Annotated in this window: 59 protein-coding genes and 1 tRNA gene (1 of these 60 cut by a window edge); 19 read left to right on the forward strand and 41 right to left on the reverse strand. The window is 72.4% G+C overall.

The genetic code is table 11. From position 1 onward, the window contains the following. Nucleotides 1–408: 408 nt before the first annotated feature. Nucleotides 409–1,578: a serine hydrolase domain-containing protein gene (locus ACWCYY_RS13105; RefSeq protein ID WP_345286927.1), complete on the reverse strand. Its 1,170-nt coding sequence runs from the start codon at nt 1,576–1,578 to the stop codon at nt 409–411. 402 nt (nt 1,579–1,980) lie between these two features. On the opposite strand from ACWCYY_RS13105, the gene nhaA reads away from it, so the two are divergent. From nhaA to ACWCYY_RS13125, 4 genes are all read left to right on the forward strand, one after another. Continuing rightward, nucleotides 1,981–3,279, forward strand: a complete 1,299-nt coding sequence (gene nhaA / locus ACWCYY_RS13110; RefSeq protein WP_345286929.1) for a Na+/H+ antiporter NhaA — start codon at nt 1,981–1,983, stop codon at nt 3,277–3,279. Nucleotides 3,280–3,436: 157 nt separating this feature from the next. Continuing rightward, nucleotides 3,437–3,913, forward strand: coding sequence for a phage holin family protein (locus ACWCYY_RS13115; RefSeq protein ID WP_345286931.1), 477 nt, complete (start codon nt 3,437–3,439; stop codon nt 3,911–3,913). Between the two features lie 231 nt (nt 3,914–4,144). Further along, a complete protein-coding gene (locus ACWCYY_RS13120; protein WP_345286933.1) occupies nt 4,145–5,104 on the forward strand; it encodes an alpha/beta fold hydrolase in 960 nt (319 codons plus the stop codon). Between the two features lie 240 nt (nt 5,105–5,344). Beyond that, on the forward strand, nt 5,345–5,563 hold the full coding sequence (locus ACWCYY_RS13125; protein WP_345286935.1) for a hypothetical protein: 219 nt from the start codon (nt 5,345–5,347) through the stop codon (nt 5,561–5,563). A 13-nt stretch (nt 5,564–5,576) separates the two neighbouring features. On the opposite strand, the gene ACWCYY_RS13130 is transcribed toward ACWCYY_RS13125, so the two are convergent. The 4 genes from ACWCYY_RS13130 to nth all read right to left on the reverse strand — a co-directional run bounded on the left by ACWCYY_RS13130 (nt 5,577) and on the right by nth (nt 9,401). Continuing rightward, nucleotides 5,577–6,278 (reverse strand): metal-dependent hydrolase, encoded by a 702-nt coding sequence (locus tag ACWCYY_RS13130; RefSeq protein ID WP_449796070.1) that lies wholly within the window; start codon nt 6,276–6,278, stop codon nt 5,577–5,579. 186 nt (nt 6,279–6,464) lie between these two features. Continuing rightward, on the reverse strand, nt 6,465–7,649 hold the full coding sequence (locus tag ACWCYY_RS13135) for a MarP family serine protease (RefSeq protein WP_345286939.1): 1,185 nt from the start codon (nt 7,647–7,649) through the stop codon (nt 6,465–6,467). A gap of 211 nt (nt 7,650–7,860) precedes the next feature. Beyond that, a complete protein-coding gene (locus ACWCYY_RS13140; RefSeq protein WP_345287266.1) occupies nt 7,861–8,511 on the reverse strand; it encodes an NUDIX hydrolase in 651 nt (216 codons plus the stop codon). Nucleotides 8,512–8,522: 11 nt separating this feature from the next. Continuing rightward, nucleotides 8,523–9,401, reverse strand: a complete 879-nt coding sequence (gene nth / locus ACWCYY_RS13145) for an endonuclease III (protein ID WP_449796071.1) — start codon at nt 9,399–9,401, stop codon at nt 8,523–8,525. 389 nt (nt 9,402–9,790) lie between these two features. On the opposite strand from nth, the gene ACWCYY_RS13150 reads away from it, so the two are divergent. The 5 genes from ACWCYY_RS13150 to ACWCYY_RS13170 all read left to right on the forward strand — a co-directional run bounded on the left by ACWCYY_RS13150 (nt 9,791) and on the right by ACWCYY_RS13170 (nt 15,526). Further along, nucleotides 9,791–12,466, forward strand: a complete 2,676-nt coding sequence (locus ACWCYY_RS13150) for an ATP-binding protein (protein WP_449796072.1) — start codon at nt 9,791–9,793, stop codon at nt 12,464–12,466. 135 nt (nt 12,467–12,601) lie between these two features. Further along, nucleotides 12,602–13,564: a sigma-70 family RNA polymerase sigma factor gene (locus ACWCYY_RS13155; protein ID WP_449796073.1), complete on the forward strand. Its 963-nt coding sequence runs from the start codon at nt 12,602–12,604 to the stop codon at nt 13,562–13,564. Between the two features lie 71 nt (nt 13,565–13,635). Further along, a complete protein-coding gene (locus ACWCYY_RS13160; protein ID WP_345286947.1) occupies nt 13,636–14,124 on the forward strand; it encodes a carboxymuconolactone decarboxylase family protein in 489 nt (162 codons plus the stop codon). Nucleotides 14,125–14,225: 101 nt separating this feature from the next. Continuing rightward, on the forward strand, nt 14,226–14,654 hold the full coding sequence (locus ACWCYY_RS13165) for an SRPBCC family protein (RefSeq protein WP_449796074.1): 429 nt from the start codon (nt 14,226–14,228) through the stop codon (nt 14,652–14,654). A gap of 197 nt (nt 14,655–14,851) precedes the next feature. After that, nucleotides 14,852–15,526, forward strand: a complete 675-nt coding sequence (locus ACWCYY_RS13170; RefSeq protein ID WP_030288117.1) for a Crp/Fnr family transcriptional regulator — start codon at nt 14,852–14,854, stop codon at nt 15,524–15,526. 67 nt (nt 15,527–15,593) lie between these two features. Here ACWCYY_RS13170 and ACWCYY_RS13175 read toward each other — a convergent pair whose 3' ends face one another. From ACWCYY_RS13175 to ACWCYY_RS13195, 5 genes are all read right to left on the reverse strand, one after another. Next, nucleotides 15,594–16,415, reverse strand: a complete 822-nt coding sequence (locus ACWCYY_RS13175) for an MBL fold metallo-hydrolase (RefSeq protein ID WP_345286953.1) — start codon at nt 16,413–16,415, stop codon at nt 15,594–15,596. Continuing rightward, on the reverse strand, nt 16,412–16,597 hold the full coding sequence (locus ACWCYY_RS13180; RefSeq protein ID WP_345286955.1) for a hypothetical protein: 186 nt from the start codon (nt 16,595–16,597) through the stop codon (nt 16,412–16,414). The genes ACWCYY_RS13175 and ACWCYY_RS13180 overlap by 4 nt, the downstream gene beginning before the upstream one ends. A gap of 93 nt (nt 16,598–16,690) precedes the next feature. Further along, nucleotides 16,691–17,536 (reverse strand): NUDIX hydrolase, encoded by an 846-nt coding sequence (locus tag ACWCYY_RS13185; protein ID WP_345286957.1) that lies wholly within the window; start codon nt 17,534–17,536, stop codon nt 16,691–16,693. A 231-nt stretch (nt 17,537–17,767) separates the two neighbouring features. Then, entirely contained in the window at nt 17,768–18,232 is a 465-nt protein-coding gene (locus tag ACWCYY_RS13190) for a RidA family protein (protein ID WP_345286959.1), read from the reverse strand. After that, complete coding sequence (locus ACWCYY_RS13195) at nt 18,232–18,387, reverse strand: DUF4177 domain-containing protein (protein WP_345286961.1); 156 nt, start codon at nt 18,385–18,387, stop codon at nt 18,232–18,234. The genes ACWCYY_RS13190 and ACWCYY_RS13195 overlap by 1 nt, the downstream gene beginning before the upstream one ends. Before the next feature lie 288 nt (nt 18,388–18,675). Between ACWCYY_RS13195 and ACWCYY_RS13200 the strand changes: the two genes are divergently transcribed. After that, on the forward strand, nt 18,676–19,734 hold the full coding sequence (locus ACWCYY_RS13200; protein ID WP_449796075.1) for an ArsA-related P-loop ATPase: 1,059 nt from the start codon (nt 18,676–18,678) through the stop codon (nt 19,732–19,734). A 70-nt stretch (nt 19,735–19,804) separates the two neighbouring features. Next, nucleotides 19,805–20,965: an ArsA family ATPase gene (locus ACWCYY_RS13205; RefSeq protein ID WP_449796076.1), complete on the forward strand. Its 1,161-nt coding sequence runs from the start codon at nt 19,805–19,807 to the stop codon at nt 20,963–20,965. Nucleotides 20,966–21,169: 204 nt separating this feature from the next. Here the strand turns inward: ACWCYY_RS13205 and ACWCYY_RS13210 are convergent, their stop codons facing one another. Beyond that, complete coding sequence (locus ACWCYY_RS13210; RefSeq protein WP_345286967.1) at nt 21,170–21,493, reverse strand: WhiB family transcriptional regulator; 324 nt, start codon at nt 21,491–21,493, stop codon at nt 21,170–21,172. A gap of 400 nt (nt 21,494–21,893) precedes the next feature. Here ACWCYY_RS13210 and ACWCYY_RS13215 point away from each other — a divergent pair, with 400 nt between their 5' ends. After that, a complete protein-coding gene (locus ACWCYY_RS13215) occupies nt 21,894–24,149 on the forward strand; it encodes a transglycosylase domain-containing protein (RefSeq protein WP_449796077.1) in 2,256 nt (751 codons plus the stop codon). Nucleotides 24,150–24,312: 163 nt separating this feature from the next. Here the strand turns inward: ACWCYY_RS13215 and ACWCYY_RS13220 are convergent, their stop codons facing one another. Continuing rightward, nucleotides 24,313–24,765 (reverse strand): GatB/YqeY domain-containing protein, encoded by a 453-nt coding sequence (locus ACWCYY_RS13220; protein WP_345286971.1) that lies wholly within the window; start codon nt 24,763–24,765, stop codon nt 24,313–24,315. Between the two features lie 304 nt (nt 24,766–25,069). Between ACWCYY_RS13220 and ACWCYY_RS13225 the strand changes: the two genes are divergently transcribed. Both ACWCYY_RS13225 and ACWCYY_RS13230 read left to right on the forward strand, forming a co-directional pair. Next, nucleotides 25,070–26,011 carry a metallophosphoesterase gene (locus ACWCYY_RS13225; protein ID WP_345286973.1) on the forward strand — a complete coding sequence of 314 codons (942 nt, stop codon included), beginning with the start codon at nt 25,070–25,072 and terminating at the stop codon, nt 26,009–26,011. 101 nt (nt 26,012–26,112) lie between these two features. Next, nucleotides 26,113–26,186: transfer RNA gene (locus ACWCYY_RS13230), tRNA-Pro, on the forward strand. 76 nt (nt 26,187–26,262) lie between these two features. On the opposite strand, the gene ACWCYY_RS13235 is transcribed toward ACWCYY_RS13230, so the two are convergent. From ACWCYY_RS13235 to ACWCYY_RS13290, 12 genes are all read right to left on the reverse strand, one after another. Further along, the gene (locus ACWCYY_RS13235; RefSeq protein ID WP_449796078.1) at nt 26,263–27,411 is read right to left on the reverse strand and encodes a tyrosine-type recombinase/integrase; all 1,149 of its coding nucleotides are present in this window, start codon (nt 27,409–27,411) and stop codon (nt 26,263–26,265) included. Then, entirely contained in the window at nt 27,408–27,611 is a 204-nt protein-coding gene (locus ACWCYY_RS13240) for a helix-turn-helix domain-containing protein (protein WP_449796079.1), read from the reverse strand. The genes ACWCYY_RS13235 and ACWCYY_RS13240 overlap by 4 nt, the downstream gene beginning before the upstream one ends. Then, on the reverse strand, nt 27,604–28,878 hold the full coding sequence (locus tag ACWCYY_RS13245; protein ID WP_449796194.1) for a replication initiator: 1,275 nt from the start codon (nt 28,876–28,878) through the stop codon (nt 27,604–27,606). Before ACWCYY_RS13245 ends, ACWCYY_RS13240 begins: the two co-directional genes overlap by 8 nt. 56 nt (nt 28,879–28,934) lie before the next feature. Continuing rightward, complete coding sequence (locus ACWCYY_RS13250) at nt 28,935–29,525, reverse strand: SAM-dependent methyltransferase (protein WP_449796080.1); 591 nt, start codon at nt 29,523–29,525, stop codon at nt 28,935–28,937. Between the two features lie 80 nt (nt 29,526–29,605). Continuing rightward, a complete protein-coding gene (locus ACWCYY_RS13255) occupies nt 29,606–29,794 on the reverse strand; it encodes a hypothetical protein (RefSeq protein WP_449796081.1) in 189 nt (62 codons plus the stop codon). A gap of 100 nt (nt 29,795–29,894) precedes the next feature. Continuing rightward, on the reverse strand, nt 29,895–30,431 hold the full coding sequence (locus ACWCYY_RS13260; protein ID WP_449796082.1) for a DUF6197 family protein: 537 nt from the start codon (nt 30,429–30,431) through the stop codon (nt 29,895–29,897). Nucleotides 30,432–30,447: 16 nt separating this feature from the next. Beyond that, nucleotides 30,448–30,636 carry a hypothetical protein gene (locus ACWCYY_RS13265; RefSeq protein ID WP_449796083.1) on the reverse strand — a complete coding sequence of 63 codons (189 nt, stop codon included), beginning with the start codon at nt 30,634–30,636 and terminating at the stop codon, nt 30,448–30,450. A gap of 13 nt (nt 30,637–30,649) precedes the next feature. Next, nucleotides 30,650–30,841 (reverse strand): mobile element transfer protein, encoded by a 192-nt coding sequence (locus ACWCYY_RS13270; RefSeq protein WP_449796084.1) that lies wholly within the window; start codon nt 30,839–30,841, stop codon nt 30,650–30,652. Between the two features lie 13 nt (nt 30,842–30,854). Then, nucleotides 30,855–31,550 (reverse strand): DUF2637 domain-containing protein, encoded by a 696-nt coding sequence (locus ACWCYY_RS13275; RefSeq protein WP_449796085.1) that lies wholly within the window; start codon nt 31,548–31,550, stop codon nt 30,855–30,857. A 96-nt stretch (nt 31,551–31,646) separates the two neighbouring features. Beyond that, nucleotides 31,647–33,026 (reverse strand): FtsK/SpoIIIE domain-containing protein, encoded by a 1,380-nt coding sequence (locus ACWCYY_RS13280; RefSeq protein ID WP_449796086.1) that lies wholly within the window; start codon nt 33,024–33,026, stop codon nt 31,647–31,649. Nucleotides 33,027–33,031: 5 nt separating this feature from the next. Beyond that, the gene (locus ACWCYY_RS13285; protein WP_449796087.1) at nt 33,032–33,379 is read right to left on the reverse strand and encodes an SCO3933 family regulatory protein; all 348 of its coding nucleotides are present in this window, start codon (nt 33,377–33,379) and stop codon (nt 33,032–33,034) included. 139 nt (nt 33,380–33,518) lie between these two features. Continuing rightward, a complete protein-coding gene (locus ACWCYY_RS13290) occupies nt 33,519–34,298 on the reverse strand; it encodes a GntR family transcriptional regulator (protein WP_449796088.1) in 780 nt (259 codons plus the stop codon). An 18-nt stretch (nt 34,299–34,316) separates the two neighbouring features. On the opposite strand from ACWCYY_RS13290, the gene ACWCYY_RS13295 reads away from it, so the two are divergent. Further along, nucleotides 34,317–34,796 (forward strand): NUDIX hydrolase, encoded by a 480-nt coding sequence (locus ACWCYY_RS13295; protein ID WP_449796195.1) that lies wholly within the window; start codon nt 34,317–34,319, stop codon nt 34,794–34,796. A 358-nt stretch (nt 34,797–35,154) separates the two neighbouring features. On the opposite strand, the gene ACWCYY_RS13300 is transcribed toward ACWCYY_RS13295, so the two are convergent. The 6 genes from ACWCYY_RS13300 to ACWCYY_RS13325 form a co-directional block, all read right to left on the reverse strand. Next, nucleotides 35,155–35,535, reverse strand: a complete 381-nt coding sequence (locus tag ACWCYY_RS13300) for a type II toxin-antitoxin system PemK/MazF family toxin (protein ID WP_449796089.1) — start codon at nt 35,533–35,535, stop codon at nt 35,155–35,157. Nucleotides 35,536–35,543: 8 nt separating this feature from the next. Further along, nucleotides 35,544–35,945 carry a hypothetical protein gene (locus tag ACWCYY_RS13305; protein ID WP_449796090.1) on the reverse strand — a complete coding sequence of 134 codons (402 nt, stop codon included), beginning with the start codon at nt 35,943–35,945 and terminating at the stop codon, nt 35,544–35,546. A gap of 9 nt (nt 35,946–35,954) precedes the next feature. After that, the gene (locus ACWCYY_RS13310; protein WP_449796091.1) at nt 35,955–36,701 is read right to left on the reverse strand and encodes a hypothetical protein; all 747 of its coding nucleotides are present in this window, start codon (nt 36,699–36,701) and stop codon (nt 35,955–35,957) included. A gap of 968 nt (nt 36,702–37,669) precedes the next feature. Next, nucleotides 37,670–38,743 carry a hypothetical protein gene (locus ACWCYY_RS13315; RefSeq protein ID WP_345286975.1) on the reverse strand — a complete coding sequence of 358 codons (1,074 nt, stop codon included), beginning with the start codon at nt 38,741–38,743 and terminating at the stop codon, nt 37,670–37,672. 174 nt (nt 38,744–38,917) lie between these two features. Continuing rightward, nucleotides 38,918–40,357 (reverse strand): DHA2 family efflux MFS transporter permease subunit, encoded by a 1,440-nt coding sequence (locus ACWCYY_RS13320; RefSeq protein WP_449796092.1) that lies wholly within the window; start codon nt 40,355–40,357, stop codon nt 38,918–38,920. Between the two features lie 9 nt (nt 40,358–40,366). Further along, complete coding sequence (locus ACWCYY_RS13325) at nt 40,367–41,002, reverse strand: NADPH-dependent FMN reductase (protein WP_449796093.1); 636 nt, start codon at nt 41,000–41,002, stop codon at nt 40,367–40,369. A 128-nt stretch (nt 41,003–41,130) separates the two neighbouring features. Between ACWCYY_RS13325 and ACWCYY_RS13330 the strand changes: the two genes are divergently transcribed. Both ACWCYY_RS13330 and ACWCYY_RS13335 read left to right on the forward strand, forming a co-directional pair. Beyond that, complete coding sequence (locus ACWCYY_RS13330) at nt 41,131–41,823, forward strand: TetR/AcrR family transcriptional regulator (RefSeq protein ID WP_345286980.1); 693 nt, start codon at nt 41,131–41,133, stop codon at nt 41,821–41,823. 116 nt (nt 41,824–41,939) lie between these two features. Next, nucleotides 41,940–42,467, forward strand: coding sequence for a gamma carbonic anhydrase family protein (locus ACWCYY_RS13335; protein WP_345286982.1), 528 nt, complete (start codon nt 41,940–41,942; stop codon nt 42,465–42,467). Between the two features lie 67 nt (nt 42,468–42,534). Here the strand turns inward: ACWCYY_RS13335 and ACWCYY_RS13340 are convergent, their stop codons facing one another. Both ACWCYY_RS13340 and ACWCYY_RS13345 read right to left on the reverse strand, forming a co-directional pair. Next, nucleotides 42,535–42,789 carry a hypothetical protein gene (locus tag ACWCYY_RS13340; RefSeq protein WP_345286984.1) on the reverse strand — a complete coding sequence of 85 codons (255 nt, stop codon included), beginning with the start codon at nt 42,787–42,789 and terminating at the stop codon, nt 42,535–42,537. Nucleotides 42,790–42,951: 162 nt separating this feature from the next. After that, nucleotides 42,952–43,377 carry a hypothetical protein gene (locus tag ACWCYY_RS13345; protein WP_345286986.1) on the reverse strand — a complete coding sequence of 142 codons (426 nt, stop codon included), beginning with the start codon at nt 43,375–43,377 and terminating at the stop codon, nt 42,952–42,954. Between the two features lie 328 nt (nt 43,378–43,705). Here ACWCYY_RS13345 and ACWCYY_RS13350 point away from each other — a divergent pair, with 328 nt between their 5' ends. Both ACWCYY_RS13350 and ACWCYY_RS13355 read left to right on the forward strand, forming a co-directional pair. After that, nucleotides 43,706–44,215 carry a hypothetical protein gene (locus ACWCYY_RS13350; protein WP_345286988.1) on the forward strand — a complete coding sequence of 170 codons (510 nt, stop codon included), beginning with the start codon at nt 43,706–43,708 and terminating at the stop codon, nt 44,213–44,215. A gap of 162 nt (nt 44,216–44,377) precedes the next feature. After that, the gene (locus ACWCYY_RS13355) at nt 44,378–46,195 is read left to right on the forward strand and encodes a S9 family peptidase (RefSeq protein WP_449796094.1); all 1,818 of its coding nucleotides are present in this window, start codon (nt 44,378–44,380) and stop codon (nt 46,193–46,195) included. Nucleotides 46,196–46,282: 87 nt separating this feature from the next. On the opposite strand, the gene ACWCYY_RS13360 is transcribed toward ACWCYY_RS13355, so the two are convergent. From ACWCYY_RS13360 to ACWCYY_RS13400, 9 genes are all read right to left on the reverse strand, one after another. Beyond that, complete coding sequence (locus ACWCYY_RS13360; RefSeq protein WP_345286992.1) at nt 46,283–47,083, reverse strand: SURF1 family protein; 801 nt, start codon at nt 47,081–47,083, stop codon at nt 46,283–46,285. An 81-nt stretch (nt 47,084–47,164) separates the two neighbouring features. Further along, nucleotides 47,165–48,235 (reverse strand): hypothetical protein, encoded by a 1,071-nt coding sequence (locus tag ACWCYY_RS13365; protein ID WP_449796095.1) that lies wholly within the window; start codon nt 48,233–48,235, stop codon nt 47,165–47,167. After that, nucleotides 48,228–48,758, reverse strand: a complete 531-nt coding sequence (locus ACWCYY_RS13370) for a SigE family RNA polymerase sigma factor (protein WP_345286994.1) — start codon at nt 48,756–48,758, stop codon at nt 48,228–48,230. The genes ACWCYY_RS13365 and ACWCYY_RS13370 overlap by 8 nt, the downstream gene beginning before the upstream one ends. A 293-nt stretch (nt 48,759–49,051) precedes the next feature. Next, entirely contained in the window at nt 49,052–50,119 is a 1,068-nt protein-coding gene (locus ACWCYY_RS13375; RefSeq protein ID WP_449796096.1) for an aspartate-semialdehyde dehydrogenase, read from the reverse strand. Then, nucleotides 50,116–51,396, reverse strand: coding sequence for an aspartate kinase (locus ACWCYY_RS13380; RefSeq protein ID WP_345286997.1), 1,281 nt, complete (start codon nt 51,394–51,396; stop codon nt 50,116–50,118). Before ACWCYY_RS13380 ends, ACWCYY_RS13375 begins: the two co-directional genes overlap by 4 nt. A gap of 293 nt (nt 51,397–51,689) precedes the next feature. Continuing rightward, on the reverse strand, nt 51,690–52,343 hold the full coding sequence (locus ACWCYY_RS13385) for a DUF5063 domain-containing protein (RefSeq protein WP_345286999.1): 654 nt from the start codon (nt 52,341–52,343) through the stop codon (nt 51,690–51,692). Then, nucleotides 52,336–52,935, reverse strand: a complete 600-nt coding sequence (gene recR / locus ACWCYY_RS13390) for a recombination mediator RecR (protein ID WP_345287001.1) — start codon at nt 52,933–52,935, stop codon at nt 52,336–52,338. Before recR ends, ACWCYY_RS13385 begins: the two co-directional genes overlap by 8 nt. Nucleotides 52,936–53,096: 161 nt before the next feature. Then, nucleotides 53,097–53,435: a YbaB/EbfC family nucleoid-associated protein gene (locus ACWCYY_RS13395; RefSeq protein ID WP_345287003.1), complete on the reverse strand. Its 339-nt coding sequence runs from the start codon at nt 53,433–53,435 to the stop codon at nt 53,097–53,099. 89 nt (nt 53,436–53,524) lie between these two features. Beyond that, nucleotides 53,525–54,169, reverse strand: the end of a protein-coding gene (locus tag ACWCYY_RS13400) for a DNA polymerase III subunit gamma and tau (RefSeq protein WP_449796097.1). Its footprint extends 1,629 nt past the window's final position; 645 of the gene's 2,274 nt are visible here — the last part of the coding sequence; the start codon falls outside the window, past its right edge; the stop codon is at nt 53,525–53,527.

The following is a 54,169-nucleotide window of genomic DNA, read 5'->3' on the forward strand; positions in this document are numbered from 1 at the left end:
AAGACCCGCTCCGGCAAGATCATGCGCCGCCTGCTCCGCGACATCGCCGAAGGCCGCGAGGTCGGCGACACCACCACCCTCGCCGACGCCTCCGTGATGAACACCATCCAGTCGCAGCTCCCGGCCAACGACCAGGGCTGATCGCCGGGACAACGGGCTGACGCTCCGCCAGGCCCGCGCCCCCGGCGGAGGGGACGGTCCTGGTGGTGCCCGTGGCACCGGGCACCACCAGGACCACCCACACCACCAGGACCACCCACACCACCAGGACCACCCGCAGTACCAGAACCGCCCGGCCGACCAGGCCCCGGCCGACCAGGCCCCGGCCGACCAGGCCGACCAAGGCGGCCAGGGCGGCCGCACGACCAGCGCGACCAGGACCGGCCCTCGGTCCCGAGGGAGCCCCCGCTACCCCGCCGCCAGACGGCGCAGCGTCCCGTAGGCGGTCTGGGTGAAGCGCCGCCGCAACCCCGGGAGGGTGCTGGCCATCGCCACCAGCCCCACCTGGGCCACCGGATTGAAGCCCGCGAAGACCGCCGAGGGCGCCCCGCTCCCGGCGCTGTCGCCCCGCCCGACCCGGCCGCGGGCAGAGCCGGTCGAGCCCGAGTGGTACAGCAACTCGCCGTCCTCCACCGGCCGCTGGTTCCACGTCAGGGCGATCCGTACCCCGCCCCTCCCCCCGCTGCCCCTACGCCGCTCCACCCGCGGCAGCCGGACGTCCCGCAGGGCCGAGCGCAGCGCCGCCGCCGCACCGCCCCGCTCCGGGATCGGCACCGCGTCCACCGCCAGGTGGGCCTGGAGGTAGCGCAGCATGTCGTCCGCCGTCGAGCTGAGGGCGGCGGCTCCGGGCAGGGCGGGCAGGCGGAAGGAGGAGACCCGACGCCCGCGCCGGTAGCCGGAGGACGGCTCGCGGTCCTCCGCGCAGGAGGTGTCGACCAGACCGAGCGGGCCGCAGACCCGGCCCGCCAGCAGCTCCTCGTAGCGCAGGCCGGCCGCGTTCTCCAGGGCCAGGCCGAGCAGCCCGCAGCCGAGGCTGGAGTAGCGGTACTGCGCACCCGGCATGCCGCGCACGGGCGTTCGGGGCAGTGCGCGGAGCAGGTGCGGGCGGCTGAAGCTCGCGTACGGGTCGGTGAACCAGCGCGGCACGGCCGCCGGGGTCAGGCCGACCGGCAGTCGGGGCAGCCCGGAGGTGTGGGTGGCCAGGTGGAGCAGGGTGATCGGGCGCTCCTGCGGGTAGCCGGGGAGCGCGTCCGCCGGGAGGTAGCGGTCGATCGGGTCCTCGTAGCGGACCTCGCCCCGGGCCACCATCTCGGCGAGGAGCAGTCCGGTGAAGGTCTTGGTGACGGAGCCGAGGGCGAAGCGGGTGTCGGCGCGGACGGGACGGGAGCCGGAGCGGTCGGCGTAACCCCGGCAGACCACCGTCCGTTCGCCGCCCCGGATGACGGCGACGGCGATTCCGCCGCCCGGCGCCGCACCGCTGAAGAGCGGTCGGAGCAGCTGGGCGAGTTCGGGGGAGAGCGGCGAGGTGGGCGGCGGCGCGGACGGGGCGGGTATGGGAGAGGGTTGCTGACTGACCATCACGTGCTCCCGGAGGGACGAGCTGGCGCCCCTGCTGGGCGGCACACTGCCCTGACCATAGGAACGCCCCGGGAGCGTCGCACGACGCTGCGGCCATTCGAGCGAGCGCACGTCCAGCGCACGGCGAGCGCGCCCCGGGTGGTGCCCTTGCGTCGCCCCGGCGGTGCCCGGGAACGGTGCCACGGCAGTCGGAGCGCACTCCGAGTGCACGAGCGGAAGGTGGCGGCGTTCATAAAATAGGCAAACCGGACGCCGCCTCTGGGTTCCCGAACCGAGCCCGATAAGCTGTCAAAAACACAACAAGATCTCCGAGGCGCGCCGGGAAGTCTGGTCGGCACCACACCACCCGTGTGTCCACGCCCGTGGCCACACCCCGCCGCCCCGCCCTGGAGGTCCGCCACCGTGGCCACGCCGCCGCCCACCCCGACCCGCCGTCAGCTCCTCGGCAGGCTCTCGCTCCCCGAGCGGACGTACATCGCCGACGCCCTGCGCACCGAGACCGTGGGCGGAGTCCTCCTCCTGTTGGCCGCGACCGCCGCGCTCATCTGGGCGAACGTCTGGCCGGACGCGTACGAGAGCGTCAAGGAGTTCACGGTCGGGCCGTCCGCGCCGCTCCACCTCGACCTCTCCCTGGACGCCTGGGCCAAGGACGGCCTGCTGACGATCTTCTTCTTCGTGGCCGGGATCGAGTTGAAGCGCGAGTTCGTGGCCGGTGAGCTGCGCAATCCCGCGGCCGCCGCACTGCCGGTGGTGGCGGCGGCCTGCGGCGTCGCGCTGCCCGCGGTCGTCTACACGCTGGCCAACGCAGGGCCCGGCGGTCACCCGGCCGGCTGGGCGATCCCGACCGCGACCGACATCGCCTTCGCGCTCGGCGTGCTGGCGGTGGTGGGCAGTCACCTCCCGTCCGCGCTGCGGGCGTTCCTGCTCACCCTGGCCGTGGTGGACGACCTGATCGCCATCCTGATCATCGCGGTGTTCTACAGCTCGGGCATCAAGTTCTGGGCGCTCGGGCTCTCCTTCGCCGGGCTGGTGCTGTTCTGGTTCCTGCACCGCCGTGGAGTCCACGGCTGGTACCTGTTCGTGCCGCTGGGCGTGGCGATCTGGGCACTGATGCACGAGAGCGGGGTGCACGCCACGGTGGCCGGCGTGGCGATGGGCCTGATCCTGCGCTGCCACCGGGAGGAGGGCGAGAAGGTCTCCCCCGGCGAGCACATCGAGCACCTGGTGCGGCCGCTGTCGGCCGGTTTCGCGGTGCCGGTGTTCGCCCTCTTCGCCGCCGGTGTGACGGTGTCCGGCAGTGCACTCGAGGAAGTGTTCACCCAGGCGACGCCGCTCGGCATCGTGCTCGGGCTGCTGATCGGCAAGACCGTCGGCATCTTCGGCGGCACCTGGCTGGCCGCCCGCTTCACCCGGGCCGAACTGAACCCGCAACTCAAGTGGGCCGACCTGTTCGCGGTCTCGGTGCTGGCCGGGATCGGCTTCACCGTCTCGCTGCTGATCAGCGAGCTGGCCTTCCCCGGCGACCCGGAGCTGGCCGACCGGGCCAAGGCTGCCGTGCTGGTGGGTTCGCTGCTCTGCGCGCTGATCGCCACCGTGCTGCTGAAGCTCCGCAACCGGCACTACCGCGCGCTCTGCGAGGAGGAGGACCGGGACTCCGACGGCGACGGCATCCCGGACGTCTACCAGCAGCAGGCGACCTGACGCCGAGCCACCTGACGACCCGTCGAACCCTCACGAGTGACACGCCGTCGCCCCCGGGGTGCCCCGGAGTGGTGCCGGACTGGCCGGTAGAGGCATGATTCAGAGCTGTCGGTACCGAACGCCGAGGACCGCAGCCCAAGCCGAAGGAGACCCGCTGATGCCCGCAGGAACCGCAGACCCCATCGGCGACGGACGGGCGCCCTACGAGGGCGAGCGTTCGGTGGGCCAGCTCTTCGCCGCGGCCACCGCCGACCTCTCCGCCCTGGTGCACGACGAGATCGCGCTCGCCAAGGCCGAGATCCGCCAGGACGTGAAGCGCGGTGTCTCCGGCGGCGTCTCGCTGATCGTCGCGGGCGTGGTGGCGCTGGCCGCCGTGCCGATGCTGAGCGCCGCCGCCGCGTACGGCCTGCACGCGCTGGGGCTCTCGCTCGGCTGGTCCTTCCTGATCGTGGCCGGCGCCTACCTGCTGCTGGCCGTGCTGCTCGGCCTGCTGGCGCTGCGCTCGTTCAAGCGGATCGAGAAGCCGCGCCGCACCATCGAGGGCGCGCAGAAGACCGCCGACGTGCTGAAGAACGCCCGGCCGCGCCCGGCCACCCAGGAGGAGATCGACCGGGGCCTCGGCCGCATCCGCTGAGCCCCCGTCAGAGGGCCCGAGCGGCGAGCGGACGGCCTGAGCGGACGGCCCGAGCACGGGGCCGAGCACGGGCCCGAGCCGAGGCCGCGAACTGACGACCGCGAGCAGGGGCACCCGCCAGCCACCCGCCGTCCGCCACCCGCCGTCCACCATCCGCCGTCCGCCACCCGGAAGCCGGCCGGACCGAGTGCCGGGCGGCCGATCCGCCGTCGGGTGTGACAGGCTCTCGGTATGTCGCTGACCGCCAACAGGCCGACCCCCGGAACGAGAGCCGTCGAGATCGCCGAGACCCCCTGGGAGCTGCGTTCGGCCGGGCCGTGGTCCCACCGCGACCTGGCGGCGAACGGCGCCCGGTTCCACATCGCCGAGGTCGGCGAGGGCCCACTGGTGCTGCTGGTGCACGGCTGGCCCGAGTACTGGTGGGCCTGGCGGCACCAGTTGACCGCGCTGGCCGAGGCCGGGTTCCGGGCGGTGGCGCTGGACCTGCGCGGGGTCGGCGGCAGCGACCGCACCCCGCGCGGCTACGACCCCGGCAACCTGGCGCTCGACATCACCGGCGTGATCCGCTCCCTGGGCGAGCGCCAGGCCCACCTGGTCGGCCACGCGATGGGCGGTTCGCTGGCCTGGGTGGCGGCCGTGATGCGGCCCTCGGTGATCCGCAGCCTGACCGTGGTCTCCGCCGCGCACCCGCGCCACCTGCGCCGTGCGCTGCTGACGGACCGTCGGCAGATGGCCGCCTTCGACCACGTCCTGAGCTTCCAGCGCCCCTGGGTGCCCGAGCGCAAGCTGGTGGCGGACGACGGCGCCCTGGTGGGCGAGTACCTGAACGCCTGGACCGGCCCCAACCAGCTGGGCCCCGACGCCCTGCACGCCTACCGGCAGGCCATCCAGATCCCCAGCACTGCGCACTGCTCGATCGAGCCGTACCGCTGGCTGTTGCGCTCGATGGCCCGCCCGGACGGCATCCAGTTCGCCCGCCGGATGAAGCGTCCGATCACCGCGCCGACCCTGCACGTCCAGGGCGCGGCCGACCCGGTGCTGCTCTCCCACACCGCGCTGGGCGCCGGGGAGTACGTCGAGGCGCCGTACCGGTGGCGGCTGCTGCCGGGGGTCGGGCACTACCCGCACGAGGAGGTGCCGGAGCAGTTCTCGGCGGAGCTGGTCTCCTGGGTGCGCGAGCACCAGCCCTGACGGGCCCTGCCCTCCGGCCCTGACGGCCCCGAGGTCCAGCCTCGAGATCCACCCCCGACGCCCCGACCTGACAACGTTCCTGACGGAGCAGCGGGCCTCCGTCCGGAGGTCGACGGAGCCCGCAGACCGTCCTGACGGAGTCTCATATCGGCAGACTCATATGACAATCGCATAGGCCAGGCGACCATCCGGTAGCGATTAGCCCGCCCGGAGCGCGGGCATCCATCCGGTATGACCTGGATGCCCGATCGCGAAGCTGTCACGCGCCGACGCCGCCGTGCCGACAGCCCGCAGTACCCCTACCCCGAGACCCAAGCCGTCGACTGGCCGCGCGAGTACGACGGCCACAGCCGGATCGGCCGTCAGCGCCAGGCCGGCGACGAGCACCCGTTGGGAATCCCGCGCATCCTCGGGCGGCGCGCCCGCTGGGTCGGGGCGCGCCTGCGCCGCGAGGGCTAGTTCGGAGGAGGCGCTAGCTGAGGACCGTCGGCGAGACGGCGGTGAACCAGAGCAGCACGAAGGTGGCCACCGACATGATCGGCACCAGCACCTTGGTCTCCACGGCGTTGCCGCTGCGCTTGATCAGCACCGTCTCGTAGCGCTCCTTGTGCGGCCAGAGCAGCGGCGCGCCCTTCTTGGTGAGGCAGTCGCCCAGCAGGTGGGCCAGCGTGCCGAGGGCCACCGCGTACGGGAGCCAGCCGGGGGCGCTGGGCAGCCAGGTGTCCATGCCGGCGGTTCCGAGCACGGAGAGACCGACGATGGTGATCCACATCGTCGGACCGTCGCCGGGCGGGTGCAGCCGCAGGGCCCGGATGGCCAGGGCGAGCAGGAAGAACGTCGTGCCCAGGGTGAAGTTGCGGCCCAGGTAGGTGATGCCCGCCCAGGTGCCCCCGCCCATCAGGGCGACGAAGAGCAGCGAGTGGGTGGCGTGCCGGTGTCCGCCGGAGGCCCAGGCCACGAAGCGGCAGAGCAGCCGGGAGACCGGGCCGAGGAAGTTGGCGATGGTGCCGTCGTGGTGGTCGAGGTCCGGCAGCAGCGCCGCGCCGGCCGCCAGGACGGTGCCCATCAGGACGTCGGCGGGCGCCAGGTGGACGTCGAACAGCACCGGCGCCAGGAACGGTGCGGTGCCCGCGTACAGCATCGCCCCGCTGACCGCGTGCGAGTGACCCATCATGGCCGGTCGTCCTCCGTCGTCCCAGCTCGCTGACCCGTCGTCGGCTCGTCCGCCCCGCACGGCAGTTGAGCCGAACGGGTGAGCTCGGGGCGACGCTACCAGCCACGGCCCGCAGAACGGCGGAGGTCGGGAACGCGATCGGACGCGCCCCGGCCGCCCCCGGGCCGGAGGCGGACGGAGGGGCCGTCAGAGCGCGCAGCCCTCGGTGTCCACCCGCCCGGTCGCGGAGGCGCCCGCCACCGCCTCGCCCTGCACCTCGGCGGCGGTGAGCACGTACCCGGTGTCCGAACTGTCCAGCGACTTGGCGAACACCACGCCGAAGACCTTGCCCTCCGGGCTCAACAGCGGTCCGCCGCTGTTGCCCTGACGGACCAGCGAGCGGATCGAGTAGATGTCCCGGACCACCTGACCCCGGTGGTAGATGTCCGAGCCGGTGGCCTTGATCCGGCCGCGGATGCGGGCGGGCTGGACGTTGAAGGCACCGTTCTCCGGGAAGCCGGCCACGATCGCGCTGTCGTTGCTCTTCGCCTCGTCGGCGAACTCCAGCGCCGGTGCGTCCAGCTTGGGGACGTCCAGCACCGCGATGTCGCGCTGCCAGTCGTAGCGGACCACGGTGGCGTCGTAGAGCTTGCCGGTGCCGCCGACCTGCACGGTCGGCTCGTCGACGCCGCCGACCACGTGGGCGTTGGTCATCACCCGGTGCGGGGCGAAGACGAAACCGGTGCCCTCCAGGGTCTTGCCGCAGGCGGTGGCGGTGCCGACCACCTTCACCAGGCTCTGCCGCGCCCGGGTCACCACCGGGCTGGCCGCGAGCGCCGGATCGGGCGGGCTGACCTCGGTGATCTGCTCCCGCTCGAAGGGGTTGAAGACCTGGGGGAAGCCGTTCCTGGCCAGTGCGTGGGTGAAGTCGCGGAACCAGTTCGGCGCGGAGGCGGGCAGCGTCGCCTGCACCCCGCCGAGCACCTGCGAACTGCGGACCTGCTTGGAGACCGTCGGCATCGAGGTGCCCGCCAGGGCCGATCCGATCAGCCAGGCCACCAGCAGCATCGAGATCACGTTGACCACGGAGCCGCCGATCGCGTCCAGGGTGCGGGCCGGGCGGCGGCCGATGTGGCCGCGCAGCTTCCACCCGAAGTGCGTGGTGACCGCCTGGCCGACCGCCGCGAAGACGATCACCACCAGCACCGCCACCACCGAGGCCACCGTGCCGGGGTCCAGGTGGCGCAGCAGCAGCGGCAGCAACTGGACGGCGATCAGACCGCCGCCCAGGAAACCGAGCACCGACAGCACGCCGACCACGAAGCCCTGCCGGTAGCCGGTGACGGCGAAACCCAGCGCGGCGACGATCAGCAGAAGATCCAGGACGTTCACCCGGCTACCCTCCCACGGGTCGCCGCCCGAATGGCCGAAGGCCCGGACAAAGCCGGATCCCGACGCCGCAGAACCGCCGGTCCCGCCGCGGATCCCGATCGGGCCCCCGGCCGAGCCCCAGGCTGGGCCCCCGGCCGGGCCGCCGGCCGAGCCGCCGGCCGAGCCGCCGGCCGAACCCCCGGACACGGCCCCGGCCGGCCGTGACCCGGCGTCAGAGGCTCAGCGTGCGGGAGGCGTCCCACTCCCGCTCCAGACCGCTGTAGTGCAGCACCCGGTCGATCACCCCGGCCGTGAACCCCCAGACCAGCCGCCCCGCCACCTCGAAGGCCGGGCCGACGTGCCCGGAGGGGTGGCGCAGCCTGGCCCGGTTGGCCGGGTCGGTCAGTTCGGTGATCGGCACCCGGAACACCGCACCGGTCTCGGCCAGGTCCACCGGGGCGACCGGCGTCTCGCGCCGCCACCACCCCAGCACCGGCGTCACCACGAAGCCGCTCACCGGGATGTAGAGCGCGGGCAGGGTGGCGAAGACCTGCACCCCGCTCGGGTCAAGCCCGGTCTCCTCCTCCGCCTCGCGCAGCGCGGCCGCCACCGGGCCGTCGCCCTGCGGATCGCCGTCCTCCGGATCCAGCGCGCCGCCGGGGAAGGAGGGCTGGCCGGCGTGCGAGCGCAGTGCCCGGGCCCGCTCGATCAACAGCAGGTCGGGACCGGACGGACCGTCACCGAACAGCACCAGCACCGCCGACGCGCGACCGCCCTCGGCCGGCGGCAGGAAGCGGCTCAGCTGCTCCGGCCGGACGGTCTCCGCCGCCTCGCGCACGGGCACCAGCCACTCCGGCAGCCCGTCCCGCTCCACCCGCACCATCTGACGACCGGTCACTCCGCCTCAGCCTCCCCCACGGACACCCACCCCGCCGGACGGGCGGGTTCGCCAGGGTAGTCGGCCGGGGGCCTCAGCCGCTGTCCCGGCTGGCCGCCCTTCTCGTACTTCAGCAACTTCGCGGCCTTCTCCGGATCGATCTCGCCGACCCCGTACGAGGGGCAGAGCGCGGTGATCGGGCAGGCCCCGCAGGCCGGGCGGCGGGCGTGGCAGATCCGGCGGCCGTGGAAGACCACCCGGTGCGAGAGCATCGTCCACTCCGACTTGGGGAAGATCTCCGCCACGGTGGCCTCGACCTTCACCGGGTCCTCGTCCTCGGTCCAGCCGAACCGCCGGGCCAGCCGCCCGAAGTGGGTGTCCACGGTGATCCCGGGGACACCGAAGACGTTGCCCAGCACCACGTTGGCGGTCTTGCGGCCGACGCCCGGCAGCGTCACCAGGTCCTCCAGCCGGCCCGGCACCTCGCCGCCGAAGTCGTCCCGCAGCGCGATCGACAGCCCGATCAGCGACTTGGCCTTGGACCGGAAGAAGCCCGTCGGCCGGATGACCTCCTCCAGCTCCTCCGGCACCGCCGCCGCCATGTCCTCCGGCGTCGGGTACTTCGCGAACAGCGCCGGAGTGGTCTGATTCACCCTCAGATCGGTGGTCTGCGCCGACAGCACCGTCGCCACCAGCAGCTCGAAGGGGTTCTCGAAGTCCAGCTCCGGGTGCGCGTACGGGTACACCTCCGCCAACGCCCGGTTGATCCTCCGCGCCCGCCGCACCATCCCCAGGTGCGTCTCCGGCTTCCCCGGCTTCGCGGCCGCCCGCTTCACAGCCGCCCGCTTCACGGCCGGCTTCGGCTCCGCCGTCTTCCCGGCCTTGCTCTCAGTCATGCTCCGCAGGCTACGCCGGGCGGGCCGCCTCGGGGGCCGGCTCGGGCTCGACCGACCCCTACGGGGCCGGCAACCACCCACGAGCACGGCGCCGAGGGTCAGCCTGCCCGGCACCATGTACTCCGTCACCACGTGGGCCGCGCACGCCCTGGCCGAGAACGTCCGGTTCCTGGTGGCCGGGGACGGCATCGGCGTCGGCGTCACCCTCGTCGCCCCGGGCGTGGTGGACACCCCCTTCCGGGACGAGCACGGCGGCATCCCCGTGGTGGCACCCGTGCTGACGGCAGCCCGCGGAGGAGTGCCGGGCCCGCACCGGCAAGTACGTCCCATCGACACCGGCGCGGCGCTAGCCTCGGCCGGGGGGAGAGTCCGGCGCCGAGGGGGACACCGTGGGGGCAGCTCAGGAACGGGCCGCGCTGTACGAGCGCGAGGCGGAGACCGGGGCCGCGGAGGAGGCGGTCCGGGCGCTCTGCGACCCCACCGGGGCGGCCGGGATCGGCGGGCTGCTGCTCTACGGCGGGCCGGCCGGGGTCGGCAAGACGGCGCTGGTCACCGAGGTCCGCCGGCTGGCGAAGCGGGCGGGCTGCACGGTGCTGTTCGCCCGGGGCGGCGAGCGCCGTCGCAACGAACCCTTCCACGTGGTGCGGCAGTTGCTGCAGCCGGCGCTGGCCGGGCTGGGCGAGGACGGGCAGCGGCAGGTCACCGGCCACTGGCACGAGGTGGTCGGCCCCGCCGTCGGCCTGCTGCCGCCCGTCGGGGCGCCCGACCCGCAGGGCGTCCGCGACGGCCTGGACTTCGTCCTGGTCCAACTCGCCCGGCTGCTGGAGCCGTTGGTGGTGGTCGTGGACGACCTGCACTGGGCCGATCCGGAGTCGCTCGGCTGGCTGGCCGCCTTCGCGGGGCGGGCCCGGGAGCTCCCGGTGCTGCTGGTGGCCGCCTGCCGCGACCGGTCCGACGAGTTGCCCGACCGGACCCCGGACCTGCTGCGGGGCATCCGGGAGAGCGCCGACCGGCTGCACGAACTGCGCCCGTTGCGGCCGGACTCGGTGGCCGGCCTGGTCCGCGACTCGCTCGGGGAGCAGGCGGACGAGGCTTTCTGCCGTCAGGTCTGGGCGGTCACCGGCGGCAACCCGTTCGCGACCGGGGCGCTGCTGCGCGAGGTGCACGAGCAGGGTCTGGCCCCGGTCGCCGGCAACGCCGGGCAGCTGCGCGAACTCGCCTCGGACACCCTGGGCCTGACGCTGGACCACTGGCTGTCCAGGCTGGGGCCGAGCACCCTCCGGTTCGCCTGGGCGGCCGCGCTGCTCGGCACCGGGATCCGCCCGGACCTCGCGGCGGCCATCTCCGCCCAGGGGCCGGACACCGCCGCCGACTCGGTCCGCGAGCTGCGCCGGCAGCGCGTGCTGACCAGCACGGCCGACGGGCGGCTGGAGTTCGTCCACCCGCTGATCGCCACCTCGGTCTACCGGTCCATTCCGCCCGCCGTCCGCACCGGCATGCACGGCGTCGCCGCCACTGCGATCGAGAACGCGGGCCTGGGCCTGCTCGCCGCCTCCCGTCACCTGCTGGAGACGCTGCCCGACGGCGACCCGGAGACGGTGCACCGCCTGCGCCGGGCCGCCGCCGAACACCTGGCCACCGGCGCCCCCGAGGCGGCGCAGCGCTGCCTCCGACGGGCGATGAGCGAGCCGCCGGACGGGACGGAGCGCGCCGCGGTGCTGTACGAGCTCGGCTGTTCGGCGCTGCTGACCGACCCGGCCACCACCGTGAACCAGCTCCGGCTGGCCCTGGACGAGGAGCCGGGGCTCACCGCCGCGCTCCGGGTGGACGCCACCTTCCGGCTGGCCCAGGCACTGGCCCACAGCAACCGGCTGCGCGAGGCCGCCGCGGCCTGCGCCGAGGAGGCCGCCCGGACCGCCCCCGGACCGGGGCGCGGGCGGCTGGAGGTGGCGGCGCTGATGTTCGCGGCGTTCCAGGCCGAGGAGGTGGACGGGCCCGACCGCTTCCGGCGCCTGGAGGAGTACGCCCGGAGCCACGCCCGGGCCGACGGGACGGACCCGGCCGTCTCGGTGCTGCGCTGCTGGGAGCTGGTCCTCCGGGGCGGCGACGCCACCCGGGCGGTCGCGCTGGCGGAGTGGGTCCTGGAGGACGGTCGGCTCCCCTCCGAGCTCGGCTGGACCAACACCACCTGGGGCTTCGAACTGCCCGGTGTGCTCGGCATCGCCTACCTCTACGCGGACCGGGCGGACCGGGCCCGGGCCCTGTTCGACGAGGCGGTGCTGGCCTACCAGGTGGCCGGCTGGAGCGGTGGGCACCTGGGGTTCGCGCTGTTCCTGACCGGCCTGCTCCACTTCCGCTGCGGCGACCTCGCCGAGGCCGAGCAGCTGCTGCGGCGCTCGCTGCGGATCGCCGAGCGGATCGCGCCGGGCATCCCGCTGCAGTGGTTCGCCGTCGGGGTGCTGGCCGACACGCTGCTCGCCCGTGGCCGGCCCGAGGAGGCCTGGAACCTCGCACGGCGGTACGCCTTCGAGCCGCCGTTCCCCACGGTGATGGTGCTGCCCGACGCCCCGACCCTGTACGGCCGGCTGCTGCTCGCCCGGGGCGACGCCGCCGCGGCCGTCGAAGCGCTGACCCGGGCCGGAGCGGCCCTGGACGCCCGTGGCTGGCGCAATCCGGTCTGGGCTCCCTGGACCGGCCACCTGGCCCTCGCCCTGCTGCCCCAGGACCCGGACCGGGCAAGGGAGTTCGCCGAGGAGTCGGTGCGCCGCGCCGAGGAGTTCGGCCCCGGCGCGGCGGTGGGCAGCGCCCTGCGGCTGGCCGCCGCGGTGCACGACGGGCCGCGCGCGCTGCCCCTCCTGGAGGAGGCGGTCCGGCGGCTGGAGCACTCCCCCGCCCGCTACGAGCACGCCCTTGCCCTGGTCGACCTCGGCACGGCGCTGGCCCGGGCCGGACGCCCGGCCGAGGCCCGGCCCCGCTTCGAGGAGGGGCTGGCACTGGCCCGGCGCTGCGGGGCCGACGGCCTGGCCGACCGGGCACACGCCGCACTGTCGGACCCGGCCCGCTGACCTCGCCCGCTGACACGGCCCCCAGACCTCGCCCGCTGACCCGGCCCGCTGACCGGAGCCGCGCCCCGTCGGAGCGCTGGGGTAGCGTCGGCGGTCGACCGATCAGCAGGTCGACAGCGGCGACGGGGGGACCGGATGGCGGTCACGGCGGAGGTCGAGCAGGAGCTCGAAGGGTACCGGCGGGAGCTCACGGGCTACTGCTACCGGATGCTGGGGTCGGCCTTCGAGGCCGAGGACGCCGTGCAGGAGACGATGATCCGCGCCTGGCGCGGCCACCGGGGCTTCGAGGGCCGGGCCGCACTCCGCACCTGGCTGTACCGGATCGCCACCAACGTCTGCCTGGACGCCCTGAAGGGCCGTCAGAAGCGGGCCCGGCCGATGGACCTCACCGGCCCGGTGCCGGTCGCCGAGGCGTACGGGACCCAGCTGCCCGAGGTCACCTGGATCGGCCCGGTGCCGGACGCCTGGGTGCTGGCCGGGGACCCGGCCGAACTGGCCGCGCAGCGCGAGTCGGTCCGGCTGGCGTTCGTCGCGGCGCTCCAGCGGCTGGCCCCCCGGCAGCGCGCGGTGCTGATCCTGCGCGAGGTGGTGGGCTGGTCGGCGGCCGAGGTGGCGGAGCTGCTGGAGACCACCGTGGCCTCGGTCAACAGCGCGATGCAGCGCGCCCGTTCGGCCCTGGCCGCGCAGCCGGGGGCGGACGCCGAGCCGGCCGCGCCGCTCGACCCCGGCCAGCGCGAGCTGCTGGAGAAGTTCGTCTCCGCCTTCGAGAGCTTCGACCTGGACCGGCTGGCCGCCCTGCTGCACGAGGACGTGGTCCTCTCCATGCCGCCGTTCGAGATGTGGCTCCGCGGCCTGGACCAGTACCTGCTCTGGCTGCACGGCCCGGGCGGCGGCTGCCGCGGCTCCCGCCTGCTCCCGGTCTCCGCCAACGGCGCCCCGGCCTTCGCCCAGTACCGCCCCGACCCGGCCGGCGGCTTCCTGCCCTGGGCGCTCCAGGTGCTCGACGTCCGGGACGGCCGGATCACCGGGCTGAACAACTTCCTGGACACCGACGCGCTGTTCCCGCTCTTCGGCCTGCCGCCCCGCCTGGACGACTGACCGGCCGTCACACTTCCGCGCTCCCGTCCGTCGGTGTGGTGAAGGCCCCGACAGAGACGAGGAACCCCGTCATGACCGCGCAGTCGATCTCCCGGATGCCCGACCCCGGCCGGTTCGTCCCCGAGCTGGCCGAGGTCAGCACCGCCCTCTTCAAGGCCACGGGCAACCGCTCGGTGCCCCGGACCACGATCAACCTGGTGCACCTGAGGGCCGGTCAGATCGTCCACAACACCTACCTGACCACCCTCAACACCGGCTTCCTCCGCAAGGCCGGCGAGACCGAGGAGCGCATCACCGCCGTCTCCTCCTGGCAGGACGCGCTCTGCTTCACCCCGGCCGAGCGCGCCGCCCTGGCCCTGGTGGAGGCGACCCTGCAGCCCGCCCCGCCCGGACGCGAGCGGGTCACCGACGAGCTGTACGCCGAGGTGGCCGCGCACCACGACGAGAAGGCGATGGCCACCCTGACCATCGCGATCGGCCAGATCAACTTCTTCGTCGCGCTGGCCGTCATCGGCAAGCCGATGCCCGTCACCTCGCTCGCCCAGCGCCAGTGGGAGTGAACCCGCCGAAGAACCTCCGCCGGGACCGATGAGTCCGGCCGAGGTCGGCGGTCCACCCCTGCGAGGGCTCGTCCGGAGCCCCGCGACACAGGGAGTACGACATGACCGACCTCGGCGAGCTCACCATCGACCGCGTCCTCCGGGCCGACCGCGCGGACGTCTTCCACGCCTACGTCACCCCGGAGCGCTTCGTGGACTTCTGGGGCCCGGAGGGCACCCACGTCCCGTTGGAGAGCGTCACCATCGAGCCGTTCGCGGGCGGGCGGTTCGAGAGCACCATGGTGGTCGACGGGACGGACCGGAGCTTCCCGCTCGACGCCGTCTTCGAGACCGTCACCGAGCCGGAGCTGCTGGTCTTCCGGGTCCGGGGGACCACGATGCGCAGCGCGATCCACCTCACCGACCTGGGCGACGGCCGCACGGCCGTCCGGCTGCACCAGACCGAGGTGCCGCCGCAGTACCTCGGCCCGCGGGCCGAGGCCGGCCTGAACTCCTCGCTCGACCGCCTGGCCGCCCACCTGGCGGGGTGAAGGGTCCGGCGCCACCGCTGCGGCGTACGGGTGAACGAACCCTCACGGCGGTAGCCGACCGGCCGTGATGAGTACAAATGGCCCCGTACCGTACCCCCGGCCAGCACCCCTCCTCATATGATCGGAGCGACATGCGTCATCCTTGGTGATGCAAGTCATGACCGGATGCACCATCCACCACCAGCAGGAGGAAGCACGTGGACGACGTTCTGCGGCGTGCCGCGCTGTTCGCGGCTCTCGATGACGAGCAGGCCGGCGAGCTGCGTGCCTCCATGACCGAGGTGACGCTGGCCCGCGGCGAGTCGCTCTTCCACGAGGGCGACCCGGGCGACCGCCTCTACGTCGTCGCCGAGGGCAAGGTGAAGCTGCACCGCGCCTCGCCGGACGGCCGGGAGAACATGCTGGCCGTGCTCGGCCCCAGCGAGATGATCGGCGAGCTGTCGCTCTTCGACCCGGGCCCGCGCACCGCCACCGCCAGCGCGCTGACCGAGGTGAAGCTGCTCGGCCTCGGCCACGGCGACCTCCAGCCCTGGCTGCACGCCCGTCCCGAGGTCTCCATCGCGCTGCTGCGGGCCATCGCCCGCCGCCTGCGCCGGACCAACGACGTGATGTCCGACCTGGTCTTCTCCGACGTGCCCGGCCGGGTGGCCAAGGCGCTGCTGGACCTGTCGCGCCGCTTCGGCGTGCAGTCCGAGGAGGGCATCCACGTCGCCCACGACCTCACCCAGGAGGAGCTGGCCCAGCTGGTCGGCGCCTCCCGCGAGACGGTCAACAAGGCGCTGGCCGACTTCGCCGGCCGCGGCTGGCTGAAGCTGGAGGCCCGCGCGGTGGTGCTGCTGGACGTCGAGCGCCTCTCCCGCCGCTCGCGCTGACGCGACATCAGGAAGGCCCCCGGGACCTCTTCGGTCCGCGGGGGCCTTTCCGCTGTCCGGCGGCCCGTCAGATCAGGCCGTGGTCCTCCAGGTAGGCGAGCTGGGCGCGCACCGAGAGTTCGGCGGCCGGCCAGAGCGCGCGGTCCACGTCCGCGTACACCTTGGCCACCACCTGCTCGGCCGTCCGGTACCCCGCCTCCACGGCGGTCTCCACCTGGGCCAGCCGGGCGGCCCGGTGGGCCAGGTAGTAGTCGACGGCGCCGAGCGCGTCCGCCAGCACCGGCCCGTGGCCCGGCAGCACGGTGCGCACGCCGCGCTCGGCGGCCATGGTGTGCAGGCGGCGCAGCGAGTCCAGGTAGTCGCCGAGCCGGCCGTCCGGGTGGGCGACCATCGTGGTGCCCCGGCCCAGCACGGTGTCGCCGGTCAGGATCGCGCCGTCGGCGGGGAGGTGGAAGGTGAGGGAGTCCGCGGTGTGCCCGGGGGTGCCGACCACCCGGACCTCCAGGCCGCCGACCTCGATCACCTGGCCGCCGCGCAGCCCCTCGGAGCCCAGCCGGTGGGCCGGGTCGAGCGCGCGGACGTCGGTGCCGGTCAGCTCGGCGAAGCGGGCGGCGCCCTCGGCGTGGTCGTGGTGCCCGTGGGTGAGCAGGGTCAGCGCGATCCGCTTGCCCTGCTGCTCGGCGGTGTCGACGACCCGGCGCAGGTGGCCCTCGTCCAGCGGGCCCGGGTCCACCACGACCGCGAGGTCGGAGCCGGGCTCGGAGAGCAGCCAGGTGTTGGTGCCGTCCAGGGTCATCGGGGAGGGGTTCGGCGCGAGCACGCAGAACGCCCGGGGGGTGGCCCCGCCGCCGATCCCGTCGGCGGGGTCACCCGGGAGGAGACCGGTCACCGGCCGCCCTCGCTGACCCGGTACAGGCTGCGCAGGGGCAGCTGCCGCTCCAGGCGCCGCAGGGTCGGCTCCTCCGGCACGCGGTCGGCCGCCCGGCCGGCCAGCGAACGGAGCGTCAGCGGACGCGCGGTGAGGGTGTTGTCGGTGAGCGCCGACCGGCGAGCCACGTCGTTGTGGGTCATCGGATCGTCCTTCCTGGGTGTGAGCTGGTGCTTCTCGGGGTTTCGGGCGAGCGGCGTCCGGCCTCCCACGGTCCCTTCGGGAGATCGTGACGGCTACTCGGGAGGAAAAATACCTTCGATGGTCAGCTCTTCATACCCCGGCCAGCGAACTGTCAGCCGATCCCCCGAAGTCTCCGCGCGTCCCAGCACGGGTACCACCTTCCGGTCGGCCCCGGCGGCCACCGCCCCGGCCGCCGAACGGACCGTCAGCAGCTCGCGCTGGACGGTCACGGTGGGCGGCATCATCCGGTAGCGGCCCTCGCCGTAGCCCTCGACCACCTCGGCCGGGGAGAGCCAGGCGACCCGGTCGGCCTCGCCGACCGTCTCGGCCGCCAGCTGCCCGGGCGGCATCGCGGCCACGAAGAACCAGGTGTCGAAGCGGCGCTCCTCGAACTCCGGCGTCACCCAGCGGGCCCAGGGCGCCAGCAGGTCCGAGCGGAGCACCAGGCCGTTGGCGGAGAGGAAGTCGGCGAAGGCCAGTTCGTGCCGCTCGATCGCGGCGCGCTCCTCCGACCAGTCGCGCGGATCGGCGGTCCGTTCCGCGTCCGGACCGGCGAGCAGCACCCCGGCCTCCTCGAAGGTCTCCCGCACCGCCGCGCAGACCACGGCCCGGGCGGTCGGCTCGTCCGTGCCGAGCCGCTCCGCCCACTCGGCGGGGGACGGGCCGGCCCAGCCGTAGCCGCCCTCGGCGTCGCGCGGGTCCACCCCACCGCCCGGGTAGGCGTACTGCCCGGCGGCGAAGGCCATCGAGGTCCGGCGGCGCAGCAGGTAGGCCTCCGGGCCGTCCTCACCGTCCCGCAGCAGGACCACGGTGGCGGAGGGCTTGGGGACCGGCGGGGTGAGTTCACCCGCGGCGAGGGCCCGGATCCGTGCTGGCCACGACGGCGGCATCGACATCATGGCCGGATGCTACCGGCCGTCGCAGCGCCTCCGGCAGGGCCTGTCACTTGTCCGGAGCGGCTCCGGAAGGCAGCGGCCCAGGGGCGCGAGGAACTGCGCGCAGGGGAACGGCAGCACGTGCAACTGGCTGACGTGCCCTCAGTTGCAGATGAGCCGCCTTCCGACCCGCGCAGTTCCTCGCGCCCCTGAGGCCGCTGCCCTGCCGTCCGTTCGAGGACGACGACCGGTACGTCAGTCCCGGACCCGGACCTGGAACTCGATCTCGACCGGCGCGTCCAGCGGCAGCACCGCGACGCCCACGGCCGACCGGGCGTGCACGCCCGCCGCGCCGAGCACCTCGCCGAGGAACTCGCTGGCGCCGTTGATCACACCCGGCTGGCCGGTGAAGTCGGGGGCGGAGGCGACGAAGCCGACCACCTTGACGACCTGCTCCAACTTGTCCAGGTCACCGATCACGGACTTGATCGCCGCCAGGCCGTTGAGCGCGCAGACCTGCGCCAGCTCCTTGGCCTCCTCGGCGGTGACCTCGGCGCCGACCTTGCCGGTGCTGGGCAGCTTGCCCGCCACCATCGGCAGCTGACCGGCCGTCAGCACGTACTCGCCGGAGCGGATCGCCGGGACGTACGCGGCGACCGGCGGCACCACCTCGGGGAGGGTCAGGCCGAGCTCGGCCAGCTTCTCCTCGACCTTGCCCATCAGATCTTCTCCCGCTTCAGGTAGGCCACCAGCTGCTCCGGGTTCGGGCCCGGAACGACCTGGACGAGCTCCCAGCCGTCCTGGCCCCAGGTGTCCAGGATCTGCTTGGTGGCGTGGACGAGCAGCGGCACGGTGACGTATTCCCACTTGGTCATGGCCCCGACTCTAGTGCCATTTCACCTACGGACCGTCGCCCGCCGTCGGTTCTCCGTCAGGGGTCACCCGTCCGTCGCGCGTCCGCCAGAGGTCCGCCGGAGGTCCGCCGGAGGTCCGCCGGACGTCGGCCGTACCTCCGTCGCCCCTCCGGGAATCCCGGCATCCGCGGCGGCGGCTGGTTACCCTCGCGGGAGAGCACCTTCGGCGGCACGTCTTCGGCGGCCCGTCGGCAACGGCAGCTCCTGACGTCGGCTGACGCCGGCACCCGAGAGGCACGGAGGCGGAGCGTGGAGCAGCAGGACCGGCACGGCCCGGACTGGGAGGGGGTCCGACTCCACGTGGTGAGCGGCAAGGGCGGCACCGGCAAGACCACCGTCGCCGCCGCGCTCGCGCTGGCGCTGGCCGCCGAGGGGGGCCGGACGCTGCTGATCGAGGTGGAGGGCCGGCAGGGCATCGCCGAGCTGTTCGGGATAGCCGCTCTGCCGTACGAGGAGCGGAAGGTGGCCACCGTCTCCCCCGCCAAGCTCGGGCTGCCGGGCCGCGGGCCGGCCGGTGAGCTGTACGCGCTGGCGATCGACACCGAGCTGGCGCTGCTCGAGTACCTCGACATGTTCTACAAGCTGGGCCGGGCCGGGAAGGCGCTGCAGAAGGTCGGCTTCGTCGACTTCGCCACCACCATCGCACCCGGGGTCAGGGACGTGCTGCTCACCGGCAAGGCCTGCGAGGCCGCCCGCCGGAAGGGGCCGGACGGCCGGCGGGCCTACGACGCGATCGTGATGGACGCGCCGCCGACCGGACGGGTCACCAGGTTCCTCAACGTCAACTCCGAGGTGGCCGGGCTGGCCAGGTTCGGGCCGATCCACGGGCAGGCCCAGGCGGTGATGCGGGTGCTGCGCTCGCCCGAGACGGCCGTGCACCTGGTGACCCTGCTGGAGGAGATGCCGGTGCAGGAGACGGTGGACGGCATCGGCGAACTGCGCGAGGCCAAGCTGCCGGTCGGCGGGGTGCTGGTGAACATGGTGCGCCCGCCGGTGCTGGACGCGGCGGCGGTGGCCGCGGTGGACGGCGACCACCGCGAGGAGGTCGCGACGGCCCTCGGTGAGGCCGGGCTGGGCGGCCGCTCCAAGTCGGCCGCCACCGTGCGGGCCGCGGTGGAGCCGCTGATCGACCCGCTGCTGGAGCAGGCCCGGGAGCACGCCGAGCGGGTCGAGCTGGAGCGCGAACAGCGGACCGCGGTGCAGCAGTTGAAGCTGCCCACCTACGAACTCCCGCTGCTCGGCGGCGGGGTGGACCTGGGCGGGTTGTACCGCCTGGCCGGCGAGCTCAAGCGGCAGGGGGCGGCATGACCGGGCCGACCGGACGGGACGGACAGGACGGACGGGACGGACGACGGGTGACGGCGAAGGGGACGGCGGCATGACCGGGCTGGACATCGACGCGCTGATCGGCGACCGGGCGACCCGGATCGTGGTCTGCTGCGGCTCCGGCGGGGTCGGCAAGACCACCACCGCCGCGGCGATCGGCCTGCGCGCGGCGGAGCAGGGCCGCAAGGTCGTGGTGCTGACCATCGACCCGGCCCGGCGGCTGGCCCAGTCGATGGGCCTGACCGAGCTGGACAACACCCCGCGGGTGGTCAAGGGCGCCAAGGGGGACGGCGAACTCCAGGCCATGATGCTGGACATGAAGCGGACCTTCGACGAGGTCGTGATCGCCCACGCCGACCCGGAGCGGGCCCGGACCATCCTGGAGAACCCCTTCTACCAGTCGCTCTCGGCCGGCTTCGCCGGGACCCAGGAGTACATGGCGATGGAGAAGCTCGGCCAGCTGCGGGCGGCCGAGGAGTGGGACCTGATCGTGGTGGACACCCCGCCGTCCCGCTCCGCGCTGGACTTCCTGGACGCGCCGAACCGGCTGGGCTCGTTCCTGGACGGCAAGCTGATCCGGATACTGACCGCCCCCGCCAAGGTCGGCGGCCGGAGCGCGATGAAGTTCCTGAACGTCGGGATGGGCCTGGTCACCAGCACCCTCGGGAAGGTCTTCGGCGCCCAGCTGCTGACGGACGTGCAGACCTTCGTCTCGGCGATGGACTCGATGTTCGGCGGCTTCCGCGAGCGGGCCGACCGCACCTACCAGCTGCTCAAGGCGCCCGGCACGGCCTTCCTGGTGGTCGCCGCCCCCGAGCGGGACGCCCTGCGCGAGGCCGCGTACTTCGTGGACCGGCTGGCCGCCGACGAGATGCCGCTGGCCGGACTGGTGCTCAACCGGGTGCACGGCACCGGCGCGCCGCAGCTCACCGCCGAACGGGCCCTGGCCGCCGCCGAGACGCTCGAGGAGAACGGCTCCGGCGAGGCACGCGCGGAGCACGACGTGGCGGCCGAGACGCTGGCCGCCGGACTGCTCCGGCTGCACGCCGAGCGGATGCAGGTGATGGACCGCGAGCGGCTCACCCGGGACCGCTTCGTCTCGGTCTACCCGGACGTGCCGATCGTCGAGGTGCCGGCCCTGCCCGGTGACGTGCACGACCTCGACGGCCTCCGGGCCATCGGCGCGCGACTGGGCGGCGAGCCGACCGACTGACCGCGACCGACTGACCGTCAGCCCGCCCCTGCGACACGCCCGTTGGGCGCCGCACGTGCGACACGCCCGTTGAGCACCCACGCCGCCGAACGGCGGCACCGCGGCACTCAGCGGGCGTACCCCCACACAGCCGTACGGGCCGATCACCGCCCGGGCTCCCCCACCCGGACACCGATCCGCCCGACGGATCGTCCTGAACCGCGACTAGCCCGCCTGGGCGTAGTCGGTGAGGATGACGCCCGTGGCAAGCGACTCCTCGTACTCCGTCCTGGCCGTCTCCAACAGCCTGCGCCAGGACATCACCGTCGGCCGACGGCGGAGCAGCGCCCGCCGCTCCCGCTCGGTCATACCTCCCCAGACACCGAATTCCACCCGGTTGTCCAGGGCGTCGGCCAGGCACTCCGTCCTGACCGGGCAGCCACTGCAGACCGCCTTCGCGCGGTTCTGCGCCGCCCCCTGTACGAACAACTCGTCCGGATCACTCGTGCGGCAGGAAGCCTGCGCACTCCAGTCGTCCACCCAGCCCATCCCGGCGCCGTCCTCTCCCGAATCGGGGCTCCCCCACGGCGGCAACGGCATATTCACCGCTGCCAGTTGAGGACGTTACGGAAGAACGCCAGGACGCAACAGCCCCTTCGGGCCCAATCTCAAATGACCCGATCGGACTATGGGTATCCATCCACTCACCCGTTGGAGTGATCGCAGGTCGGAGGCCTTGTCAGAACCCGTCCGACCACTCTCGTCACCCTCTGCCACACCGTCACCGGCGGACCCGCCAGTAGACCACCTGAAAGCGGGTCAATTCGGGCAAAGCTCATCACTCACAAGAGTGATGACCATGAACAGAGCGAAGCTGTCGCAGTGTTGTGACAAGCGTAGGCGAACACCTGCCCCCTTGTACGGGAATCAGCGACGTAGTGTTCTCCCCATGGCACCTCAGCGACCCGCGGGTTCCCCGCTTGACAAGGCCGGGCTCGGACTCAAGTTCCTGGGCATCAGCGTGCTGGCCGGAGTGCTGGTCGCCGGGATGGCGCTGCCCGCGATCGGCGCGCTCGGCCTGACCGCGAAGGACACCGCCGAGAGCTTCGACAACGTCCCCACGGACTTCAAGACGCCGACCCTCTCCCAGGCCTCGTACATCTACGACGCCGGCGGCGGCCTGATCGCCAAGGTCTTCGACCGCGACCGGACCATCCTCACCAAGGAGCAGATGGCCCCGATCATGCGGCAGGCCCAGGTCGACATCGAGGACGCCCGCTTCTACGAGCACGGCGCCGTCGACCTCAAGGGCGTGGCCCGCGCGATCGGCAAGAACGCGGAGTCCGGCGAGGCGACCCAGGGCGCGTCCACACTGACCCAGCAGTACGTGAAGAACGTCTTCGTCGAGCAGGCCGGCGACGACAAGGAGGCCTTCCTCCTCGCCACCCAGAAGAGCCTCGGCCGCAAGATCAAGGAACTGAAGATCGCGGTCAAGCTGGAGGAGGAGCTGAGCAAGGAGCAGATCCTCACCAACTACCTGAACATCACCTTCTACGGCCACCAGGCCTACGGGATCGAGTCGGCGGCCCAGCGCTACTTCTCCAAGAGCGCCAAGGACCTCACCGTCCCCGAGGCCGCGATGCTGGCCGGCCTGGTGCAGAACCCCTCGGCGTACGACCCGGTGCTGCACCCGAAGGCGGCCCAGATCCGCCGCGACACGGTGATCAGCAAGCTGCTGGAGAACAAGCACATCACCGCCGAGGAGGCCAAGGCGGCCACCGCCGCCCCGCTGGGCCTCAAGTACAAGGAGCCGTTGAACGGCTGCATCACCGCGCAGAACGGCATGGGCTTCTTCTGCGACTACGTCCGCCACGTGGTGAAGCAGGACCCGGCCTTCGGCAAGACCGCGACGGACCGTCAGAAGCTCTGGTCCCAGGGCGGCCTGAAGATCTACACCACCATCGACCCGCAGAAGCAGGCCGCCGCCCACAAGGCGGTGACCACCAAGGTCTACCCGACCGACGACGTCTCGGCCGCGATGACCATGGTCAAGCCCGGCACCGGCGAGATCCTGGCGATGGCCCAGACCCGCCCGTACGGCCTCGACGGCAACCAGAAGCAGACCGTGCTCAACCTCAACGTCGACGCGGCGATGGGCGGCGGCAACGGCTTCTCCCCCGGCTCGACCTTCAAGCCGATCATGGCCGCCGCGGCCATCGAGAACGGCACCCCGGTGACCCAGCAGTACCCGTCGGAGTACAAGATCCCGTACCCGACGATGAGCACCTGCAACGGCACCTGGGTCAACTCCAAGACCAAGCCCTCCACCATCGAGAACGAGAGCAAGAGCGAGATCGGCCCGTACCAGCTGAAGGAGGCCATGGCGAAGTCGGTCAACACCTACTTCATCCAGATGGCCCAGGAGACCGGGCTGTGCGCCTTCAAGCAGATGGCCAACAAGCTCGGCATCAAGGCGCTGGCCAGCGGCGAGGCCTTCCCCGAGGTGCCCGCCATGGTGCTCGGTGCCCGTGAGGTCAGCCCGCTCTCGATGGCCGGCGTCTACGCCGCCTTCGCCGCCCGCGGCAAGTACTGCACCCCGATCGCCGTCAAGTCGGTGGTCAACAACACCGGCGCCCAGCTGCCGGTGCCGCAGCCGAACTGCACCCAGGCGATGAGCGAGACCACCGCCGACGCCATCAACACCCTGCTGCTCGGCGTGACCGAGAAGGGCACCGGCTCCTCCCTCGGCCTCGACGACGGCCGCCAGATCGCCGGCAAGACCGGTACCACCGACAACCGGTACGCGGCCTGGTTCAACGGCTACACCCCCGAACTGGCCACCGCGGTCTGGCTCGGCGGCCCGACCACCTACGTCTCGATGAAGAACATCAAGATCGGTGGAAAGCGCTTCGACTCGGTCTACGGCGCCACCGGCCCCGGCCCGATCTGGCAGATGGCCATGAACGAGGTGCTGATGGGCACCCCGCGCGGCTCCTTCCAGACCGTCAACATCCCCGACCCGCAGCCCAAGACCGACCCGAACGCCTCCCCCGGCGCCACCCCGCCGTCCAACGACGGCAGCCAGGCCGCCGGCGGCCTGATCGGCGGCAACTTCACCCTCCCGCCCGGCATCATCGGCGGCGGCAACGGTGGGAACGGCGGCAACGGGAACGGCAGCGGCTGGGGCAACGGCGGCCACCGCTGACCCGCCCCGCCTGACCCCACGTCAGAGGGCCACCCCCGTATCGGGGGTGGCCCTCTCTCGCGTTCTCCGGCTTCCGCACGGGCCGTCGGGGCTCCGTCACGGCCGGCGTGCCGGCCGGCGTGCCGACCGACGTGCCGACCGACGTGCCGACTCCCGCTCCCTGCTACTGCAGCGCGGCCTTCACCGCGGCGGCCACCCGGCCACCCTCCGCCAGACCGTCCACCTTCGGCTTCACCAGCTTCATCACCGCGCCCATGCCCTGCGGCCCGGTCGCCCCGCTGGCGGCCACCGCCTCCGCGACGATCGCGGTCAGCTCCTCGTCGCTCAGCTGCTTCGGCAGGTACTGCGCCAGCACCTCGCCCTCGGCCCGCTCCTGCACGGCCGACTCCACACGGCCGGCCTGGTCGAACGCCTCGGCCGCCTCCCGGCGCTTCTTCGCCTCGCGGGCGATCACCTTCAGCACCTCGGCGTCGTCGAGCTCGCGCTCGGTCTTGCCCGCCTTCTCCTCGGCCGTGACGGCGGAGAGGGTGAGCCGGATGGTGGACGTGCGGAGCTCGTCCCGGGCCTTGATCGCAGCCGTGAGGTCCTCCTGCAGCTGCTGCTTGAGCGTAGTCATGCAGCATTCCTACGCCGCCGCCCGCCACCGGGCAAACCCATTCTTCCCACCCGGCCGTCCGACCCGGCCCTCTCCGACACCACCGCCCCCCGCCACCGGCCCGTCCCCCACCCCGTCCAGCACCACCGTGGCCGCCGACCACCTCGCCGAAACCGCCTTGCCCGCACCCGGCGGCGGGCTGCTCCTGACCCTCCGTCGCCCCAGCTCCTCCCCCTGCCCCCACGACGTCCCCGGCCCGCCCTCCTGACGGACGATCAGCCCGGGGACGTTCTCGGTGCGATCAGCAGTCTGAGAGCATGGACCGATGCGACCGCTGTACTCCGTCCCGCTCGGAATCGCCGCCACCGGCGCCGCCTGCCTCGCCTACTCCGCCGGCTACGAGGTCCGCTCCTTCCGGCTCCGCCGGGTCGAGGTGCCGGTCCTGCCCGCAGGGGCCCGGCCGATCCGGGTGCTCCAGGTGTCCGACATCCACATGGTCGACGGTCAGCGGAAGAAGCAGCGCTGGCTCCAGAGCCTCGCCGGCCTGCGCCCCGACCTGGTGGTCAACACCGGCGACAACCTCTCCGACCCGCTCGGCGTCCCCGCCACCCTCGACGCCCTCGGCCCCCTGCTCGACTTCCCCGGCGTCTACGTCTTCGGCTCCAACGACTACTACGGCCCCGCCCGGAAGAGCCCCACCCGCTACCTCAAGGCCCTCCGCACCGGCGTCCACGGCCTCAACAACCCCGACGGCACCGGCCGCCGCGGCATCACCGGCGCCGTCCACAACCCGTGGACCGACCTCCGCGACGGCTTCGACGCCGCCGGCTGGCTCGACCTCACCAACACCCGCGGCCGCCTCAAGCTGGCCGGCCTCGACGTCGAGTTCACCGGCCTCGACGACCCCCACATCCGCCGCGACCGCTACAACGCCGTGGCCGGCGGCCCCTCCCCCGACGCCGACCTCTCCCTCGCCGTCGTCCACGCCCCCTACCTCCGCGTCCTCGACGCCTTCACCGCCGACCGCTACCCCCTGATCCTCGCGGGCCACACCCACGGCGGCCAGCTCTGCGTCCCCTTCTACGGCGCCCTCGTCACCAACTGCGACATCGACGCCCGCCGCGTCAAGGGCCTCTCCGCCCACCGCGCCGGCGGCCACCAGTCCTACCTCCACGTCTCCGCCGGCTGCGGCACCAACCGCTACACCCCCGTCCGCTTCGCCTGCCCCCCGGAAGCCACCCTCCTCACCCTCACCACCCGCCGCTGACACCCCAGCTCACAGCCCCGAGAAACCGGATTTCGCATCTCGGCGCCCGTCCGATAGAGTTCTACTCGTTGCACCGGAGACGGAGAGCAACGAAGCAGGACCGGGGTGTGGCGCAGCTTGGTAGCGCGCTTCGTTCGGGACGAAGAGGCCGTGGGTTCAAATCCCGCCACCCCGACCCAGTGCAGAGGCCCTGCCGGAGAAATCCGGCAGGGCCTCTGTCGTTGCTGAGTGTCTATCTGAGTGACTGAGCCTCAGAAGAGTTCGTCCATCACCGTCGCCCCCGTCTGGATCACCGGGCGGATCTGCTTGCGGTACACCTCCTCCGTGACGGCCGTGCTGGAGTGCCCGACGAGCCGTGAGATCTCCTCCAGCGGCACACCCTTGTCGGAGAGCAGCGACACGAAGCTGTGCCGCATCTCGCGCGGCGTCCACTCGGCCGGGTCGATCCCCTCGGCGCCGGCCAGGGCGGAGCGGAAGGCCCGCCGGACGTGGGAGGGGTCGAGCTCGGTGCCGACGGCGGAGTGGAAGACGAGGTTGTTCTCCTGCCACTTCTCGTCAGCGGCGTAGCGGTCCCAGCCCTGGTCCACCCAGTGGTCGAGCAGCGCCTCGACGCAGCGGGCCGGGAGGGCGATGGTGCGGCGGGAGCGGCGGGTCTTGGTGTCTCCGCCGGCACGCACCGACCGCCAGACCGCCATGTACGGCGGTACCGGCGGGTTGGCTTCGGGGTGACCTTTCAGGAAGACGTGATCCCACGTCAGGGGCCGCAGCTCCTCGGTCCGGGCCCCGGTCAGCAGCGAGACGACGATGTAGGCGTAGCTGGAGGACTTCTCCGCCGCCCTGAGCACCGCCTCAGCCTGAGCGAACGTCAGCGCCTTGGACGGCCGGCCGGGCTGCCCAGTCGGCACGGAGCACAGCTCCACCACGTTGCGCTTCACCTTGTCCCGGGCCATAGCCCGCTTCACCGCCCGGTTCAGGCAGGAGTGGATGGCCTGGAGGGTGCGGGTGCTGAGCGTCTCGGCCTTCTTGGCCAGCCAGCGGTCAACCTCCTCGGCGCCCAGGTCGCGGAGCTTGCGAGCGCCGAGCGAGGGGATCACGTGGTTCTGGCAGAGGTTGGTGCAGGTCTCGACGGTGCCTTCGTCCCGGCCGGTGAGCCCGTAGGTCAGCCAGTCCAGCACGGCGTCCTTGACGGTGTAGTTGGTGGGCGCGATGGCCAAGCCGTCGTCGTAGTCCCGCAGGATCTCCTTGAGCTTGTTCTTGGCCTCCGTCTTGGTCCGGCCGCTGCCCTTCTTGACGATCCGCTTGCCGCTCGGGTCGTAGCCCAGGCTGGCGGAGGCGATCCAGCGCTGACGCCTCTCGTCCCAGTGCAGGCCACCGTCTCCCCGGCTTCGACGGGCCGTCACGCAGCCTCCCTGGCTTCGCGCTCCAGGAGGGCGACGTACTCCGCGATGGCGGAGGCAGGGACGCGGCGGGCACGGCCCTCCTTGACCGTGCGGAGGCGCCCGGCCCGGATCAGGTCATAGATCACCGTCCGGCTCATCCTGAGCGTCAGCATCGCGTCGGAGATGCGGTAGAGCGCCGGAGCTGGCACAGCGTCAGCCACGGGTAGGTTCTCCTTCAGTTCCGGGTGCGGCTTGGACGGCGGCGGCGAGCCATGACTCACCGGGAGTGAGGCCGGTGCCGGCGAACACCCAGTGGGCGAGGACGAGGGTGCTCTCGTCGTCGGCCTGGTCGAGACCGAGGTGTTCGAGGGTCTGGGCGCGGCGCCAGGCAGCACGGGCGCCGCGGAGGGCGCCGAGGGTGGTGGAGTAGCGGCGGGTCTTGGTGGAGAAGTGACCCCGGAAGCCGAGCATGTGGGCCCAGGCCCGGAGGCGGAGTTCGGCGAGTTCGGGACGGGCGCCGAGGGTCCAGGCGGTGCGGATGAGGCGGCGGGCGTGCTCGGGGACGTCGAGGGTGGCGATCTCGGCGAGGAGCTTGAGCGGCCGGTCGAGGGTGCCGGTGGCGGTCTCCGCGCCCTTGGTGGCGTACTTGGCGATGTAGGCGGCCACGGCCCGGTCGGTGAGCTGGGCGGTGCCGGTGAAGTCGGCGCTGCGGATGGTCCGGATGTCGAGCTGCCGACCGAAGGCGAAGCGGTGGTCGCGGCCGTCGAGGTGCGGGCCGGGGATGTCGGTGCGGCGGGCGGCGTCGCGGATCGCGTCGGTGAGGAGTTCGGCGGTGGCCCAGGCCGGCGGGAGCTGTGAGCCGCCCTCGGGGCCGTCGAGGCGGATGACGGCGTGGAAGTGGATCGCACCGCGCTTCTGGTACTCGGCGACCTTCCCGAAGGAGATCCGGGCGTGCTCGCGGAACTCACGCTGCGTCAGACCGGCCCGCTTGGCGACGGCACGGCGGAGCAGGATCGAGAAGCGGGCCCAGAGCTTTCCGGCGTGGGCGTTCCAGAGCACCGCGGCTTCGTAGTCGTAGCGCTCGGGGTCGAGCGGGGAGCCCAACGCGAGGTCGTCGGCGGAGTGGGCGATGCCGCAACGGCAGCGGCCGGCGGAGGGCCGATTGTGGACCGGTCCGAAGCCGGGAGCGGTGAAGGTGGCGAACACCCTGGGGTGTGCGGCGACGGTCTCCGGGGTGCCCTTGCCGCCGGTGAGTCCGGCGGTGATCAGGTGGTAGGTGTCGCGGCGGTAGGTCTCGGCGCAGGCCGGGCAGCGGGTGGTGCGACGGTTGCCGCAGCGCACGAGGAGGTTCCCGGCGGGGAGCTGGGCGGACTCCAGGTGGTGCAGGACCTGGCCGGTGTGCTGGTTGATCTCGGTGCGCCAGCCGTGGAGGCGGATGGGGGTGGTGCATCCGGCGAGGCCGGAGAGCTGGCGCATAAGGGCGGGCATGGTGCCGAGCTGTGCCAGGCCGAGGAGGTCGGCGACCGGGGCGGGGGCGCTGGTGGTCAAGCGGGCACCGCCGTATCGGCGGTGGTGAGGTACTGGGCGGCGATGTGGGCGGTGTAGGCCGGGGGGATCGCTTCTCGGAGGCCGTCGCGGGTGGCCCAGGGCATGCCCATCACGTCGCGTGCGAGCGGGACGTTGGAGAAGTTCCCGACGATGTGCATGTACTCGCCTTCGCGGACAGGGCGGCCCATCTTGGCGTTGGGGGCGAGGTGCCGGGGGTGGTGCAGGGCGGGGACCGAGAAGGAGGCCTCGAAGAGGCGGTGGCGGTAGGTGCGCAGGCCGAACATGGAGCCGCACAGCTCCACCGGGTCCAGGAGCGGAGAACCGGGAACGTTCTCGATCACGTAGGGGCGGCCTGTCGAGATGAGCAGGTCACGCAGCGGGCCGACCAGGTCGGGGTGGTCGTTGCCCCGGATCTTCTGGGCGTTGGTGTAGCGCTGGCAGGGCGGGGAGGCGTGGATCAGGTCGAACTCGGTCCCGTGGTGGGCGAGGTAGGTAAGCGCATCGGCCTGCTGGAACGTGAAGGGGTAGCGGAGTTGCGGGGCGAGATCGATGCCGGTGACGTCGAACCCGGCGAGGTGGTAACCCATGCCGGCACCACCCTGACCGCAGAAGAGATCAAGGACTCGCAGGCCGTTCGCGGGACAGCTGCCGCCGAGAAACGACATGGTCAGACCGCCTTGGCCGCGGTGGGCAGGTGCAGGCTGACGGAGCCGTACCCGTTGCAGGATCGGCAGTTGACCGGGGTGGTGTCGCGGGTGCCGTCGCGGCGGATGAGACCGGTGGCGATGTGGGCGCTGCCGAAGCCGTGGCAATCGCGGCAGATCCGGGCGGGGGACGTGGTGGGCTGGGGCATCATGGGCGTGTCTCCTTCGTCGGGCTTCGGTCCGGGCAGGGGTGCGGCCTCGGGGCGGTCGGATGCTTGGCGGCTTTTGCCGCCCCGAGGCCGGTTGAACAGGTCAGATGCCGAGTGCGAGGGCACGGGCGGCGGTGCGGTCGAGCAGGTGGTGAACGTCGGCCTGACGGGTCGTCGGGGCGTCGTTGAAGACGTCCGGGGAGCTGACTGGCCGCCCCGTGGCATGCAGAAGTTGCATCACCTGGTTGCGGGCCCGGCCGACAGTCGCCGCGGTGCCGTATCCGTGGGCGAGGACGGCAGCTTGGGCGCCGAGGAGGCAGACCCGGCCGGCGTCGTCCCACAGGGCGCCCTGCAGCCAGCCCGCGTGCTGGATGTAGCGGGAGGTCAGCCGCAGGTGGTCCGCGATGGTGACCGGGACCGGGCGGGCCGGGCGGTGGGCAATCCGGTCCAGCAGGGTGGGCCGGGGTGCCGGGAAGCCCGCGTTCCAGGACTGCACGGTGCTGCCGTACGTGCAGATCAGCGGGACGGCCACGCGGGAGTTCTGCGGCAGGGAGGCGAGGTACGCCTCGATCTCGGCGACCAGGAGCGCGCCGTCCGGGCCGAGGCCGAGCGTCTCCGGGAGGAGCAGGGTGGCGGGCATCGCGGTTCCTCCGGTTCTACTTGGGCGTGACGGCGCTGACGCCGGTGCGGGTGGTCTGGTCGATGAGCGGGGCCACGAAGGTGTCGGCGACGTAGAAGCCGAAGAGGGCGATCAGGACGACGACCCACAGGCGCAGGCCGAGCATCTTCACGGCGGCCCAGGTGGCGGCGCCGAGGACGAGGACCAGGGGCAGGGTGACGTTCATGGCGGGTCTCCTGTCAGCGGATGGAGCAGCGGTGGGTGCGGGCGGCGATCTCGGCGGCGGCGCGCGAGTCGTAGTCGGCGGAGAAGCCGCAGCGCGGGGCGGTGCACACGGTGGTGTGCCTCTCGCGGCCCCGGCCGTCGTAGTAGGTGGCGACCTGCACGGGGCCGATGCGGATCACGTTGCGCGGGCGGATGGGCCGGGCCATGGTGGTACCTCCGTCAGGTGAGTTGGGCGGCGATGGCGTCGGCGAGCTGGGGCGGGACGCCGAGGCGGATGCGCAGGGTGTCGGTGTCCATCGGGGTACCGGTGCGGGCCTGGTGGTCGTCGACGACCTTGCGGGCGTGGTCGATCAGCGCGGCCGGTACGGCGATCGGCGCCGGAGCGGCGGTCGGCAGGGCGGGCACCGGCTCAGGGGCGGAAACGGCTTCCGGCTCCTGGTGGTGCTCCGCGATCCGGTCCGAGTCGGCTTCGTAGAGCGGGAGTTGAGCCGCATCGGCGTCGACCTCCCAGGCCGGTTCGGGCTCGGCGGGAGCTTCGTGCGGTGCCGGCCGGGAGTGGGCGAGCAGTGTTCCGCCGAAGAAGGCCAGTGCGGGCCAACCGGCGACGAGGATGCGCAACCAGGCCGGGACGTTGCCCAGGTCGAGCAGTCCGGCGGTGGCGACGTTGGCGCCGAGGGAGGCCGCCAGCGCGATCAGGAACCAGGTCCAGGCCGCGCGGGCAGTAGCACCGGAAGCGCGCAGGGTCCGCATGCGGTGCCAAGCGGCGACCAGGAGCAGGTCGACCGAGATCGGGTAGGCCCACGCCTTCCAGCCCAACTGCCCTGCGGCTTCGGCCAGATCGTGCAGGTGGGCGAAGGAGAGGGCCCCAGCGATGGCGGCTTGGACGAGGACGGGGTCCGGTCGGGGCAGGCGCATCGGTGGACCTCCTTCCGTGAGCGGCGCCCTGGTCGAGGGCGTGACGGGGTAGGGGCTTGGCGCGATGCGGTCGCGCCGGCCGATGCGGTGAATGGGTCAGTCGGTCAGCAGCCGCGGCTTCGCCAGCGACGGGCCGTAGCCCTGGGCGGGCACCACCGGGCGGGCCGGGCGGAACGCGGCGAGGGTGGGCAGGTCCGGGGCGAGGTGCGCGTTCTCGCGGCAGATGCGGGCCGCGTCCGCGATGGACAGGTACGGGGCCCGGATGCGGGACCAGCCTCCGGAGGAGTCACCCGCGACGGCGACGCCGGGAGTCTCCGGAGCGATCTGGGTCGCGGCGAACGCGGCTTCCGGCGAGATGTCGCCGAGGCCCATCTCGGCAGTCGGCTTGTCGTTCACGCGGTGGACCACCCGGCCGGTGAGCTGAGCACGGAGCATCGTGGCACCCTTACCCAGCTCGGAGCCGAAGCGCTGACCGCAGACCTCCAGGAACATCCCTGCCGCACGGCCGAGTTGGGCGAGCCGGATCAGCTGGGTGACCATGTGATCCCGGCGTTCCTCCTCCTTGCGGGTGGCGACGAGGAACAGTTCGGCCACCTCGTCCACGAGCAGGACGATCGGCACCGGCCGCAGCTCGGCGGGCAACCCCCACACGTCCGAGGTGATCTCGCCGTCGGCCACGCTGCCAGGGATGCCCTGGTACCGGCGGATGAGCTCGTACCGCTGCTCCATCTCGTCCACCAAGGCGTCGAGCACCGAGCGCGCTTCGTCCGAGTCGGTGGCCAGCGCGGATAGCCGAGGGGCGAACGGGGCGTGCTCGACCCCGCGCTTGCAGTCGATCCCGACCAACGCGACGTTCCGCTTGGCGAGTTCGGCGATCAGGTTACGGAGGTACACCGACTTGCCAGAGAGCGTCGCGCCGAGGGTGAGGCAGTGGGGCACCGCCCGGTAGTCCCGGACGAAGGCCGTCCCGTCGCCCCGCAGCGCCACCGGCACCAGCAGCTCACCGGTCGGCAGTCGGCGCGGCATCCGCACTCGGCGGAGCACGTCGTAGCCGGTCATCCTCAACTCGACCACACCCGGCCCGAGCACGACCACGTTGACGGAGTGGACTCCCCAGGCGTGCCGCAGGCGTTCGGTCGAGGCCACCACGTCGGCGGGCTCCTGCCCAGGGGCCAGCCGGAGGCGGACCCGCAGGCCGGTCATGGTCGGCCGCACCCTGCGGATCTTCGGCGGCACCGGCCGGATCTCCCGACGGGTCGTCGCCCGCAGGAGGAAAACCCGGAGCCGGGAGGGCTCCACCGTCAGGCCGCAGGCGTCCATGGTGCTGCCGTAGGTTGCGGTGAACCGAGCCGCAGCGGCCGGGAGTCCGACCGTGGTCCAGTACGCGGCCGGTGCCTTGGCCCGGGCGTACGCCGCACCACCGAGTAGAGCGGCGGCCGGAGCACCGACCTCAGCGAGCGTCAGCAGATCCGACACCGCCGTCAGCCGTTCGAGGCGGCCGGGACGAGGGACGTGACGGCCGCCGCGCGGAACGAAATCCCGTGCCGCTTATGGCCGTTGAACTCGTTCTCCCAGGACCTCGCCCGCAGCCCGGTCAGCGCGACCGGCATCCCGATGCCAAGCCCCTCGGACACGCCGGTCTCCGGCACAGCGACGGTGTAGAGGTTCGCCTCCCCCTCATCCGCGATGGTCAGGCCGACGGTCAGCATCCGGGCCCCGGTCTCACGGTCGATGGCGACCTCACCGGTCTGCTTGCTCACCAGCTTGGGCGCGGGCGGGACGACCACGAAGACGAAGGCGGTCGAGGTGTCGATCTTGAAGGTGGCCATAGCCGATCTTCTCCTCTAGAAGAGGCTGTCTCATGCACTTATGTACATGAGTGAGTGATAGAAGAGTGCCCGACTCCTCTACATGAGTCAACCCACTGCGGAGCGAATCCGGCAGTGGGTTGCGGAAGTTGAGGTTCCGTCAGTCCTTCGCGGCGAAGCGGTAGTCGAGAACGAACTGGTCAGCGGCCATCACCGTGTCGCAGACCTCGACCACGCGGCCGGCCGAAGTCGTGGCGTTGCGGACGAGGTGGATCACCGGCGATCCGGGGCTGAGCGCCAGGGAGGACGACTCCGCCTTACTGGCGAGCCGGGCCCTCACTGTCTCGGTGAACTCGGCCAGGCCGTAGCCGTGCTCTTCGAGTCGGGCGTAGATCCCGCCACCGCCGGGGTTCTCGGCGAACATCTCCGGGATGTCCTTCACCACGTCCCACGGCAGGTAGGAGGTCGCCTCCTCGGTGGGCGTCCCATCGCGGAAGTACCGCCGCTTGCGAGCCAGCACCTGGGCGCCGGCCGGAACTTCGAGTCGCTTGGCGATCTCGGGCGGGGCCGGAGTTGGGCCCACGAAGAGCACGTTCACCGAGGGGACACCGCCGGACTGCTCAGCCTCAGCCAGGTACGCAGCCTTGCCCGCGAGCCGATGGGCGCGGCGGAATCGGTCGGATGACTTGCGCTGAACCGGGGGACGGGAGCGGACGAAGGAGCCGCGGCCGTGGTGGGTCTCGATCAGCTGAGTCGTCCTCAGCTCCGCGACCGCCTTGCGGACGGTGCCGGACGCCACGCCGTAACGCTCCATCAGCTCCGACTCGCTCGGAACCGCAGCTCCAGGAGCCAGGGCCCCCGAACGGATCTGCGCGGCAAGGTCATCCGCGATCTGCTGGTACTTCGCCTTGGCCGTCGAGGCCGCTTCACCGCTCGCCATAGTCCTTCTCAGACTCCTATTCTCCTGTACATGAGTATCGACCCCCCATGGCAAGTTCTTCAACCGTCAACGCCGCTCCACTCGGTGTCAGTGGCCGGCGTCGTGGTGCGCGAAGACGGCCGCGTCCTGGCAATCCGCCGAGCCGATAACGGCACCTGGGAGCCCCCGGGCGGAGTGCTCGAACTGGGCGAGACCCTGGAGGACGGCGTCCGCCGCGAGGTCTTCGAGGAGACCGGCATCAACGTCCGGGTGGACCGCCTCACCGGCGTGTACAAGAACATGGTCCGGGGCGTCGTCGCGCTGGTCTTCCGCTGCACCCCCGAGGGCGGGCACGAGCAGCTGTCCGACGAGTCGACGGCCGTCTCCTGGCTCACCCCGGACGAGGTCACGGCCACCATGGGCGAGGTCTACGCAATCAGGATCACGGACGCGCTCCAGGACGAGGCACCGCACGTGCGAGCCCACGACGGGAAGACGTTGGCCCTGGTAGGTGAGTGAGTAAAAACTTTCTTTACGGGTTCAAGGGCGCGCAAGCGCGCCGCGCGCGGCCCTGGCCGCTCGCCGCCGCTCCTGTCTTCGCCCCGCTTCGGCGGCGGCCGGCCGCGCCAGGCGACGGACGATCCGAGGTGGGCCAACCCCGCCGTGGCTGGGGGCGGGCGGCTCCGCGGTTTTACCCACCTGTCGAGCCCGGGGCCCGCACCGAGCAAGACCGGGGGGCCACTCGGCCAGATTGCGGGCAGGCGAGGAGCCTGCCCGATTCGCGGGTCAGCTTACGGCCCCCCGATCATGCTCGGACCCAACCCCGACAGGACACCGGCCAAAACCGCTCCACCGCCCGTTTCGAGAAGCACTCAACTCAGGTCGTTGAACCTCCTTGCGCTCCTTGCGGGCTGATGAAAAGACGCACGTGACTCAGAACTTCTTCAAACGTGGGAAGATCCAGAGTTCCCAGGATTGATCCATCAAAGTCCCTCGGCTCTGGCGTCCATAGCCTCCGAGCGCGAATGACACTCTCCTTGCGAAGGCCTGCCTCTTTCCACTTGTGGACAACCACATCACCTTGGCCTGGATTGCTCACCCGATTGGCACTCCCCGTAATTTGAGCAACCAGAGCCGCGTGGTCGCCGCTCTCCCCGGGCAAGGTACACCCAACAATCAATACTGGTCGCCTCTTGAAGGGCTCTTCCTCCATGTAGCTAAACGGGAAGTAGACCAAGGCGATATCGCCAGGCTTCACCTAATCCACTATTCGTCGTAGATTGAATCTTCGTCAGAGTCCCAGTCTTGCGCCCAGAGGCGAGAAACATAGGCCCTCATTGCGGCGTCTTCATCATCCCGGTGAAGGAGTCGCTGGATGGCGTCGGCATCCCGCGAACGACCATTTGCAACCAGCTCATCAACGAGCTCGCCAAGCAGCTCGGTAACGCTGCCTGCGTGCTGCCAGTGTCGCGCCGGAGGCTCTCGATCGACCGTGCGATCAACGATCGTCCGCACGTACTTCGAGGGCAGCACTTCCCCGGCATCGGACAGCCGTTTTGGCACCCCAATGAGCGGCTCGGGGGCCTGCTGCTCGGCCCGATCGAGCCGGTAGTAATCCTTGCGGGCGATATTCTTCGGAGGAGCGGAAAGCGTCGGCGTCGTCATCATATCCTCTCCCTACTGTTCAACTTCGACCCTAGTCTTATCGAACAATGCGCGGGCAAAATTCCCCGCTTCTTCTCGATACTGCTGCGCAGCTTCGACAAGTGAGGCAGCGTCGATAGAATCTGGCCGCTCTCCATGGCGATGCCAATTGGAGCTTACATACAGAGCCACACCAGGGAGGCCCCGCTCACCCCAATCAATATGGCTGAAATCTGGCTCTTCGACAGTACGCAGCCTGCCTACCTCCAGCGCCAGCCTTTCGGCCGCCTCATCTCTATTAACGATTCCAAATTCAGCCTGGAAGATATTCCTCCCAGAATCCGTCGACCCATCAATCAGCGTCGACGTGTCCGAGATTCCAAAGCGATCCGCAAGGTCCCCGAAAACGGCCAGACAAAAGGACTTTCGGGCCTCATCGTATGCAGACTCATCGCCCAGCGGAATCAGGTGCTGAAACCTGGATCCAAAGAAGTTTGGCCTGACATCAATAACCGACGAGAGAGACTCTAGAATAAAGGATGCTGAAGTAGGATCCTCCAGTCCCGAAGCATCAGAAATTGCCAAATGACGAGGCGACAGGAGAATCTCGATCTCATCCTGAATTATTGCGCGAGTAATATCGTCCTCAGTCTTGAAGGCGCGAAGCTTTCCTTGCTTCTCCAAGGCAACCAGCAGGCGCGATCGACCCTCGTACACCTGCGCCGTCGGGCGCCAGCGCACCATGAGCGTGGCGGTCCGGGGTGCCGTCAGGTCCGTCATCGCCACCCTTCCAGCTCTGGGACAGTCGTCATACAGCAAAGTTACATGGGCGGCGACATCTCCGCGAGAGGGCTTTTCAATGCCTGCCGGTAGCACTAATCCATGCACAGCGGTATCAAACACGGACAAACCGGGCATGCTCATGAAGTGGCCGCTTCCAGCTCGTTCATAGATAGGCCAAGCCCACGAAGCAAGCTCGGATGCATCTGGACTGGTAGCGCTGGTGCTGCTAAGAGCGGTCTGGAGCGGATGCTGGCCTACGAGCGCGGATGGCAAGCAGGTCAGGCAGGCGGGCTGCCACGATCCGAACCGGTCCTGCACTACGTGCAATGGGCTGGTGGTTGGCCACGGGTCAGAGCGCGTCTGAGCGCTGACTGCGGTCTTTGCCCGTGCTCTCAGAGTTACTGGTGCCGTGCCGCTGACGCGCTAGAGAGGTCTCGCCTCCATGCCGGAAGTTTCTAGAGGCGATGACAGACATGCCTGAGGGTCCACGCAGTTGGCGGGAGCATCCGGGGATTGCCGGCCGGAGGACCAGCTGATCAACTGACAACCTGAGTAACCAACTGCGTGACAACGGCCCCGTACTTCGGCGTACGACAGCGGACACCCGGGAACGATCAGCGCAGGCCAGCGGCACCAAACCCTACGGTCAGCCAGACGCCCGGGTTGCTTCGGGACGAAGAGGCCGTGGGTTCAAATCCCGCCACCCCGACCCAGTGCAGAGACCCTGTCGGAGAAATCCGGCAGGGTCTCTGTCGTTTTTGGTGACCGGGCCTCGGGCTAGGTCCGGCGGGGGCGTACGTGACTGGCCCGGGAGCGTGGCCGTGTGACGGTTGGTCAGGCGCCGGTGGGGCGGGCGGGCCGCCGCGGGCAGGTCGTGGCGGGTGGGTGTGCGGAGGGGCCCTGCCGGGGGTGTCCGGCAGGGCCCCTTCTGTGGGGTGACCGTTCGTCAGGAGCGGGTCACGGGGTCAGACCTTGTTCCAGGTGTCGGTGGACCAGAGCGCGCCGCCCTTGCCGGGGCCGCCGTCGGACTTGTAGATGACGAAGTTGCCGTCGTCCTGGAGGAGGGCGTAGGCGCCGGGGTTGTTGTAGGTGCCGGCCGCCCAGGTGACCTGTGCGGGGTGCATCCAGTCGCGCAGCAGGAGGTTGCCGTCGGCCTGCATCACCAGCTCGATGATCGGGTACGGGACGTTGTACGTGCCGCTGGACCAGATGGCCTTGCCGTCGCTCTTGCGGTAGATGACGACGTTGTGGTCGGCCTGCACGATCATCCAGACCGTGGCGGTCTGGGCCCAGTCACCGTCGAACCAGTAGTTGTAGGAGTTGTCGCCCTGGACTGCGCACAGGCGCGTGCCGCGCTCGCGGGTGCCGTTCCAGAAGTCGGTCTGCCAGTTGTAGTTCTTGCGCCCCAGGACCATCAGGGCGCCGTCCCAGCGCAGGTAGGCCTTGGGCGTGCGGTCGGTCTTGGTGCCGTAGGAGTTGGAGCTCCAGAGGGCGCCGCCGGACTCGGGGCCGCCGCCCGCGCGGTAGACGACGAAGTTGCCGTCCTGCTGCATGGTGACGTAGGCGCCGGGGTTGTTGTAGGTGCCGGTGCTCCAGAGCGGGAGGCGCGGGCCGCCGGGGTTGCCGAGGGCGTAGGTCACCAGGTTGCCGTCGGGCTGCATGACCAGCTCGGTGGAGCCGCTGGGACTGGTGATCTTCTGGCCCGAGGTGAGCTTCTCGCCGATGTTGATGACGGTCTGCCGGTCGGAGTAGGCAAGGTCACAGGCTGCCGGGTCGACTGCGGCCGGGGCGGCGGCGAACGACCTGGCGGCGGGCGCGCCGGAGGCCTTCGCCGCAGCTGCCGCGGCGGCTGCCGCGCCGGAGGCGGCGGCGGCCCGCGCGTCGGCGGGGCCGGACTTGCCCGCAGCGGCCGGAGCGCCGGGAGTGCCGGGAGCACCCGGCGTGCCCGGGGCGGCGTGCGCCGCGATCGGTGCCGTGCCGGCCAGGGCGGAGGCGGCGAGCAGGGATATGAACGCGCTGCGGAGCAGGCGGTGGCGCATGGGTGCTTTCCCCCGTGGTCGATCTGTCCGGGGCGTCGGTGTGACGACCCCTGAGCACGCGCGTATCCCGCCGGCACGGCGGCCGTCGGGATACGGACGAATCTCGTCGATGGTCACTTTAATCGTGTGGGACGGGTGTGACATACGGGGTTTTGGTGGCGGAGCGACGACCCTTCAGCCCTCCGGCGGGCGGTGGGCCGGGAGGAGGAGGGCGGGGACGAGGGCGAGGGTGAGGAGGAGGGCGGCGGCGGTGTAGGCGGTGGGGAAGCCGGTGGTGGTGAGGAGGGTGGAGATCAGGGCGGTGCCGGAGGCGGCCCAGAGTTGGGAGTTGATGCTGAGGGCGGTGCCTGCGGCGGCGAGGCGGTCCGTGGGGAGGGCCCTGGTGGCGGTGGTCATGGTGGGCATCAGGACGGTGCCGGCTCCGGCACCCATGAGCATGGCGGAGGCGACCAGCCGCCAGGCGGGGACGGTGGGGTCGGCGATCTGGGCTGCGGTCAGGGCCATGCCGAGGGCGCCGAGTGCGACGCCGGCCGGGACCAGGCGGCGGGGCGGGGTGCGGTCGATCCGGCGGGCGGCGAGCTGCATGGCGAGGCCGACGGTGAGGCCGACGGGGGCGCCGAGCAGGCCAGCGGTGGTGGTGGAGAGGCCGCGGACCTGCTGCCAGTAGACCGGGCCGAGCAGCATCGAGCCGAAGTAGCCGCTGACGAAGAGGGCCAGGGTGATGACGGACACCGTGAAGGTGCGGTCGCGGAGCAGCCGGAGGTCGAGGAGGGGCTGACGGGCGGTCAGGGCGTGGCGGACGAAGGCGGCGATCAGGACGGCTCCGGCGAGGGCAGGGAGGGCGGCGCCGGGGGTGGTGAGGTCGCCGCGTTCGCCGCCGAGGGTGAGGCCGTAGAGGAGGAGGGCCAGGCCGGGCGGGAGGGTGAGCAGGCCGGGGAGGTCGAGGCGAGGCGCGACGTCCGAGGAAGCGGCGGAGGCGGGTGCGTCGGGGCGGAGGAGGAGGGCGGCGAGGGTCAGGGCGAGCGCGCCGACCGGCAGGTTGACCAGGAAGATCCAGCGCCAGTCCGCGACGTCCAGCAGCCAGCCGCCGAGGACGGGGCCGAGCACCGGGCCGATCAGGACGGGCAGCCCGGAGAGGGCCATGGCGCGGCCGAGCCGGTTGCGGTCGGCGGCCCGCATCACCATCGTCATGCCGACCGGCATCAGCAGACCTCCGCCGAGGCCCTGGAGGGCGCGGAAGGCGATCAGGCTGCCCGCGCTCCAGGCGCAGGCGGCGAGCAGCGAGCCGAGGGTGAAGAGGGCGAGGGCGGTCAGGTAGCTGCGCTTGGCGCCGATCCGGCCCATCGCCCAGGCGGCGGTGGGGACGACGGCGGCGAGCGCCAGGGTGTAGGCGGTGGCGGTCCACTGGACGGTCTCCAGCGGGGCGGCGAGTGCGGTGGTGAGGCTGCGCAGGGCGACGTTGACGATGGTGATGTCGAGCACCGACATGACCGAGCCGGTGATGACCACCAGGAGGGTGCGGTTGAGCACCGAGGAGGAGGGAGCGGAGGAGGAGGGAGGGGAGGAGGCGGGAGCGGAGGGAGGAGAGGCGGGGGTGGTGCGTGCGGTGGACACGGCGGCGCCTCAGCCCTGGTAGGGGTGGGCGGCCCGGGCGGCCCTCAAGGCGCGCCCCCACCAGGCCAGTTGGCCGAGCATGCCCTTGGCCGCTCCCTCGGCGACGGCAGGGTCGCGCGGGGCGCCGTCGGGGCCGAGACCGGACCAGGGCCCGTGCAGGCTGACCGTGTCGCGCACCGTGGTGGCGTGCAACTCGGCGAAGACCAGCCGGAGTTGTTCGACGGCGCGCAGTCCGCCGCCGAGGCCGCCGTAGGAGACGAAGCCGACCGGCTTGGCGTGCCAGGGGCCCATGTGCCAGTCGAGCAGGTTCTTCAGGGCGGCCGGGAAGCTGTGGTTGTACTCGGGCGTGACGATCACGAAGGCGTCGGCGGCGGTCAGTCGGGGCGTGACGTCGGCCAGCGCGGCGGCGACCTCGGGGGACGGCTCGCTCCCCCACTTCGGCATCGCCAGGGGGAGGCTGACCTCGGCGAGGTCGATCACGTCGTACACCGCGCCGCCCTGACGCGCGGCCACGCCCAGGAACCAGTCGGCGACGGCGGGCCCGTGGCGGCCCTCGCGGACGCTGGCCACGATCACGGCGACGCGCAGCGGCAGCTCCGCGGGGGAAGTGACGGCGGCCGACGGGTGAACGGCGTTGACGGACATGGGTGTTCCCCTCCCTGACGGACCGCCCGGTGCGGCCCGACGTCGAGTAAAGTACAACGAGCGTTGTCACAACGACAACGGTCGTTGTACCTAGGTCGGCGGTAGGAGAGGCAGGGGGAGGGACGGGCATGACGGGCAGCAGCAACGACGCCTGGGTGGCGCAGGCGCGGGAGACGGTGCCGCCGCGCCGGCTGGAGAAGCAGATGGCGATGGCGAGCGCGGCCTGCGGCGTGTTCGGCCGCGAGGGCTACGCGCGGGCCTCGGTGGACACGCTCGCGGCTGCCGCAGCGGTCTCCACCCGGACGCTCTACAACCACTTCCCCGGCGGCAAGGCCCAGCTCTTCGAGGCCGTCATCCGGTGGACCGCAGGCCAGGTCAAGGACGCCCAACTGGGGCTCCTGGCAGCAATGTTGGACCCTGCAAGGCCGCCCCACCCCGAGGACCTGGAGCGCGACCTGACGGCCGTGGCCCGGGCCTTCGTCGAGCTGATGGCCGCCTACCCGGACCACTTCGCCCTGGTGCGGCACATCCACGCCGAGGCCGGCCACGTGCCGGCGGAGGTGCTGGCCACCTGGCAGGAGGCCGGACCGGCGCCGGTCGCCCGCGCACTGGCCGAGGCCCTCGGCGGGCTGGCCTCGGCGGGCCTGCTCGACCTGCACGGCGACCCGGAGTTGGCCGCCACCCACTTCATGGCGCTCGGCTCGCAGCCGATCGTCCACCTCTCCCACTACGGCGTCCTGCCCCTGCCGCCCGAGCGGATCGACCGCCTGGTCACCGGCGGTGTCGCCGCCTTCCTCCGGGCCTACCGGGCCGGGAGTTAGGCGGCGGGCCTAGGCTGGCGCCGGCACCCGCCGAGGCGCCGGACTCAGGGGCGGGGCTGGGCGGGCCGCGGCGGGGCAAGGACGAGCGCGAGAAGAAGAGGAAGAGGGGTACGGGCATGGCGGAGGCACTGATCACCGGGGTCGGCGGGCTCGAACCGCAGGTGGACCCGGGGGCGTACGTGGCGCCGAACGCGGTGGTGGTCGGCGCCGTGACGGTGGGGGCCGGGGCGAGCGTCTGGTACGGGGCGGTGCTGCGCGGGGACGCGGAGACCATCACCGTCGGCCCCGACACCAACATCCAGGACAACTGCACCGTGCACGCCGATCCGGGCTTCCCGGCGGTGCTCGGGGCGCGGATCTCGGTCGGCCACAACGCGGTGCTGCACGGCTGCGTGGTGGAGGACGACGTCCTGGTCGGGATGAACTCCACCGTCCTCAACGGGGCCCGCATCGGCACCGGTTCGCTGATCGCCGCCGGGGCCGTGGTGCCGCAGGGCATGCAGGTGCCGCCCGGCTCGCTGGTGGCCGGGGTGCCCGCCAAGGTGAAGCGCGCGCTGACGGAGGAGGAGAAGGCCGGCATCAAGGCCAACGGCGAGGGCTACCTGCTGCTCGCCCGCGCCCATGCGGAGATCCCCGGGAACTGACCCGACGTCACCCGACCCGGCCGACCGGCGGAGCCGACCAGCGAGATCGGCCAGCGGAGCCGGCCGCTCAGCGGAGCTCGCCCGCGGGGAGGGACATCGACCCCTCGGCCGCGGGACCCTCGCCCCGGAGCGCGTCGGCCAGCAGGGCGTGCAGGCGGGCCGGGACGAGGGGGCCGGTGGCGAGGGTGGCGGCGAGGGCGGGGAGGAGGTTGGGGGGCAGGGTGCGCGGATCGCCGATGAGGACGGACTCGTCGGGGAAGGTGAGCAGGACGAGGGGAGCGCCGTCGTCGAGCTCGGCGTGGTACCAGCTGACCCTGTTCATCTGACCCCCTTCCCGGTGGCGGTGGACGCGTTCGACCGAGGCAGAATCGAACGTACACCCGATTATGGGGGCTGGCGAGAAGCGCACGGAACCGCAATACCGCACGGGTCTGACAGACGGGGCCGCGGCGAGGGCGGGGACAGCGCCGGAGAGCCGCCCGGATCAGCCTCCGGCGGGGCCTTCCGGGTTCGAACGGCGGGCCACGAAGTCCTCCACCACCGCGCGGACCTTGGGCAGGTCGGCGGGGTCGAGCTCGACGAGGTGGGCCACGATGGCGCGGGCGTCGGCGGGCAGGCCGGTGAGCTCGGTGGTGACGTAGTCGAGGTACTGGGCGGCGGCGGCGCGCTGGACCCGGGCGAGCGGCAGGCCGAGGCCGGTGGCGAGGGCGCGCAGGACCTGGGGCTCGGGGGCGCGGACCACCTCGTTGCGCACCAGCTTGTGCAGCCAGGTGGTGCCGGGGCGGTAGCCGGTGGCCGGATCGACGGTGGCCTCGGTGAGCCGGCGGAAGGTCATCCCCGGGCGGTCGAGCGCCTCGCGGACCAGCACCGAGAGCGCATCGTCGGCGCCGCCGGCCGTCGTCCCAGGCATCTCGTGCTCTCTCCCTCGCGGCCACCGGCCCCGCTCTGGGGCGCGGACATCGACCCGGACCGTCGCCCCCGGTCGGTCGGCGCGCGAACAGCCGCGTTCGCGACCGAGGCTAACAGCGCCAACCGGCCGATGCTGCCACTTCCCCCACCCCTCCCACCAGCCCGTTTCGCTCCGGGCGGCACTGTTCGAAATAATTCGAATACGTGTTCGCGTTCGCGAACGCATCTAGGTAAGGTCCTGTCCGCAGCCCAGCGGTACCGCGACCCCCTCAGTACAGCGAGCCCAGCGGCAGAGAGCCCAGCAGCACAGAGCAGCAGCAGGAGGCACCGTGTCCACGCCGACCCAGTTCTTCGGAGTCCCGATCCACCGCAGCCGCCGCCCCGTCGCCACCCGGGTGCCCCAACGGCCGCTCTCGGCGCTGCGGCCGCTGTTCGAAGCGGTGCAGCGGGACCCGGTGATCGCGGCGTTCGGCTGGTCGCAGTCCGGTCCGGTGCCGGACGAGCACGGGCGGACCGCCGGGCTGCGGATCGGGCCGCCGTGGTTCCGCACCACCACCGACCACGCCGAACAGGACCTCTACGCGCTCTCCCTCGACCTCCCCCACCCCAGCCTCGGCGGCCACCGCTACGGGCCCGGCGCCACCTCGCTGCGGTGGCGCCGGCTGCCGTACCAGGGGCCGGACGAGGAGCGGTTCGGCCGCGCCAAACGGCTGGCCGACGCCCTGGAGTCCGGCGCCTTCGACCGCGCCCTGGCCGAGTCCTTCGGCGGCGGCCGGGGCGCCACCGACGTCACCGTCTGGCGCGACCGCATCCGCGTCGTGGAGACCACCCTGGACTGAGCCCCCGAACGGAGCGGGAACCGCCCCGGGCCGGAGGCCGGAACGGAGCCACGGCCGGAGCCCGGAACAGAGCCACGGCCGGAACGGGGCCGGCGCCGCTGACGGCCGGTCAGGTCGGCCAACCCCTGCTGGAGCACCCCCCGGGCGTGACACCCTGGGAAGATGACTGACGAGACGAGTGCCGTACCGGCGTGGGAGCAGCGGTTCCGAGCAGCGCGGGTCTCCCTGCCGGACTGGGCCGAGGAGGCACCCGACCGGGCGCTGTACGTGTCGAACTCCACCGGCACCTACGAGGTCTACGCCTGGGACCGCACCGCCGACACCCACCGCCGGGTGACCGACCGCCCCAACGGCACCACCGACGCCGAGCTCAGCCCGGACGGCGAGTGGATCTGGTGGTTCGACGACACCGACGGCGACGAACTGGGCGTCTGGCGGCGCCAGCCCTTCGCCGGCGGCCCGGACGAGCTCGCCGTCCCCGGCATCGAGGCCGCGTACGGCGCGGGCCTGGCGCTGGGCCGGGACGGCACCGTGCTGGTCGGCACCTCGGAGGACGACGAGGGCACCACCATCCACCTGCGCCGCCCGGGTTCGGCCGACCTCGAGACGGTCTACCACCACCAGGAGTACGGCGGGATCGGCGACCTGAGCCACGACTCCTCCCTGCTCGCCGTCGACCACACCGAGCACGGCGACGCGATGCACTCCGCGATCCGGGTGCTCCGCCTCTCCGACGGCGCCGCGGTGGCCGAGCTGGACGAGGTGACCGGCCGTCAGGACCCGCGCGGGCTGGCCTGCCTGGGCTTCGCCCCGGCCGAGGGCGACACCCGGCTGCTGGTCGCGCACCAGCGCCGGGGCCGCTGGGAGCCGATGATCTGGGACGTGGCGACCGGCGCCGAGACCGAGCTGGTGCTCCGCGACGAGCAGGGCCGGGAGTTCCCCGGCGACCTCTCCGCGCAGTGGCGCCCCGGGGCCGCCGCCCTGCTGGTGGAGCACGAGTACGAGGCCCGCAGCGAGCTCTTCTCCTACGAGCTGACGAGCGGTGAGCTGACCAGGCTGACCACCCCGCGCGGCACCGTCTCGGGCGCGACCGCCCGTCCGGACGGCACGGTGGAGTTCCTCTGGTCCTCCGCCGCCGAGCCGGCCGCGGTCCGCTCCACCGCCGGGCACGTGGTGCTGCGGGCGCCCGGCCCGGTGCCGCCGGGCTCGGTGGCGGTGGACGACGTCTGGGTCGAGGGCCCCGGCGGCCGGGTGCACGCGCTGGTCCAGCGGCCGGACGGGGCGGGGCCGTTCCCCACCGTCTTCGAGGTGCACGGCGGCCCGACCCACCACGACAGCGACTCCTTCGCGGCCGGCCCGGCCGCCTGGCTGGACCACGGCTTCGCCGTCGTCCGGGTCAACTACCGCGGCTCGACCGGCTACGGGCAGGCCTGGACCGACGCCCTCCAGGAGCGGATCGGCCTGATCGAGCTGGAGGACATCGGCGCCGTCCGCGACTGGGCGGTCTCCTCCGGCCTGGCCGACCCGGCGCAGCTGGTGCTCTCCGGCGGCTCCTGGGGCGGCTACCTCACCCTGCTCGGCCTCGGCACCCAGCCGGAGAGCTGGTCGCTCGGCCTGGCCGCCGTACCGGTGGCCGACTACCTCGCCTCGTACGAGGACGAGATGGAGGCGCTCAAGTCGCTGGACCGCACGCTCTTCGGCGGCTCGCCGGAGGAGGTGCCCGAGCGGTACCGGGCCTCCTCGCCGATCACCTACGTCGAGCGGCTGAAGGCCCCGGTCTACATCAGCGCCGGGTTGAACGACCCGCGCTGCCCGATCCGGCAGATCGACAACTACGTGGCCCGGCTAGAGGAGCTCGGCAAGGAGCACGAGGTCTACCGCTACGACGCCGGGCACGGGTCGCTGGTGGTGGAGGAGCGGATCAAGCAGCTGCGGCTGGAGATCGGCTTCGCACTGCGGCACCTGGGGCGGTCGCAGTGACCTCCCGGGCGGCGCGGTGACCCCGCGGGGCGGGCGCGCCGCCCGGAGCTGACGGAGCGCGACTGACGGGGCGCGACTGACGGGAGGTCAGTCCAGGACCGGGTCCAGCCCGAGGGCCCGGTCCCTGGCCCGCTCCGCCTCGCGGCGGGCCAGCCGGAACCACATGAAGACCACGAAGCCGCCGAAGACGAACCACTCCAGGGTGTAGCCCAGGTTCTGGAAGGCGCGCAGGCTCAGGCCGTTGCCGCCCTGCGGCTGCACCGTCGGCACGGCGGTGAAGCCGTCCGGCACGGCGTCGGCGGCCAGCCAGCCGTCGGTGGTCGGGTAGGGCAGCACGTTGACCAGCGCGGCCGGGCTGATGGTGCCCAGCTGGCCGGCGGGCAGACCTCCCGTCACGGCGCCGTCGCTGCCGCTGTTCTCCGGCGCCTGGAGGCGGCCGGCCACCGTCACCGTGCCGTCCGGCACGGCGGGTACGGCCGGGGCGTCCGCCGAGGGGCTGCCGGGGGCCCAGCCGCGGACCACCGGGACGCAGGGGGCGGCGCCGGTCTCCGGACAGAGCGGGGTGAGCACGTAGTGGCCCTGGCGGCCGTCCACCGTCCGGTTGGGGACCAGCAGTTGGTGCTCCCGGTCGTACCGGCCGGAGACGGTCACGGAGCGGCCGACGGTGTCCGTGGTCACCTTCGCGCCCGGGCCGGTCAGCAGCTCGGCGAGCGGCACGGCCGGGCCGGTCGAGCCGGCGGTGGCGGTGCGTTCGGCGTCCTGGTGCCGGTCGACCTGGTCCTCGAAGCGGCTGAGCTGCCAACTGCCCATGAGGACGCAGACCACGATCGCGAGGAGGGCGACCACGGTGCCGCCGAGCCAGCGCGAAGTCAGGAGGAACCGGTACACACGCACCACGGTAACCGGCCCTACACCGGCCCCCGGCACCAGGTCCGCTCGGGCTTGCCCCGGGGCCTCGCGCCCCCCGGCTCACGGAGCCGGCGAGGCGGTCGGCTGGGGGTCGGGTTCGGGGGCGGTGCGGTAGACCGTGCCGGTGCAGGCGTTCGGGACGGTGGCCTGGACGGGCTGGCCGCCCGGGTCGGGGACGTGGGTGAGCAGCAGGGTGGTCTCCGGACCGGGGGTGGGCGAGGCGGTCGGGGTCGGGGTGGGCGAGGTTTCGGGGCCGGGCGCCTCGGAGGGGGCGCCGGAGCCGGAGGGGGCGGGGACGGCGGCCCGGGCCTGGGCGGCCTCGCCCTTCTCGGGGACGCCGGCCGAGGTCGGCCCCGGCGCCGGGGTCGGTGCGGGGCACGCGGTCTCCGGGACCCAGCCGAAGCGGACCAGGTAGGCCGCGGCGGGCGCGAGCAGCAGCGGCCCGTTCGCGGTGGGTGCGGGCAGGGCGGTGGCCGGGCCCCCGGCGGTGTGGACGGCCACCCGGATCCGGGCCTGGTCGGAGGTGACCGCCCCGCCGCCGGTCAGCTGGCAGGTCCGCGCGGAGACGTTCTGGACCCGGAACCACCCGTACACGTTCCCGGCCGCGTCGGGCCGCCCGACCGAGACGGAGGCCCGCCCGAGGTCGGCCGCGGTGCAGGCCGGGGCGGTGGCCGTGGGTGTCGGCGAGCCGCCGGGCATCCCGGCCACCGGCCCGCCGGCGGTGGCCTGCGGCAGCGGCGGGGTGGTGGCGGACGGCGATCCGGTGGCCGCGCTCGGGGTGCCGGAGCCCGCCGGCGCCTGCGGCACCGGGCGGGTGGTGCCGCTGGGGCTGGGCCGCAGGACGCCCGTCGCCTTGGGCGCGGCGCCGACGGTCGGGCTCTCCACCGGGCCGCCGGAGAGGTCGAGGCCCTGGACGCCCTGAATGGTGGGCCAGGCCGCGGCGCTGAGCAGCACCGCCGCGGCGGCCGTGGTCCAGAGCGTGCGGTGCCGGGCCCGGCGCCTGGGGACTTCCTGCCGCAGCCGCGGCAGGGCCGCCGCATCGGGTTCGAGCCGGGACACCGCCTGATGCAGGCGGCTCCGCAGTTCGTTCTCCAACTGGTCCTCCCCCGAAGGCAGTTGGTGGTCAGTCATCGTCCGTCCCCGCGCCCTGGTCCATCCGTACCCGGAGCGTGGCCAGCCCGCGCGAGCCGTACGCCTTGACCGAACCGATCGAGATCCCCAGCAGGTCGGCGACCTGGGCCTCCGTCAGGTCCGCGTAGTAGCGCAGCACCAGCACCTCCCGCTGACGGCGTTGCAACCCCCGGAGCGCGGCCTTCAACTCGTCGCGCTCCAGCGCATCGTAGGCGCCTTCTTCTGCACTGGCCATGTCAGGCATCGGCTTGGGCAGCAGGCGCAGACCCATGATCCTGCGGCGCAGGGTGGAACGGGAGAGGTTCACCACGGTCTGGCGTAGGTACGCCAGTGTCTTCTCTGGCTCGCGGACCCGGCGGCGGGCGGCGTGCACCCGGATGAAGGCCTCCTGCACCACGTCCTCGCAGGAGGAGATGTCGTCCAGCAGCAGGGCGGCCAGCCGGAGCAGGGAGCGGTAGTGCGCCCGGTAGGTCTCGGTCAGGTGGTCGACGCTGGCCCCCAGCGCCTCCGGGGCGGTGCCCACCGGGTTATCGACGGGACGCGCCGCCACGCGCACCGTACCCAGGCGCACGGGACCCACGTGCACCGACCCGATGTGCGCTGTGCCCACGCGTACTGCCCCCACCACGTTCGCCACGCCTGTTGGACACTCGACCCCCTGCCATGGTTGCCCCGGACTGCGGGCCATTCTCGCGTACCGGACCGAGGCCCTCCAGTGCTCCGGGGAGGGAATCTGACGGAACGTCCGGGATCGAGCGGCCCAACTCCGGACGCCCGCGGGGCCACGGGACCGGGCCCGCCCCGGCCGGGGTCGGTTCAGCCCAGGGCGGCGAACTCCGCGGCGACCAGTTCGGCGGTCTGCGCCAGGTTGAGCGCCGCGCCCTTGCGCAGGTTGTCGCCGCAGAGGAAGAGGTCGAGCGCGTTGGGGTCGTCCAGGGCCCGCCGGACGCGCCCCGCCCAGACCGGATCGGTGCCGACCGCGTCGTTCGGGGTGGGGAACTCACCCGCCGCCGGATCGTCGTAGAGCACCACGCCGGGCGCCCCCTGCAGGATCTCCTGCGCCGCCTCGCGGGTGACCTCGCGTTCGAAGACCGCGTGCACGGCCAGCGAGTGGGTGGTGAGCACCGGGATCCGCACGCAGGTGGCGGAGACCTTGAGGCCGGGCAGGCCGAGCACCTTGCGGGGCTCGTCCCGCAGCCGGACCTCCTCGGAGGACCAGCCGTCCTCGGCCGGCACGCCGACCCAGGGCACCGCGTTCATCGCCAGCGGGGCGGGGAACGGACCGTGGTCGCTGACCACGGCCCGCAGGTCGCCGGTCAGCTCGCCCACGCCGGTGCCGGCGATCTCGCCCAACTGCCCGCGCAGGGTGGCCATCCCGGCCCGGCCGGCGTCGGAGGCGGCCTGGTACGAGGCCACCACCAGCTCGCGCAGCGCGTACTCGGAGTGCAGCGCGGCCAGCGCGCCGATCATGGTGAGGGTGGCGCAGCCGGGGGTGGCCAGGATGCCGCGCGGACGGATCAGCGCGGACGGGGCGTTCACCTCGGGAACCACCAGCGGGACGTCCGGGTCCTGCCGGAAGACGGGCGAGCCGTCGACCACCACGACGCCCTTGGCGGCGGCGATCGGGGCCCAGCGGGCGGCCACCGCGTCCGGCGCGGCGAACACCGCCACGTCGACGCCGGCCAGGGACTCCTCGGTGAGCTCGCCCACCTCGGTCTCCACCCCACGGACCGTCAGTTTCCGGCCCGCGGAGCGGGAGGAGGCCAGCAGCCTGACCTCGCCCCAGACGTCCTGACGGACGGAGAGGAGGCCGAGCAGCACCCCGCCGACGACGCCGGTGGCGCCGATCACGGCGAGGTTCGGCCTCCTCCCCGCGGAGGTCATCGGCCGGTGCCGCCGTAGACGACCGCCTCGTCGGTGTCGCTGTCCAGGCCGAAGGCGCTGTGCACGGCGCGGACGGCCTCGTTGACGTCGTCGGCACGGGTGACCACCGAGATGCGGATCTCCGAGGTGGAGATCAGCTCGATGTTCACGCCGGCCTCGGAGAGCGCCTCGAAGAAGGTCGCGGTGACGCCGGGGTTGGAGCGCATGCCCGCGCCGACCAGCGAGATCTTGCCGATCGCGTCGTCGTAGCGGAGCGACTCGAAGCCGATGCCCTCCTTGACCCGGCCCAGCGCGTCGATGGCCTTCTGGCCCTCGGTCTTCGGGCAGGTGAAGGAGATGTCGGTGAGGCCGGTGGACGCGGCGGAGACGTTCTGCACCACCATGTCGATGTTGACCTCGGCATCCGCGATGGCGCGGAAGATCCGGGCGGCCTCGCCCGGCTTGTCGGGCACGCCGACGACCGTGACCTTGGCCTCGGACGTGTCGTGGGCGACTCCGGAGATGATCGCCTGCTCCATCTCGCCCCCTTCGGGCTTGGTCGGGTTGGTGCTGCTGACAATGGTCCCCGGCAGGCCGGAGAAGGACGAGCGTACGTGAATCGGGATGTTGTAGCGCCGCGCGTACTCCACACAGCGGTCAAGGAGCACCTTGGAGCCGGACGAGGCCAGCTCCAGCATGTCCTCGAAACCGATCCAGTCGATCTTGCGGGCCTTCTTCACCACGCGCGGGTCGGCGGTGAAGACGCCGTCCACGTCGGTGTAGATCTCGCAGACCTCGGCGCTCAGCGCGGCGGCCAGCGCCACCGCGGTGGTGTCCGAGCCGCCGCGGCCGAGGGTGGTGATGTCCTTGCTGGCCTGGGAGACGCCCTGGAAGCCGGCGACGATGACGATGTTGCCCTCGTCCAGCGCGCTGCGGATCCGGCCCGGCGTCACGTCGATGATGCGCGCCTTGTTGTGCACGGAGTCCGTGATGATGCCGGCCTGACTGCCCGTGAAGGACTGGGCCTCGTGGCCCAGGGACCGGATCGCCATGGCCAGCAGGGCCATCGAGATCCGCTCGCCGGCGGTCAGCAGCATGTCGAACTCGCGCCCGGAGGGGATCGGGGAGACCTGCTCCGCGAGTTCGATGAGCTCGTCCGTCGTGTCACCCATGGCGGACACCACGACGACGACCTCATGGCCGGCCTTCTTGGCGTCTACGATCCGGCGGGCGACGCGCTTGATGCCCTCGGCATCCGCAACGGATGAGCCGCCGTACTTCTGCACGACAAGGCCCACGTGCGCTCCTCGACTAGTGTCGTTTTCGGGGGGTGGTGGCCCCCGCACCCCCGGTGAGCGGGGGTTCTGCGGTCGGGCGCCAGTCTAGCGAGCGAGGCGCCCCCCACCTGCGGTTTCCATATGATGAGACGGTGATCTCGTTCCCCGGTCAGAGCGCACCGGCGAGTCTGCGGGCGCGGCCGGTCCGCCCCGGAGAATTGCCGGGACGGGGCCCGCGCGGCCCCGGTTTTCCCGCCCAGACGGCGCGGATGACTGGTGCGTCACACTCGCCGCCCGGGCGGGTCACCGATCGTCTACAGACCGAGCTCGGCGGCCATCAGGTCGCCCGCCTGCTGCTCCAACTGCTCGTCCGTCAGGCCGTCGTCGTCGGTGTCCGCACCGTCCGGCACCGCGCCGATCGGGCTGTCCAGCCGGACGTGCGCGATCAGCGACTGGAGCGCCCGCAGCACCGCGCTGCAGGTCGAGCCCCAGCTCGACAGGTAGGAGAACTGCCACCACCAGAGCGCCTCGCTGATCCGGCCCTCCTGGTAGTGCGTCAGCCCGTGCCGCAGCTCGCTGACCACGCCCGCCAGGTCGTCCGAGATCCGGAACGCGTTCGGCTTCTCCGGCGGCCCGTACGGGTCGAAGACCTCGTGGTAGACGTCGATCGGGGCCAGCAGCTCGGCCAGCTTCTCGCGCAGCTCGATGCCGTCCGGCTCCGGCCCGGCGTCCGGCTCGAACCGGTCCTCCGGCAGCACGTCCTCGATCGCGCCGAGGCGCCCGCCGGCCAGCAGCAGCTGCGAGACCTCCAGCAGGAGCAGCGAGACCGCGCTGCCCGGTTCGTCGCCGCGGGCGACCTCGGTCACGGCCAGCACGAAGCTCTCGACCGAGTCCGCGATCTGCACCGCGAAGTCGTCCGGCTCGTCCGCGCCGTGGCTGATCTGGGTGCCGCTGGTCTGGTCAGACATCGAGAAGTCGTCTCCCTTCGAAGGCCCGTCCGAGGGTGACCTCGTCGGCGTACTCCAAGTCCCCACCGACCGGCAGGCCGCTGGCCAGCCGGGTCACCTTCAGGCCCATCGGCTTGCAGAGCCGGGCCAGGTAGGTGGCGGTCGCCTCCCCCTCCAGGTTGGGGTCGGTGGCCAGGATCAGCTCGGTGACGGTGCCGTCCGCGAGCCGGGTCATCAGCTCCCGGATCCGCAGGTCCTCCGGGCCGACCCCCTCGATCGGGCTGATCGCCCCGCCCAGCACGTGGTACCGGCCCCGGAACTCGCGGGTGCGCTCGATCGCCACCACGTCCTTGGGCTCCTCCACCACGCAGATCACCGCGAGGTCGCGCCGCGGGTCCAGGCAGACCCGGCACTGCTCGGCCTCGGCGACGTTCCCGCAGGTCACGCAGAACCGGACCCGCTCCTTGACCTCCAGCAGCGCGTGCGCCAGCCGCCGGACGTCCACCGGGTCGGCCTGGAGCACGTGGAAGGCGATCCGCTGCGCGCTCTTGGGCCCGACGCCGGGCAGCCTGCCCAGTTCGTCGATCAGGTCCTGAACAACGCCCTCGTACAACGTCGCGCCTCTCTTCGGCCCGGGCCGGTGGTCACGCCGCCGGCTCCGGTGCCATCATCCAACGAATCGGGCGCCGGACACACCGTCCGACGCCCGACTCACGATAAATCCCCGCAGTGCGTTCGAACCGGCGCGCCGGCCCGCCCCGCTGCCGCGGGAGCTCAGAAACCGAGGCCGGGCAGACCGCCGCCGAGACCCTGGGCCAGCGGGCCCATCCGCTCGGCCTGCATCTTCTGCGCGGTCGCGTTGGCGTCCCGGACGGCGGCCAGCACCAGGTCGGCCAGCGTCTCTGTGTCGTCCGGGTCCACCGCGGCCGGGGCGATGGTCAGCGCCACCAGCTCACCGGCGCCCGTCACCGTCGCCTCGACCAGACCGCCGCCCGCCGAACCCGAGACGTGCGTCTCGGCCAGCTCGCGCTGCGCCTTGCCCAGCTCCTCCTGCATCTTCTGCGCCTGCTTGAGCAGCTGCTGCATGTTGGGCTGGCCACCACCAGGGAACACGGGTCACTCCTGTGAGATCTCGGGTCGTTCTTGCTCGGTCCAACGCTTCGGGCCGAGCCTACGTGCCCGGGTGCCGCCGCCGGGCGTCCTCAGCGGTTGTGCCGGATCTCCTCCAGCACCGTCGCCCCGAGCTCACGGACGATCAGCTCCGTCGGGTCCACGCCCGGCTGCTGCACGTGCGTGGGCGGGCCCGTGTAGACCGCGTCGCCCTCGATGTCGTAGTCGTCCGGCGGGTACTCCTCCAGCGGGGGCTCGGGCACCGGCGCGGGCGCCGGGGCGGCCGCCTGGGGCGCCGGAGGTGCCTGAGTCGGCTGGGGCGCGGAGTGCACGGGGGGCGCCTGCACGGCTGCGGGCGCCGGGGGCTGCTGCTGGACGGGCGGGGCCGTCTGCGGCGGGGCCTGCTGGGCCTGCGGCTGCGGAGCCGGCTGGGCCTGCGGGGCCGGCTGGAAGGACTGCGGCGGGCGGGCCTGCTGCTGGAACGCCTGCGGCTGCTGCTGCGGCGCCCCCCAACCACCGCCGGCCGGCGCCGCCGGAGCGGCCGGAGCCTGCTGCGCGGCACCCGCCCCGCCCGACGGGTCGACGATGCACTCCACCCGCCAGTCGACGCCGAGCGCGTCGGCCAGCGCCTGCTTCAGCACGTCGTCGCTGTTGCTGCTGACGAAGCTGTCGCGGGCGCCCGCGTTGATGAACGAGACCTGGAGCGTGCTGCCGTCGAACCCGGCCACCTGCCCGTT

It is taken from the genome of Kitasatospora sp. NPDC001664 (assembly GCF_053596675.1).

What these genes read in the sequence shown, in the direction of transcription:
- ACWCYY_RS13105 (WP_345286927.1), bottom strand. Translation starts at nt 1,578, where the DNA reads ATGGTCAGTCAGCAACCCTCTCCCATACCCGCCCCGTCCGCGCCGCCG.
- ACWCYY_RS13115 (WP_345286931.1), top strand. Translation starts at nt 3,437, where the DNA reads ATGCCCGCAGGAACCGCAGACCCCATCGGCGACGGACGGGCGCCCTAC.
- ACWCYY_RS13120 (WP_345286933.1), top strand. Translation starts at nt 4,145, where the DNA reads ATGTCGCTGACCGCCAACAGGCCGACCCCCGGAACGAGAGCCGTCGAG.
- ACWCYY_RS13125 (WP_345286935.1), top strand. Translation starts at nt 5,345, where the DNA reads ATGCCCGATCGCGAAGCTGTCACGCGCCGACGCCGCCGTGCCGACAGC.
- ACWCYY_RS13130 (WP_449796070.1), bottom strand. Translation starts at nt 6,278, where the DNA reads ATGATGGGTCACTCGCACGCGGTCAGCGGGGCGATGCTGTACGCGGGC.
- ACWCYY_RS13140 (WP_345287266.1), bottom strand. Translation starts at nt 8,511, where the DNA reads ATGGTGCGGGTGGAGCGGGACGGGCTGCCGGAGTGGCTGGTGCCCGTG.
- nth (WP_449796071.1), bottom strand. Translation starts at nt 9,401, where the DNA reads ATGACTGAGAGCAAGGCCGGGAAGACGGCGGAGCCGAAGCCGGCCGTG.
- ACWCYY_RS13155 (WP_449796073.1), top strand. Translation starts at nt 12,602, where the DNA reads ATGGCGGTCACGGCGGAGGTCGAGCAGGAGCTCGAAGGGTACCGGCGG.
- ACWCYY_RS13160 (WP_345286947.1), top strand. Translation starts at nt 13,636, where the DNA reads ATGACCGCGCAGTCGATCTCCCGGATGCCCGACCCCGGCCGGTTCGTC.
- ACWCYY_RS13165 (WP_449796074.1), top strand. Translation starts at nt 14,226, where the DNA reads ATGACCGACCTCGGCGAGCTCACCATCGACCGCGTCCTCCGGGCCGAC.
- ACWCYY_RS13180 (WP_345286955.1), bottom strand. Translation starts at nt 16,597, where the DNA reads ATGACCCACAACGACGTGGCTCGCCGGTCGGCGCTCACCGACAACACC.
- ACWCYY_RS13185 (WP_345286957.1), bottom strand. Translation starts at nt 17,536, where the DNA reads ATGATGTCGATGCCGCCGTCGTGGCCAGCACGGATCCGGGCCCTCGCC.
- ACWCYY_RS13190 (WP_345286959.1), bottom strand. Translation starts at nt 18,232, where the DNA reads ATGGGCAAGGTCGAGGAGAAGCTGGCCGAGCTCGGCCTGACCCTCCCC.
- ACWCYY_RS13195 (WP_345286961.1), bottom strand. Translation starts at nt 18,387, where the DNA reads ATGACCAAGTGGGAATACGTCACCGTGCCGCTGCTCGTCCACGCCACC.
- ACWCYY_RS13205 (WP_449796076.1), top strand. Translation starts at nt 19,805, where the DNA reads ATGACCGGGCTGGACATCGACGCGCTGATCGGCGACCGGGCGACCCGG.
- ACWCYY_RS13210 (WP_345286967.1), bottom strand. Translation starts at nt 21,493, where the DNA reads ATGGGCTGGGTGGACGACTGGAGTGCGCAGGCTTCCTGCCGCACGAGT.
- ACWCYY_RS13215 (WP_449796077.1), top strand. Translation starts at nt 21,894, where the DNA reads ATGGCACCTCAGCGACCCGCGGGTTCCCCGCTTGACAAGGCCGGGCTC.
- ACWCYY_RS13220 (WP_345286971.1), bottom strand. Translation starts at nt 24,765, where the DNA reads ATGACTACGCTCAAGCAGCAGCTGCAGGAGGACCTCACGGCTGCGATC.
- ACWCYY_RS13225 (WP_345286973.1), top strand. Translation starts at nt 25,070, where the DNA reads ATGCGACCGCTGTACTCCGTCCCGCTCGGAATCGCCGCCACCGGCGCC.
- ACWCYY_RS13245 (WP_449796194.1), bottom strand. Translation starts at nt 28,878, where the DNA reads ATGCCCGCCCTTATGCGCCAGCTCTCCGGCCTCGCCGGATGCACCACC.
- ACWCYY_RS13250 (WP_449796080.1), bottom strand. Translation starts at nt 29,525, where the DNA reads ATGGGTTACCACCTCGCCGGGTTCGACGTCACCGGCATCGATCTCGCC.
- ACWCYY_RS13255 (WP_449796081.1), bottom strand. Translation starts at nt 29,794, where the DNA reads ATGATGCCCCAGCCCACCACGTCCCCCGCCCGGATCTGCCGCGATTGC.
- ACWCYY_RS13260 (WP_449796082.1), bottom strand. Translation starts at nt 30,431, where the DNA reads ATGCCCGCCACCCTGCTCCTCCCGGAGACGCTCGGCCTCGGCCCGGAC.
- ACWCYY_RS13265 (WP_449796083.1), bottom strand. Translation starts at nt 30,636, where the DNA reads ATGAACGTCACCCTGCCCCTGGTCCTCGTCCTCGGCGCCGCCACCTGG.
- ACWCYY_RS13270 (WP_449796084.1), bottom strand. Translation starts at nt 30,841, where the DNA reads ATGGCCCGGCCCATCCGCCCGCGCAACGTGATCCGCATCGGCCCCGTG.
- ACWCYY_RS13275 (WP_449796085.1), bottom strand. Translation starts at nt 31,550, where the DNA reads ATGCGCCTGCCCCGACCGGACCCCGTCCTCGTCCAAGCCGCCATCGCT.
- ACWCYY_RS13285 (WP_449796087.1), bottom strand. Translation starts at nt 33,379, where the DNA reads ATGGCCACCTTCAAGATCGACACCTCGACCGCCTTCGTCTTCGTGGTC.
- ACWCYY_RS13290 (WP_449796088.1), bottom strand. Translation starts at nt 34,298, where the DNA reads ATGGCGAGCGGTGAAGCGGCCTCGACGGCCAAGGCGAAGTACCAGCAG.
- ACWCYY_RS13305 (WP_449796090.1), bottom strand. Translation starts at nt 35,945, where the DNA reads ATGATGACGACGCCGACGCTTTCCGCTCCTCCGAAGAATATCGCCCGC.
- ACWCYY_RS13310 (WP_449796091.1), bottom strand. Translation starts at nt 36,701, where the DNA reads ATGACGGACCTGACGGCACCCCGGACCGCCACGCTCATGGTGCGCTGG.
- ACWCYY_RS13315 (WP_345286975.1), bottom strand. Translation starts at nt 38,743, where the DNA reads ATGCGCCACCGCCTGCTCCGCAGCGCGTTCATATCCCTGCTCGCCGCC.
- ACWCYY_RS13325 (WP_449796093.1), bottom strand. Translation starts at nt 41,002, where the DNA reads ATGTCCGTCAACGCCGTTCACCCGTCGGCCGCCGTCACTTCCCCCGCG.
- ACWCYY_RS13330 (WP_345286980.1), top strand. Translation starts at nt 41,131, where the DNA reads ATGACGGGCAGCAGCAACGACGCCTGGGTGGCGCAGGCGCGGGAGACG.
- ACWCYY_RS13335 (WP_345286982.1), top strand. Translation starts at nt 41,940, where the DNA reads ATGGCGGAGGCACTGATCACCGGGGTCGGCGGGCTCGAACCGCAGGTG.
- ACWCYY_RS13340 (WP_345286984.1), bottom strand. Translation starts at nt 42,789, where the DNA reads ATGAACAGGGTCAGCTGGTACCACGCCGAGCTCGACGACGGCGCTCCC.
- ACWCYY_RS13345 (WP_345286986.1), bottom strand. Translation starts at nt 43,377, where the DNA reads ATGCCTGGGACGACGGCCGGCGGCGCCGACGATGCGCTCTCGGTGCTG.
- ACWCYY_RS13355 (WP_449796094.1), top strand. Translation starts at nt 44,378, where the DNA reads ATGACTGACGAGACGAGTGCCGTACCGGCGTGGGAGCAGCGGTTCCGA.
- ACWCYY_RS13365 (WP_449796095.1), bottom strand. Translation starts at nt 48,235, where the DNA reads ATGACTGACCACCAACTGCCTTCGGGGGAGGACCAGTTGGAGAACGAA.
- ACWCYY_RS13375 (WP_449796096.1), bottom strand. Translation starts at nt 50,119, where the DNA reads ATGACCTCCGCGGGGAGGAGGCCGAACCTCGCCGTGATCGGCGCCACC.
- ACWCYY_RS13385 (WP_345286999.1), bottom strand. Translation starts at nt 52,343, where the DNA reads ATGTCTGACCAGACCAGCGGCACCCAGATCAGCCACGGCGCGGACGAG.